Origin of the sequence: Enterovirga sp. GCM10030262, assembly GCF_042666435.1 — a bacterium.
Classification (GTDB): Bacteria; Pseudomonadota; Alphaproteobacteria; order Sphingomonadales; family Sphingomonadaceae; genus Allosphingosinicella.
Map to the genome: position 1 here is coordinate 112,705 of NZ_JBHTDC010000001.1, position 54,982 is coordinate 167,686.

The following is a 54,982-nucleotide window of genomic DNA, read 5'->3' on the forward strand; positions in this document are numbered from 1 at the left end:
TCGCTCCAATTCGATACCGACGGCATCCTCGGCGCGTTCGAGATCGGCGCGGTGCAGGAAGGAAATGCGATCCGCGTCAGCGTCAATTTCGACGCCGACGAAGCGGTCGAGCTGACCATCCTCCTGATCGGCGCGGCCGGCATCGCCCAGAGCGACTTCCTCCTCATCGACCGGCTCGACGGCATTTGACTTACGCCTAAGGCCATCTGATCCGGGAGCGGTCCCTCGGGGATATCCAACGAGGCCTCGGTCGTGAGATTCGCCCGGCAGACGCTTCGCGCGCCGACATCAAGAAGGTGGTGGACGCACTAGGGCTCGAACCTAGGACCCGCTGATTAAGAGTCAGCTGCTCTACCAACTGAGCTATGCGTCCATGCCGGGAAGGCAATGCGCCGCGGGGAAGGATCGTTCCCCGGCGCGGCGTGCCCGCTAGCATGGGCCGGGCGGCGATGCAATGGCGCAAAATCAGCCGCGCGTCTTGTCCTTGCGGTTGTCGCGGTCGATCGACATCAGCATGCCGAGGCAGATCATCACGGTCAGCATCGCCGATCCGCCGTAGGAGAAGAGGGGCAGGGGGATGCCCACCACCGGCGCCAGGCCCATCACCATCAGCAGGTTGATCGCGAAATAGAAAAAGATGGTCATGGTGAGGCCGGCCGCCGTCAGCCGCTCGAAGCGGCCCTTCGTCTCGAGCGCTACCGCCATGCCCCAGCGGAACATCAAGGCAAAGCACAGGATCAGGAACAGGCCGCCGGCCAGCCCCCATTCCTCGACCATCGCCGGGAAGATGAAATCGGTATGCTGCTCGGGCAGATAATGGAGGTGGCTCTGGGTGCCGTTGAGGAAGCCCTTGCCGAAGAGGCCGCCCGATCCGATCGCGATCTTCGACTGGGTGATGTGATAGCCGGCGCCCAAGGGATCGTCCTCGGGGCTTAGGAAGATCAGCACCCGTTCCTGCTGGTGCGGCATCATGAAGCTGTAGGCGACCGGAATGGCCGCCGCGAACGCCATGGCGCCGCCGACGAACAACCGCAGCGGCAGCCCGGCGAGGAACATGACGGTGAGGGCCGAAAAGCCGAGCAGCATCGTGGTGCCGAGGTCCGGCTGAAGGAGGATCATCACGCTGGGAATGAGGGTGAGCAGCGCCGGCGGCCAGATGGCGTTCCATTTGCGGATCTCGCCGGCGGGGAGGCCGGCATAGAAACCGGCGATGACCAGCACGATGACGGGTTTCATCAGTTCCGAAGGCTGTAGCTGGATGATACCCAGGTCCAGCCAGCTTTGCGCGCCGCCGCGGACCGCGCCGATCACTTCGACGACGATCAGCAGCACGATCAGCAGGCCATAGGCCAGATAGGAGAAGTCCCTGAAGAACTGGGGCTTGAAGTAGGACAGGGTCACGGCCATCGCGAGCAAGGTCGAGAAGCGGATCGCGTGAGGAAGCGCCCAGGGCAGAAATGACCCTCCGGCGGCCGAATAAAGCGACATCCCGCCGAATCCGCCGATCGCGATGATGATGAAGAGCAGGCTCCAGGGCAGCCGGGCAATCTGGGCCGGAACCAGCGATTCGATGCTCATTCGCTGCCCTCGGCCGGGCCGGCCTCCGCTTCGGCGGGCGTCTTGCCCTGCTTGGCCGCGAGCCAGAGCCGGCCGTTGCGCTCCATGCGCTCGGCGATGGTGCCGCCCCAGCTCTCCTCCAGCGCCGTCAGCGCTTCCATCGCCTTGGGCTTGTCGTAGAGATAGGTGAGCACGTCCTTGGCGACCGGCGCCGCCGCGCGCGACCCGCCCATGCCATGCTCGATCACCACCGAAGCCGCGTAGCGCGGGTTTGAGGTCGGGGCGAAGCAGACGAACAGGCCGTGGTCGCGATATTTCCAGTCGCCGCCCTGGCCGCGCTGGCCGGCGGAGATGCGGCGCACCTGCGCCGTGCCGGTCTTGCCGCCCATTTCGATGCCCTCCAGCGGCAGCCGGCTGCGGCCGGCGGTGCCGTTGCCGTTCACGACCTCCCACATGCCCTTGCGAACGATCTCGAAATGCTCGGGCGGCATGTCGAGATGCGGCACGGCGCCTTGGCGGGTCGCGAGCAGCCGCGGACTGACATTCTTGCCCGAGGCGATGCGCGCGGCCATCACCGCCAGCTGGAGCGGGTTGACGAGCAGATAGCCCTGGCCGATCGATGCGTTGAGCGTATCCGACTGGGTCCAGTCCGGCCGCTCGATAAGCCGCGGATTCTGCTTGTACTTGCGCTCCTTCCAGGCGCTGTCCGGTACCGTGCCGTAGCTTTGCGACACGACCGGCAGATCATATTTCTCGCCCAGGCCGAGCCGGCGCGCCATCACCGCGATCACATCGTAGCCGACCCGATGGCCCATCGCGTAGAAATAGGTGTTGCAGCTCTTGGCGATCGCACGATGCATATTCATCGGGCCGTGGCGGCCGAGGCAGCGGAAGAAGCGGTTGCCGAGCTGGTAGCCGCCGGGGCAGCTGACCGTTTCCTCCGGATCGATGCCCGCGCCGAGCAGCGCCATCGCTCCCATCGGCTTGATCGTCGAGCCGGGCGGGTAGAGCGCGCTGAGCGACTTGTTGACCAAGGGGCGCCGCTCGTCGTCGGACAGCATGCCCCATTCGTTGCGGCTGATCCCGTCGGAAAAGCTATTGGGATCGAAGGACGGCATCGACGACATGGCGAGGATGTCGCCGGTGTGACAGTCGAGCACGATCACCGAGCCCGATTCCGTGCCGAGCCGGCGCGCGGCATAGGTCTGGAGGCCGGCGTCGATCGCCAGCGGCAAGGTGCCGCCGCTGGTGTCCGGAACGGTGGCGAGCTCGCGCACCAGCCGGCCGCGCGCGGTGACTTCGAGCCGCTTGGCGCCGGGCTTGCCGCGCAGCCTCTTTTCCATCGTCTTTTCAAGACCGTCCTTGCCGATCTTGAAACCAGGTGTGATGAGCAGCGGATCCTTGCCCGTGGCTTCATATTCTTCCTTGTTGGCGGTGCCGACATAGCCGACCAATTGGCCGACCGCGGCGCCGTCCGGATAGAAGCGGCTGAAGCTCCTGAGCGGCGCCACGCCGGGCATTTCGGGCAGGCGCAAAGTCACCGCCGCATATTTGTCGAAGTCGAGATTCTCCGCGACCGGCACGGGCTGATAGCCCGCCGCTCGGCTGAGATCGGTGCGGATCCGCTCGACGTCGTCGGCGGAGAGGGCGAGCAGGCGGGTGAGCTCGGCGATCACGCGATCCGACTCCTTGAGCTGGTCCGGAATGAGGTCGATCCGATAGTCGCTGCGGTTGATCGCGATCGGCTGACCATGGCGGTCGACGATCCACCCGCGCCTCGGCGGCACCAGCACGAGCTGGAAGCGGTTGCTCTCGGAAAGCAATTTGTAGCGTTCGTTCTCGGCGATCGACAAATAGGCCATGCGTCCGGCGATCAGCGCCGCGACACCGCCCTGCATCGCGCCCAGCACCAGCGCCCGCCGCGTGAAGCTGTGGCCCTGGGAATTTTCGGTGACGAGAGGGATTCGGCGTCTCATCGCGACAAGCGCCACCTGTCGAGCGCCAGCACGATATGCGCGACCAGCGGGAAGGCGAGGATGGACGCGACGAGCTGCGGCACCATCACCGAAAAAGCGGTCTCGCTTCCCATCAGCTGGGCGATGAACCAGGCGCCGAACGTATAAAGGATTACGGCGAGCGAGGCGAAGAACCAGTCCATCCAATAGTCGCGGAACAGCATCCGGCTGTCGAGCACGTCGAAGGCGAGGAAGGCGATCGTCCACAAGGCGACCGACTGGCCGAGCGGATGGCCGCCCACCAGATCGTTGAACAGGCCGAGCGGGATGGCGATCAGCACCGACCACATTTCGGGCCTGAGCAGCCGCCAGGCGATCAGCACCAGGAAAGCGAAATCGGGGACGATGGGCGAGCTGGCGACGATCGGCAGCAGCGCCAGCAGGCAGGCCGCGACCGTGGAGGCGACCGGCACGTAGCGGCGCCGGAGGGTCTTGGCGAGCATGTCGCCGGAGGTGAGGGCGATGCGGCTCACGGTCTCGCCGCCGACGCCGAGGCCGGCAAAGGCGGCTGGGCGGGCAGGGTCGCCGCCGGGTCGCGCGCCGCCGGCATGTAGATGTTCTGGACCATCGCGAAATCGATGCTGGCCGGGTCGGCGAGCGGGCGCGCCAGCGTCTCGTCGCGCTTGACCGAAACGACCATCGCCACGGGGACACCGGGCGCGTAGATGCCGCCGACGCCCGACGTGACGAGGATGTCGCCGCGCCGGAACGGATTTTCGCCGAGTTCCAGCGGCTTGAGGTCGATCGTGCCGTCGCCGCGGCCCGTCGCCATCGCGGGGGTGCCGTCGCGCGCGAGCCGGACGGGCACGTTGTTGGCGCCATCGGTGATGAGCAAAACGCGCGAGGCATAAACGCCGCTCTCGACGATGCGCCCGATCAGGCCCTCGGGCGCGCGCACCGGCTGCCCGATGCGGATGCCGTCGCCGCTGCCGACGTCGAGCGTGGCCAGCCGGCGGCTGGAATCGAACGTCGAGGTGACGATGCGCGCGATCGCTACCTCATCGCTCATCTCGCGTGACAGCGCGAGCAGCCGCTTGAGGCGGTCATTCTCATATTCGATGGCGCGCGCCTCGACGAGCCGCGGATGGAGCTGTTCGAGCTCGCGCTTCAACTCCGAATTCTGGCCCGCGGCGCGGAAATAGCCGCCGATCCCGTCGATGCCGTCGGCGACACCGCGCACGACGCCGCGCCCGCCGGCGCTGATCGGCGTTGTGATGTCGAGCGCCACCCCGCGCAGCGCGTTGAAACCCTTGGGGTCGGCGATGGCGACGACCAGCAGCAGGATCGCGAGCAACACCCCGCCGACCGCCGCGACATAGCCGAGGAACAGTCCATATTGCGCCCGACGGGAAAATCCGGGGCGCCGAGACGAAGGCGGCGCCATGAGCTGCTCCCGGCCCCGATCAGGCCGTGGTCAGGACGCCGCGGAAGATCTCTTCCTCCAGCGCCCTGCCGGTGCCCAGCGCGACGCAGGTCAGGGGATCGTCGGCGACCGTGACCGGCAGCCCGGTTTCGTCGCGGAGCACTTCATCGAGGCCCTGGAGCAGGGCGCCGCCGCCGGTCATGACGATGCCCTGGTCGACGATGTCGGCGGCAAGCTCGGGCGCGGTATTTTCCAGCGCGATGCGGACGCCCTCGACGATCGTGCCGACCGGTTCGGCGAGCGCCTCGGCGATCTGGCGCTGGTTGATGGTGATTTCCTTAGGCACCCCGTTGACGAGGTCGCGGCCCTTGATGTGGACAGTGAGGCCGTCGCCGTCGGCCGGCGGCTTGGCGATGCCGACCTGCTGCTTGATCCGCTCGGCGGTCGCTTCCCCGATCAGGAGGTTGTGGTTGCGGCGGACGTAAGAGGAAATCGCCTCGTCCATCTTGTCGCCGCCGACGCGCACCGAGGTGGTGTAGGCGAGGCCACGGAGCGAGAGAACCGCCACCTCGGTGGTGCCGCCGCCGATGTCGACCACCATAGATCCGATCGGCTCGGTGACCGGCATGTCGGCGCCGATCGCGGCCGCCATCGGCTCCTCGATCAGCCAGACCTGGGATGCACCGGCATTTGAGGCTGCGTCGCGGATCGCGCGGCGCTCGACCGAGGTCGAACCCGAGGGCACGCAGATCACGATCTCCGGCCAGCGCGGGAAGCGGCGCTTGCCATGGACCTTCTGGATGAAATGCTTGATCATCTGCTCGGCGACGTCGATGTCGGCGATGACGCCGTCGCGAAGCGGACGAATCGCTTCGATCTGATCCGGAGTCTTGCCCATCATCATCTTGGCGTCCTCGCCGACCGCCTTGACCTTTTTGACGCCGTTGATCGTCTCGATCGCGACCACCGACGGTTCATTGAGGACCACGCCGCGGCCGCGGACATAGACGACGGTATTGGCGGTGCCGAGATCGATCGCCATGTCGTGCGACGGGAACTTCAGAAAACGGAATAAGGACATTGGGACGGGTTCTCGCTTCCTCGCAGGCGCGGCGCCGGGCCGGGGCCGGTTCCGCCAGTGTCGTCTCTATAGGGTGCCCCCGCGCGCCGCGTCCACAAAACAGTTAACGCCTCGCGGGAGCGCGCCGATTGGTCTAGAGCATCCCCCATGTCAATACGTCGCCTTCCTGAACATCTCGTCAATCGCATCGCCGCCGGTGAAGTGGTCGAAAGACCAGCCAGTGCGTTGAAGGAATTGGTGGAAAACGCGGTCGACGCGGGCGCTTCGCGGATCGCCGTGACCCTGGCCGGGGGCGGCATCGACAGAATCGAAGTGGCGGACGACGGCTGCGGCATGAGCCCCGCCGACATGGCTCTCGCCCTGGAGCGCCACGCCACCTCCAAGCTGCCCGACGACGCGATCGAACAGGTCGTGACCCTGGGGTTTCGCGGCGAGGCGCTGCCGTCCATCGCCAGCGTCGCGCGACTGCGGATCGAGAGCCGGATAAGGGGAGCGGACGGCTGGGCGCGTACTGTCGACAACGGAAGGCTGGACGGGGAGGGGCCGGCGGCGCTTCCGCCCGGCACGCGTATCACCGTCGAGGATCTGTTCGCCAGGGTGCCCGCCCGTCGCAAGTTCCTGCGCTCGCCCCGCTCCGAATATGCCGCCTGCCTCGACGTCGTGAAGCGGCTCGCCATGGCCCGGCCCGATATCGGCTTCAGCCTCGACCATGACGGTCGCCGCGCGCTGTCGGTTCAGCCCGGAGAGGACCGGCCCGCGCGCGTCGCCGGGCTCACCGACCGAGGCCTGGCTGAGAACAATGTCGGCATCGATTACGAACGTGGCGGCGCCCGTCTCGGCGGCGTGGCGGGTCTGCCCACCTTCAATCGCGGCGTCGCCGACCATCAATTCCTGTTCGTCAACGGCCGGCCGGTGAAGGACCGGCTGCTGATCGGCGCCGTCCGCGCCGCCTATCAGGATTTGCTCGCCCGCGACCGCCACCCGATCCTGGCTTTGTTCATCGAGCTTCCCGGCGACGAGGTCGACGTCAACGTCCACCCGGCCAAGACCGAGGTCCGCTTCCGCGATCCCGGCAATATCCGCGGCCTGATCGTCGGCGGCCTCCGCCACGCGCTGGACGCGGCCGGCCACCGCAGCGCCCAGCGCTCGAGCGCGGCGGCGCTGGGCAATTGGACGACGTCCGCCGACCCACTTCGTCATTCCCGCGAAAGCGGGAATCCCGCTTCCTTCTTCCGACCATTCGCGCAGAGCGATCTTTCCAATTTCGCCGGGGTGACGCAGGGCTCGGTCTGGGACCGCCACCAAGGCTATTCCCCTCCGCCCCAGGCCCGCGCCGAAGCCGCCGTCGACGCGCCGCCCGAAGCCACCGCTTTCCCCCTGGGCGTCGCCCGCGGCCAGGTCGCCGCCACCTATATCGTCGCCGAGGCCGAGGATGGGCTTGTCCTTGTCGATCAGCACGCCGCCCACGAGCGCCTCGTGCTCGAACGGATGCGCAAGGCGATGGCCAATGGCGGAGTCGCCCGCCAGGCCCTGCTCCTTCCCGAAGTGATCGAGCTGGACGAACCCGCCTGCGACCGCCTCGAAGCCCGCGCCGCGGAGCTTGCGGAGATGGGCCTGGAACTGGAGCGCTTCGGCCCTCGCGCCATGCTGGTCCGCGCCACCCCCGCTTTGCTCGGCCAGGGCGACATCAAGGGCCTCGTCACCGACCTCGCCGACGAGCTCGCCGCCTATGACGAGGCGCTGTCCTTGAAGGAACGCCTCGACCACCTCGCCGCGACCATGGCTTGCCACGGATCGGTGCGGGCCGGACGGCTGCTGTCGGTAGCCGAAATGAACGCTTTGCTCCGCGAGATGGAGGTCACCCCTTATTCGGGCCAATGCAACCACGGCCGGCCGACCTGGGTGAAGCTCGGCCACGGCGACATCGAGAAATTGTTCGGGCGGAAGTGAAGCGGCGTGGAAGGATCGAAGCGGCTCCGTCATTGCTAGCGCAGCGAAGCAATCCACAAAAGCGCCGGCGCCCTTCTGGATTGCTTCGTCGCTTCGCTCCTCGCATGACGATCGAGGCGCCCGTGGCTAGGATTTGAGAGCGCGCAGCCTTGCCCCGACAGCTTCGATCGGATGCGCCGCCGCCTTGGCCCGCGAAGTCTTCAGGAGCGGATATCCGCTCTCAGCATCGGCGATCAAATCCTTGACGAAGCTGCCATTCTTCACTTCGCGCAATATGCGGCGCATCTCGGTGCGGGTGTCGGCGGTGATGATGCGGTCGCCGCCCTTCAGCGCGCCGAATTCGGCGGTGTTTGAGATCGTCCAGCGCATGCCGGCGATGCCGCGCTGGTAGATGAGATCGGCTATGAGCTTCAATTCGGTAAGGCATTCGAGATAGGCGACTTCCGGGGAAAAGCCCGCCTCGACCAATGTCTCGAAGCCGGCGTGGATCAGCTCGGGTATCGCGCCCCACAGGACGGCCTGCTCGTTGAACAGATCGGCCTCGCATTCCTCGGCGAAGCTGGTCTCCAGCATACCGACCCGGCCGCTGCCGAGCGCGGCCGTGTAGGAGAAAGCGAGGGCGCGCGCCGAGCCGGTGGCGTCCTGGTGGACCGCGAACAGGGAGAGGAGGCCGCCCCCTTGCAGATATTCGTCGCGCAGCGCCGTGCCCGGCCCCTTGGGCGCGGCCAGGACGACGTCGAGATCGGCGCGCGGCTCGACCAGGCCGAAATGGATGGCGAGGCCGTGCGCGAAGACGAGGGCGGCGCCTGGCTTCATATGCGGCGCCAGTTCGTCGCGATAGACGCGCGCCTGCTCCTCGTCCGGGAACAGCATAACGAGGATGTCGGCCCATCGGGCAGCCTCGGCCGGCGTCATGACGTCAAAGCCGTCCGCGCCGGCGCGCCCAGCGCTGGGGGAGCCGTCGCGGAGGGCGATCCGCATTTGGGAGACTCCGCTGTCGCGCAGGTTCAGCGCCTGCGGCCGGCCCTGATTGCCGTAGCCGAGCACGGCGATCCGCTTGCTCCGGACCAGGTCCGGGTCGGCGTCGGCGTCGAAATAAACCTGCATCAGATCCTCGTCATGGCGTCGAGTTCGGCTAGGGCATTCGCCATCCCTTCGCAATCGAGCGGCGCCGTGAAGCGGGGCCAGTCGGCCGGAGGTTGGCGCGAGAACCAGGTATATTGGCGCTTGGCATATTGGCGGGTGGCGATGCGTCCGGCGGCGAGCGCCTCCTCGCGCGTGACCCGCCCCGCGAGGAAGGCGGCGATTTCGGGCACGCCGATCGCCCGCATCACCGGCAAAGCGGGGTCGAGTTCGCGGGTGAGGAGGGCGCGTACCTCGGCCAGCCCTCCTTCGCTCATCATCGACTCGAAGCGGCGGTCGCAGCGCTCAACCAGCCAGTCGCGCGGCGGCAGCAGGACGAGCGGCGCGAGACAAACCTCGTTCGCGATGCCGCCGACCTTCTCCTTCTGCCAGTCGCCCAGCGGCCGTCCCGTCGAACGCACCACCTCCAGCGCGCGGGCGACGCGGGTCGTGTCGCTCGGCCGCAGCTTCTCCGCCGCCGCCCGATCCTCGGATCGAAGCGCCTCATAAGCCTCCGCCACCGGCAAGGCCCGCACCGCCGCGCGTATGTCCGGATCGATCGGCGGAACCGGCGCGATGCCGTCGAGCAGGATCCGCAAATAAAGGCCCGTTCCCCCTACCAGGATCGGCAGGCGCCCGGCGTCGCGAGCCGCGCGGATCGCCGCCTTGGCGTCTGCCCCCCAGACCGCCGCGGAAAACGGCTCCGCTCCGTCGCGATAGCCGTAGAGGCGGTGCGGTGTCCGCGCTTCCTCTTCCTTGGTCGGCCGCGCCGAGACGATATGCAGGTCGCGATAGACCTGGGCGCTGTCGGCGTTGATCACGACGCCATGGTGCCGCTCTGCCAGCGCGAGGGCGAGAGCGGACTTGCCGCTGGCGGTCGGCCCCGCGATAAGCGCGACCCTTGTCTTGTCCGGCCCCGGCGGCGAAGAGGATTCGATGTTCATCGCCACCCTGATAGCAGCCGAGCGGATTTCGAGCGGCGATATTTCCGCCGCCGAAGACGCATTGCGCGCCCGCGGCATCGAGGCGATGGGCCGCAGCTGGATCGAGGAGGACGTGGCCTGCGACCTGCTCTTCTCCGCTGATCCCGCCACCGCCCGCGAGGCCCTGCAAGGGCTTGTTCCGGGCGCCGATCTCGTCGTCCAGGGCGAAGCGGGGCGGCGCAAGCGCCTTCTCGTCGCCGACATGGATTCGACGATGATCACGGTCGAATGCATCGACGAACTCGCCGATTATGCGGGGCTGAAGGCGGAAGTCGCGGCGGTAACCGAGCGGGCGATGCGCGGCGAGCTGGATTTCGAGACGGCGCTGCGCGAGCGCGTCGCGTTGCTCAAAGGGCTCGACGAAGCGGCGGTCGATCGCTGCCACGAGGAGCGGGTGCGCATCACGCCGGGCGCGGAGGCGCTGGTCCGGACGATGCGGCGCGAGGGCGGCTATTGCCTGCTCGTCTCGGGTGGTTTCTCGCGCTTCGCAGACCGGGTCGCGGGCGCGATCGGCTTCGACCGGGCGGTCTCGAACGCTCTGCTTTTCGAGCAGGGCCGGCTGAGCGGCGTCGCCGAGCCGATCGTCGGCGCGAAGGCCAAGCGCGACGCGCTGGTCTACGCGGCGGCGTCCCAGGGCGTGAAGCTTTCCGACGTGATCGCGATCGGCGATGGCGCCAACGACATCCCGATGCTGGAGGCGGCCGGGCTCGGAATCGCTTATCATGCCAAGCCCAAAGTGGCCGCGGCGGCCGACGCGCGGATCGACCATGGCGACCTTAGCGCCTTGCTGTTCGCGCAGGGTTATGCGCGGAACGAGTGGGAAAGCTAGGCGGCCGGGCTGCTCATGTCGGCGGTGATCGCGGCCAGCGCGAAGGCGACCGAATGTTCGCCGCAATCGAAGCCGATGGCGATGCCGTCGTCGGCGAAGGAGCGGACGATGCCGGCGATCGCGCCGGCTTCGGGATGGTGGAGCTCGACGCCGGCGCCGAGCGGCGGCCGGGCGTTGGTTTCGAGGAAAGCGCCGGTCGCGGAGACGTCGCGCAGCGCCGCCGGCGTCGGCAAATCGGCGATTAGCACGCACATCGGCCGCCGCCGCCACCGCGACGCCATCGCCGACACGCTCACATATTTCCGTCTTGCCGCCATCGAACATGCCCCCGGGGCGATACGCGCCCCGAAGCAAGGCTAAACGGCCGGTAACGAAAAAACCGTTAAGGCGCGACGGTGAAGCAGCCTTGCCCCGCGGCCTTGGCCGATGCGCATAGCCGGTCGGCGGCGGCGCGATCGGCGAGCGGGCCGACCCGCAGACGGGTGAACTTTCCGGCCTGTTCGTAAGTAGGCTGTAGCCCCGATAAGGCGCCGATCTTCCGGCTGAGCGCCGCCCATTGGCCGCGCGCCGCCTCGGCGCTGCCATAAGCGCCGAGCTGGACCCGCCAGCGGCCCGACGGGACAGGGGCCGCCGGCTTCGCTGCCGGAGCGGCGCGCTTGGCGGCGGCCACGGCGGCCCCGGCGACCCGCCCCGGCTTTGCCGCCGGCGTGGCTGGCCTGGAAGCCGCCGCCGCGGGCGCCCCCGTCGCCATTTGCCGCGCGAGCGCCACGCCCTTCTGCCGCTCGGCGAGCGGAATGAACTTGTCCATCTGCGACAGGCTGTCGGCGGCCTGGGGCAGGCCCGCCGCCGCCGCGCGCGTCATCAGCGCATAAGCGCGCGGCCAGTCCTTGGCGACCAGGTCGCCGTTGAACAGGGAGGTGCCCAGGACATATTGGGCGCGCGCGTCGCCGCTGTCCGAGGCGAGCCTGATCCACGGCAAAGCCTTGGCGCGCTGGCCTTCCTGGAAGAGGATGAGGCCGAGATTGGCCTGCGCCTGATGGTGGCCCTGCTGCGCCGCTTTTTCGTACCAGCTCTGCGCGATCCTGAGATCGGACGGGACGCCGCGGCCGAGCTTGTAGGCCTGGCCCATGTTGAACTGCGCGTCGGCGTCGCCTCTGTCGGCGAGCGGCCGCCATTCCCTGACGGCGCCGGCATAATCGCGGGCCTCCCACGCATCGACTCCCGCCTTGACGTCGGCGGCGGCGGGAACCGCGCCGATGCCGGAAATCAGCGCCGCGACGAGCATGTGCCGACCGGAAAAACGCATCGAGAACCTCCCCCAGGATGACTTCAGACAGGCGCGGCTGCCTAGCGCCGAAACCCTTAAGGCGTTCTTTACATTAAATTCAGCGGCTTCGCCACGGCCGCGCTTTCGGGCCGTCGATGTTAACCAGATTTTAGCAGCACAAGGTGCAATCCTCTTTGCCGAAGGACCGCGATCCGAGGGGAAATCATGCGCGTTTTGGCACTGTCGTCTCAAAAAGGTGGATCGGGCAAAACCACCCTGTCCGGCCATCTGGCCGTGCAGGCGCAGCTTGCCGGATACGGCCCGGTTTGCCTGATCGACATCGATCCGCAGGGTTCGCTCGCCGACTGGTGGAACGAGCGCGAATCCGACATGCCCGCTTTCGCCCAGACCACGGTCGCGCGCCTCGGCGCCGATCTCGAGGTGCTGAGGCAGCAGGGCTTCCGCCTCGCCGTCATCGACACGCCGCCGGCCATTACGATGGCAATTCAGAGCGTCATCCAGGTCGCCGAACTGGTCGTCATCCCGACCCGCCCCAGCCCGCACGATTTGCGCGCCGTCGGCGCCACGGTCGATCTGTGCGAGCGCGCCGGCAAGCCGCTCATCTTCGTCGTCAACGGCGCCACGCCCAAAGCCAAGATCACCTATGAAGCCGCCGTCGCCTTGTCGCAGCACGGCACCGTCGCTCCGATCACGCTCCACCACCGCACCGATTTTGCCGCCTCGATGATCGACGGCCGCACCGTGATGGAGGTCGATCCCAAGGGCAAGTCGGCCGCCGAGGTACGCGAGCTGTGGGAATATATCTCCGACCGGCTCGAAAAGAATTTCCGCCGCACCGTCTTTTCCGCCCCGGGCGGGATCGCTGCGCACGCGGTGCCGCGCCCCGCGGCCGGCTTCGGCCGCCGCGTGGTGGGCCAGTAGGATGGGGGGCGGTCTGATGAGCGAACCCAAGCCCTTCGCCTCGCTGTCGTCCGGCCTGCTCGCGCGCAAGGGCGCGGCCAAGCCGGCCATGCGTCCCCAGGGCTTCGGCCAGATGGGCATGGGGGTCGAGGATCTCGGCTGGAACGACATGGGCTATGCGCCGCCGGCGCCGGCTCATGACTATCAGGACGAGCTGCCCGAGCGGGTGCCGAGCAAGATATCGGCGCTGACGCCGGCGCCCAGGGCGTCCGACGACCCCGACGCCGCCGATGGCGCGGACCTGCCGCCGCCGCCCGTCGTCGAGCAGCAGCGCGCCATCGAAGCCAGCTTCGCCGCCGACGAGGTCGACGAGACCGAAGAGCAGGAAGTTCAGGTGCCGATGCGCAAGCCGCAGGCGCGCAAGCCGGCGGACGTCGTGACCCTCCCTGCGCGGCCGCGCGAAAGCGCCGGAAGCAAGGCCAAGGCGGCCTTCACCCTCCGGCTCGACGCCGAGCGCCATTTGCGGCTCCGGCTCGCCTGCGCGGTCACGCACCGCTCGGCCCAGCAGATCGTATCCGAAGCCCTCGACGATTTCCTCGATGCGCTGCCCGAACTCGACGCGCTGGCCCAACAGGTGCCGGCCAAGCTCGGGAAGCGGCGCTGACAAGCGGAGTGACCAAGATGAACAACAATATGGCAGTGAAGCTCGCAGCCTCGACATTGGTGATCGGCATCACCATGGTCGGCTGCAAGCCGTCGGCCGAGATGTATCGGCCGGCGACTTTGTCGGCCTCGGCTCCGCGCGCCGACGTGGAGGCGGCCAAGCATTTCGCCTCGGCCGAGGACGCATTGCGGCTGGGCAAGCTCACCGACGCGCTCGCCTTCACCGAGCAGGCGGTCGAGCTGTCGCCCCGGGACGTCGGTTATCGCATGCTGCTCGCCGACCTCTATCTCAGGAACGGCCGGTTCGTATCGGCCGAGACCAGCTTTAAGGACGTGCTGGCGCTCAATCCGGGCAATGTGCGCGCCTCGCTCAACCTGGTGCTGACAGAGATCGCGCTGGGCAGGACCTATGCCGCGACCGCCCGGCTCGACGCCTTGGCCGAGACCGCCGCGCCCGGCGATGTCGGCCTCGCCTTCGCGCTCGCCGGCCAGCCCCAGCGCGCGATCGATCTGCTCGAGCCCGCCGCCCGCGCGCCCGACGCCGACGGCCGCGTCCGCCAGAATCTGGCGCTCGCTTATGCGCTCGCCGGCGACTGGCTGAAGGCCCGCACCACGGCGGCGCAGGACGTCTCGCCGGCGCTCATCAGCGAGCGGATGGAGCAATGGGCGGCGTTCGCCCGGCCGGAGGCGAGCTGGACGCAGGTCGCGAGCCTGCTCGGCGTGACTCCGGTCGAGGATGCCGGCCAGCCCGTTCGCCTCGCGCTCGCTCCCGAGCCCGATTCGATCGGCTTCGCGCAAGCGGCGGTCGAGATCGAGCAGCCCATCGAATCCGCGCCGGCGGACTTGGCGTTCGCCGCACCGCCCGAGCCCGAACACGCCGTCATTTCCGACCCCGAACCGGTCGCCATGCCGGAGACCCATTATGCCGAGGCCGTGCAGACCCTGATTGAAGCCCAGCCGGCGGTGATCCTCGCTTCCGCGCCGGTCGTCGAGGCTCCGGTATCCGCCTTCGTTCCCGCCAAGAAGCCGCGCATCGCCGGCCGGTCGGAGCGGATGGAAGAGGTGAGGGCGGCGCTCGGCGCCACGCCCAGCCGTTTCGTCGTCCAGATCGGCGCGTTCAGCACCGCCGCCAATGTCGAGCGCGCCTGGGTCCAAGCCATGAAGGCCTATCCGGGCGCTACCGAGCGCGTGCCCCTGAGTACCACGGTGACGATCCCCGGCAGGGGCAAGTTCCATCGCCTCTCCGTGTCCGGCTTCGATACACGAACGGAAGCGGTGAGCCTGTGCGGCAGCATCCGCGCCAAGGGCGGCGCCTGCTTCGTGCGCGAGACCGCAGGCGATGCGCCGGTGCGCTGGGCGTCGCGTTACGCGCGCACCGCCTGATTCAATCTCGCTGATCCCTCGCGAGGGCGGCGGCCAGGCCAAGGGCCGCCGCCGCTAATCGCGCTTCAGCTCCGCCCCGGCCGCGTCAGCACGTCGAGGCAGGCCATCCGCACGGCGACTCCGAGCTCGACCTGGTCGAGGATCGCCGACCGCGTGGCGTCGTCGGCCAGGTCGCCGTCTATCTCCACGCCCCTGTTCATCGGCCCGGGATGAAGGACGATCGCTTCCGGCGCCGCGTGCCGGAGCCGGGCGTGCGTGAGGCCATAGAGACTGTGATAATTGCCCAGCGAGCGGGCCAGCGCCTCCTCCATCCGCTCGCGCTGGATGCGCAGCATCATCACCACGTCGACGCCCGCGATTGCTTCGTCCATGTCGGTGAAGGCAGCCACGCCTTCCGGCAATTCATCGGGGAGCAAAGATCGCGGTCCGACCACCCGCACTTCGGCGCCGAGCGCGGGCAGCAAGCGCAGGTTCGATCCCGCGACCCGGCTGTGCCTTATGTCTCCGCAGATGGCTATTTTCAGGCCCTCGATCCGCCCCTTGCGCCGCCGGATGGTGAGCGCGTCGAGCAAAGCCTGGGTCGGATGCTCGCCGCGGCCGTCGCCGGCGTTGATGACCGGGCAATCGACGACCTCGGCGACCTGGCGCGGCGCGCCCTGGCTTTCGTGCCTGACGACGAGGATGTCGGGGCGCATGGCGTTGAGGGTGCGCGCCGTGTCGATCAGGCTCTCGCCTTTCCTCACGCTCGACTGCGCGACTTGCATGTTGACGACCTGCGCGCCCAGCCTCTTGCCCGCGATCTCGAACGAGATGAGGGTGCGGGTCGAATTCTCGAAGAAGATATTGACCTGGGTGAGGCCGGCGAGCCGATCGTCCTGCCGGCGCGGCCGCCGGTTATACTCGACCCACTGCTCGGCCTCGTCGAGCAGAAAAAGGATGTCGTCGGCGGATAGCCCCTCGATGCCGAGGAGGTGGCGGTGCGGGAAGGACGTGGACATCAAGCCCGGCTCTTAAAGCCCCGTCCTTCCCGCCTCAAGCATCCTCAGTCGCGGGCCAGATGCGCATCGAGGAATTTCAGATACGCCTCCGACGCGTCGATCCGGTTCTGCTTCCTCAAAAAGCCGTGGCCCTCATCGGGGAAGAGCAGATAGTCCACGGGCACATTATTGGCCTTCACCGCCGCCACGATCTCGTCGCTCTCCACCTGGAGCACGCGCGGGTCGTTGGCGCCCTGCACGACCAGCATCGGCTTCACGATGTTCTTGGCGTGGAAGAGGGGGGAAATCGCCCGATGGCGCGTGGCGTCGGTCTCGGGATCGCCCATCTCATCGTAGAGCGACTCGCGGAACGCCGCCCAGTAAGGCGGAATCGACTCGAGGGTGCGGACCCAGTTGGTCACGCCGAAGATGTTGACGCCCGCGTCGAACACTTCGGGCTCGAAGGCCAAGGCGGCGGCGACCATATAGCCGCCATAGGATCCGCCGATGATCCCGATCCGGTCGTCGGAGACCCAGTCGAGACCTTGCAGATAGGCCTTGGACGCGACCACATCCTTCAGATCGACGTCGCCGTGGCGCTTGTCGTCGAGGTGGAAGAAGGTTTTGCCGTAGCCGGACGAGCCGCGATTGTTGATGGCGTAGACCGCATAGCCATTGTTGACGAGGTGCTGGATCGCCGCCGAATAGCCCTTGCGGCTTTGTCCGCCCGGGCCGCCATGGACCCAAACGAGGGCGGGAACCGGATTGGCGGCGCTCGCCTCGCGCGGACGGTAGAGGATGCCCGGCACTTCCAGCCCGTCATAGCTCTTGAACCGGGCGACCGTCGCTTCGACCAGCTGCGCTTCGTCGATCGCCGAGCTCAGCGCCTTGGTCAGGCGCCGCGCCTGGCCGGTGGCGAGGTCGGCGACGAAAATGTCGCTGGGCGAGGTGTCGGACGCGACCGTGAAGGCGATCATCGTCTCGTCGCGGTTGAAGCGGACGCCGCCAACGTCGCCCTCGGGGACGCCGGTCAGCGTCACCTTCTTGCCGCTCGCATCTTGGAGGGTTAGGGCGGTCGACGCGTCGGCATTGACCGCCGACACGCGATAGCGGCCCGACGGCGAATGCGAGACGTACATCACGTCCCAGTCCGCCGCGATCAGCGGCGCCTTGGCTCCGCCGGCGATGTCGTAGGTCCAGGCCTGGTTCCACTCGCCCGCCTCGTTGGTGGCGTAGATGAGCGCGCGCCCGTCCGGCGTGAAGTCGTAGACGCCGTAACTGATATTGCCCTGATGCTCGGTGATCAGCTTCGGCTCGGGTGACGCCGCGGCGAGATCGACGAGATGGAGGTTGTTGTCGGCGCTGGTCCGCTCCTTGACGAGGGCGACATGGCGGCCGTCGCGGGAGATGGCGCCGATATTATAGCCTTCATTCTGGAAGATCATCTTCCGGGCATAATCGCCGGCATCATAGGCGTAGATGTCGAACATCTCCGGGTCGCGCTCGTTGCTGGTCACCCAGAAGGTCTTGCCGTCGGCGCTCCAGCCCAGGAAGTCGGCCTTGACCTTCTCGCCCGGCGTCAGGTCCCGGACGCTGCCGTCGGCCTCGCGGACGAAGACGTGGTCGAGCTCGTCGCCGCCCTTGTCGGCGGTGTAGAGGACGCGGTCGTCGGCGGGAAAGAAGCTCGCCGCGAAGGTGGCATTGTCGGGCGAGCGGCTGACCGCGACCGGCGCGCCGCCGGCGACGGGAAGGGTGTAAGCGTTGAACACGCCCGAGCTGTCGTTGCTGATCAGGATCGACTTGCCGTCGGCCGAGAAGCCGTAGCCGGCGGGCGCCGCCATGATGTAGCTGGTCGTATCGAAAAACGCCTCGGCCGAATAGCGAACCGGCTCCGCCTGCGCCTCCTGCGCGAATGCCGGAACGGCGGCGACCGGCGCCAGGCCGGACGTTGCAAGCAAAATGGCCGAAGCCTTCAGGTAGCGCATATCCCCTCCCTTGGTGTGTTATTCAACTATAGCACTATCGATCTCATTATGCCAGCCTATCGGCATTCTCTCTTCGCGGGAATGGCGGGCTCGCCGGCAAGAGCGTGCTCAGCCGATCAGGAAATCGTCGATATAGAGTCCCTCGGCGGCGGCGGCCCCCTTGAGCACGATCACGGTGTCGGCGTCGTGGCGCAGCACGAGGTCGTCGCCGCGCGCGACGAATGCCGCCGCCAGATCCGCCCGGTCGATCCGGCCGTCGCCGGTGACGTCGCCGACCGTCTGGAGCCAGGCCAAGTCGAGCCGGATCCGGTCTCCGGCGCCTTCGCCGCCGTCGAAATCGAGGATGACCTCGCGGCCGCTTCGTCCGGGCGCGCCGATCTGGAAGACATCGTTTCCGCCGCCGCCGATCAGCCGGTCGTCGCCGCCGTCACCGACGAGCAGATCCCGTCCGTCGCCACCGAACAGGACATCGTCGCCCGCGCCGCCGCCCAATTTGTCGTCGCCGGCGCCGCCCCGGGCCACATCGCTCCCCGCGCCCGCCGCCAGATGGTCGTCGCCATCGCGCCCGGCGAGGAGATCGGTCCCGCCTCTGCCGAGCAGCAGGTCGGCCCGGGCCGAACCTCTGAGGACATCGATTCCGGCCCCGCCCGCGTCGACCTTGAGTTCGCTCGTGAGCTCCGACGACCAGCCGGTCCAGACATTCCCGGGCAGCAGCGCTCCGCCCACCTCGGCCAGATGCCGCTCGATATAGCGCATCGTCGAATCGCCGACTTCCGTGGAGACTTCGAAAAAGAAAATGTCGTCGGGATCGAGCCGATAGGACCAGCCGATATTATGGTCCGCCGGCGCCTTGGTGATCGTGCCACCGATCCTGGCGTCGCCGGTCTCGGTGCCCGCGAGCAGCGCGCGCGCATGGGCGATCTGATCCGGATCGGTCAGCCGGACGACGAATGTCTCTCTCGATGCATCGGTAAAGGTGAAATAGGCCATTCGACAGTCCCCACGGTCGGTCACCTAAATCGCGCTATAGCCGATCGCCGCGGCGCCGACCATCCGTCATTCGAGGCTGTGCGCGTCCGGATGCGTCAGCGCGTCGATGGCGCCTTGCAATATGTACGCCGCCGCCATCTTGTCGACCAGCTCCGCGCGGCGGGCGCGGCTGGCGTCGGCGTCGAGCAGGGTCCGGGTGACCGCCTGGGTCGACCAGCGCTCGTCCCACAGCAGGATGGGGAGGCCGAGCGGCTCCAGATTGCGGGCAAAGGCGCGGATCGACTGGGTGCGAGGGCTCTCGCTGCCGTCGAGGTTGAGCGGCAGGCCGACGACGATGCCCTTGGCGTCCTGGGCGGCGATCCGGCTTTTCAGCCGTTCGAGGTCGGCCGCGAACTTGCTCCGCCGGATGAGCTCGGCGGCGGTGGCGATCGTCCAGCCGGCATCGCACAAGGCAATTCCGATCGTCTTGGTGCCGACGTCGAGCCCGATCAGCCGCCCGCCCATGGGCAAGGCTTCGCGAAAGGCGAGGATGCTCCCTGTGGTCATCTCACCCCCCTAGCGTCATGCTGAACTTGTTTCAGCATCCAACTACTCACCGCAGGGGAGGCGGAGACATGGACCCTGAAACAAGTTCAGGGTGACAGCTGAGCGGATGAGACGGCCCCGAGAAAGCTCTCCAGCCGCGCCTCGGCGTCGGCGCGTATGTTCGCCCAGAACAAGGCGTAATCGTAGACGTGGTAATTATTGCCGGGCAGCACGTAGGCGCCGAGGTCCGGCGCCTCTTCGCCGATGAGCAGGAAGCCGCGTATGTCGCAGCGCGCCGGCACCGCCGCCGGCACCAGCTCCGCCTCGGTCAGGTCGCCATTGGGGACCAATGTGCCGAGATTGGCGCCGGCGGCCGCCTCGTCGCCCCGGTTGCCGGTCAGCGGGTTGACGCACAGCATCGGCGATCCCGCGCGCGCTGCCCCGTCCGGAGCGGCGGAGGCGTCGTAGACGTCGGTCACCATCCTTGGATCGGCCGGCTCGGCGAAGCTCTGCCAGGCGAGGATGCAGCCGGCTTGCGCCTTTGTCTCGCAGGCGGGAAGCCCGAGCGCGTCCAGGTCCGCCGTCGTCGAGATCGGCCAGCCGACGACATAAGCGGCGGCGATCCGCTCCGCGACGGGGCTGCCCGCGATCCGCTCCCGGAGCAATCGCGTCAGATGAAGGCTGCCCTGGCTATGCGCGGCGAGGATGATCGGCCGATCCTCGGGCGCCTGCTCCAGGAACGCCTCGAATGCGGCGAGCACGTCGCGATAGGCGAAGTCGAGCGCCTTCTCGGCATCGGCCTGCGTGGTCAGGAAGGCGCCGAACGTCGCCTGCCGGTATTTGGGCGCCCAGATTTCGCCGACCGAGTTGAACGCGCTCGCCTGGCTCCGCACGAACAGCCGCGCCCGCTGCTGCGATTCCTCATGGTCGAGCGGCGCGTTCCACTGCGAGCGTTCGAGATAGGATGTCGGGTGGATGAAGAACACCGAGGCCCGCGCTTGCTCGGCCGGCGCGAAGCCCTCGGGCGTCCACAGCGCCGGGTTGCCGGGAATGTCGGGTCGCGCGATCCACAGAGCCGCATCGGCATAAGTGGGGCCGGCGGCGGGCGGCGCCGGGGCCTCCTCGAACGCTATATTCGGGATCAGGGCCGCCTTCATCAGGTCCATCTGGAAGATGCGATAGGCGAGCGCCCCGGCGAGCAGCAGGATCACCAGCCCCGCCACCACCCACAAGAAACGCCGCGCCAGCATCCACATCCTCCGAACCGACCAGCCGCGCTCCCAACAGCAAGCGGCCGCTTCATGCAAGCCTTGCTTGAAGCCCGCTTGCGCGGATGCTAGCGGCCGCTCCCATGTCCGTCGACACCGCCACCGTCCGCCGCATCGCCAGGCTCGCCCGCATCGCCGTCACCGACGGCGAGGCCGAGGCCTTGGTGCCCGAATTGAACAATATACTCGGCTGGATCGAGCAATTGCGCGAGGTCGACGTCACCGGCGTCGAGCCGATGACCGCCGTCATCCCCAACACGCTTCGGCTGCGCGACGACATCGTCACCGACGGCGGCAAGCAGGCTGACGTGCTGAAGAATGCTCCTGTCGCCGAGCATGGCTTCTTCGCCGTTCCCAAGGTGATCGAGTAATGGCCAATCTCACCGACCTCGGCGTCGCGGCGATCCGCGACGGCGTGCGCGAAGGCACCTTCTCCGCCCGCGAAGTCGCCGACGCCTTCATTTCGGCCGTCACCAAGGCCAAGGGCCTCAACGCCTTCATCGTCGAGACGCCCGACCACGCCATCGCCGCCGCCGAGGAGGCCGACCGCGAGCGCAAGCACGGCAATCTCCGCCCGCTCTCCGGCGTCCCGCTCGGGATCAAGGATCTGTTCGCCACCAAAGGCATCCAGACCACCGCCGCGAGCGGCATCCTCGAAGGCTTCGAGCCGGCCTATGAATCGACCGTCAGCGGCAAGTTGTTCGCCGCCGGCGCGGGGATGCTGGGCAAGCTCAACATGGACCAGTTCGCGATGGGCTCGTCCAACGAGACCAGCGCGTTCGGCAACGTCCTTTCGCCCTGGCGCCGCAACGATGGCGGCAACGCGGCGCTGACCCCCGGCGGCTCGTCGGGGGGCTCGGCCGCCGCGGTCGCCGCCCGCGTCGCCCCCGGCGTCACCGGCACCGACACCGGCGGCTCGATCCGACAGCCCGCCGCCTTCGTCGGCATCACCGGCGTCAAGCCGACCTATGGCCGCTGCTCGCGCTACGGCATGGTCGCTTTCGCCTCCTCGCTCGACCAGGCCGGTCCGATGGCCCGCGACGTCCGCGACTGCGCGATCATGCTGGAAGCGATGAGCGGCTTCGATCCGAAGGATTCGACCTCGCTCGATTTGCCGGTGCCGAAATGGGAGGCGAACCTCTCCAGCGACATACGCGGGCGTCGCATCGGCATCCCTAAGGAATATCGCATTGACGGCGTTCCGGCCGAGATCGACGCGGTCTGGGAGCAGGGCATCGCCTGGATGCGCGACGCCGGCGCCGAGATCGTCGAGGTCTCTCTGCCCCACACCCGCTACGCGCTGCCGACCTACTATATCATCGCTCCGGCCGAGGCCTCGTCCAACCTCGCCCGCTACGACGGGGTGCGCTACGGCCAGCGCCGCGCGCCCGAAAACGGCAGCCTCGACGCCATGTACGAAGCCACCCGCGCCGCCGGCTTCGGTCCCGAGGTCAAGCGCCGCATCATGATCGGCACCTACGTCCTCTCGGCCGGCTTCTACGACGCCTATTTCAACCAGGCGCAGAAGGTGAGGGCGCTCATCGCCCGCGATTTCGAGCGCGTCTGGGCCGAATGCGACCTGCTCCTCACGCCGACCACGCCGAGCGCCGCCTTCGGCCTCGGCGAGAAGATGGACGACCCGCTGGCCATGTACCTGAACGACGTCTTCGCCGTCCCCGCCAGCCTCGCCGGCCTGCCCGCAATGTCGGTCCCGGCGGGCCTCGACGCGCAGGGCCTGCCGCTCGGCCTCCAGCTCATCGGCAAGGCGCTCGACGAGCAGGGCCTGCTGAATGCGGGACTGGCTTTTGAGGAACGCGCGGGCTTCAAGGCGCGGCCGGAGGCTTGGTGGTGAGCGGCAGGACTTACGAGATTCCCCACACCGTTCGCCCTGAGCTTGTCGAAGGGCTGTCCTTGATATTGCTCCGAGAAAGTGAAGGGCAGGGCTTCGACAAGCTCAGCCCGAACGGAGTTTCCCATGTCTGAGTCCCCCTACCGCATCCACGGCGCCACCGGCGAATGGGAGGTCGTGATCGGCCTGGAGGTCCACGCCCAGATCACGTCGAACGCCAAGCTCTTCTCCGGCGCATCGACCGAGTTCGGCGCCGAGCCCAACACCCAGGTCAGCCTGGTCGACGCGGCGATGCCGGGCATGCTGCCGGTCCTCAACGGCGAATGCGTCCGCCAGGCGGTCCGCACCGGCATGGCGCTGGAGGCTGAGATCAACGCCTGGTCGCGCTTCGACCGCAAGAATTATTTCTACGCCGATCTGCCGCAGGGCTATCAGATTTCTCAGCTTTATCATCCGATTGTCGGCGAGGGCTCGATCGCGATCGAAACCGGCGAGGGCGCCACAAGGACGATCGGCGTCGAGCGCATCCATATCGAGCAGGACGCCGGCAAGCTGATGCACGACCAGCATCCCAGCTTCTCCTATGTCGACCTCAATCGCTGCGGCGTCGCCCTGATGGAGATCGTGTCGAAGCCTGACATGCGTTCTCCCGAGGAAGCAGGCGCTTACGTCCGCAAGCTTCGATCCATTCTCCGCTATGTCGGCTCGTGCGACGGCAATATGGAACAGGGCTCGATGCGCGCCGACGTCAATGTCAGCGTCCGCAAGCCCGGCCAGCCGTTCGGCACCCGCACCGAGACCAAGAACGTCAATTCGGTCCGCTTCATCATGGCGACGATCGAGCATGAGGCGAACCGCCAGGTCGACGTGCTGGAGAGCGGCGGGACTATCGTCCAGGAAACCCGTTTATTTGACCCGGACAAGGGCGAGACGCGGTCGCTCCGCTCCAAGGAGGACGCGCATGATTATCGCTATTTCCCCGATCCCGACCTGCTGCCGCTGGAGCTGACGCCGGAATTCCTCGACGAATGCCGCCACAGCCTCCCCGAACTCCCCGACGCCAAACGCCGCCGCTACGAGGAGGAACTCGGCCTCTCCGCCTACAATGCCGCCGTCCTCACCGCCGAAGCCGACACCGCCCGCTGGTTCGAGGCCCTGCTCGCCGAGAGCGCGCTGAAACAGGCGCGGCCGCAGGAGGAGCTCGCCAAGGCCGCGGCCAACTGGGTCACGTCCGACCTGTTCGGCGCCTTGAACCGCCTCGGCAAGGATATCGCGACCAGCCCCGTCAGCCCGTCGCAGGGCGCGCAGCTGCTGGCGCTCGTCGCCGACGGCACTCTGTCCGGCACTTTGGCCAAGCAGGTATTCGAGATCATGCTGGAGACCGGCGACGATCCCACCGCAATCGTAGAGGCGCGCGGCCTCAAGCAGACCAGCGACACCGGCGCGATCGAAGCGGTGATCGCCAAGGTCATGGCCGCCAACGCCGACAAGGTCGCCGACTATCGCGGCGGCAAGGACAAATTGTTCGGCTTCTTCGTCGGCCAGACGATGAAGGCGATGGCCGGCAAGGCCAACCCGCAGGTGGTGAACGAGCTGCTGAAAAAAGCTCTGTCCTGAGCCTGCCGAAGGAGCGCTGGGCTGAAACGCGCCCCGTTTTGCTAGCGCGGTGAAGAGACGCCATCCGTCGCCGCTCAATCGGTGATGAAGAGCTGGCTAATTGGCCCGCTCCTTGCCGCCCCACGCCTGCCATCTCGCGATAATCGTCGGCGGTCATCTTCTCTCCCCTGCCCACCTTCGCCCGGGAACGCGCGGAGGGGAAGACGGAACCCCTTCAAAAATAGGATTTCGCCTGCCATCATGCGCCATCCGCCGCGAAGGCGGACCGCGGCTCCTTCCCACCGTCCAATCCGCTCCCGCCTCGCGCGCTCCGAAAACGTGCGCCAGAAGGGCAAAAAAGACCCCTGACCCCAGGAACTTCGTGAACTTCGCCCCGCCAACTGGCAAAAATCCGCCATTTTCCTCTCGTCAGTAAAGCCCGCTTTGCCGCGCCATCACGCGGGTAAGCCCGAACAAGGCGTCCATATTCGGTGTTTTGACGCCCGCCATCCGCCCGATCTCGCGCGGCGCGCCGAGCAAGGCATCCAGCTCGATCGGCCGGCCGGCCTCGACGTCCTGGAGCATCGAGGTCTTGAACGGCCCCAGCTTCCGGGTGACGGCGATGCGGTCGCGGCCGCTTTGCTCGATCGGGCAGCCGATGCGGGCGCCGATTTCGGCCGCCTCCGCCATGATGTCGAGGATGAAGGCCTCGACCAGCTCGTCGTCGAGGATCGCGTTGCATATCCCGCCGGTGAGCGCCGAGATGGGGTTCATCGTCATATTGCCCCACAATTTGTACCAGACGTCCTTCTGGATGCGGGCGCTGGCGGTGGCGGTGAAGCCGGCTGCGCCGAGCAAGGCGGCGAGGGCCTGGAGCCGCTCGCTGTCGCCACCCGCCGGCTCGCCGACGATCAGCCCGTCGCCCGAGCCGTGGACGATCAGGCCCGGCTCGGGCGAGGCGCAGCTGGCGTGGACCACGCAGCCGATCACTTGGGGCAGGGGAAGCGCTCGGGCGACCGCGGCGTCGGGATCGACCGAGGCGAGGCTCTGGTTCCGGTCGGCGAGGAACCACCAAGGGACGCCGTTCAGCATCGGGAGGATCAAGGTGCCGGCTCCGATCAGCGGCGCGGCGGCCGCGGCGGCGGCAGCGAGCGAGGGCGCCTTGACCGCGAAGATCAGGAGGTCGCGCGGGCCGAGGCTCGCCGCGTCATCGGAAGCCTGGAAGCGAAGCGACGTCTCTCCGCCTCCCTCCCGCAGGACGAGGCCGTTCGTCTCGACCGCCGCCAAGGTAGCGCCGCGCGCCAGCAACGCGACCTCGTGCCCCGCCCCCGCCAGCTTGGCGGCGACCCATCCGCCGATCGCTCCGGCGCCCACGATGGCGATGCGCATCCTCATTTCCTCCCCGTCGCCCCGTGGTTAGCCGAATTCAGGGGGCTGCGTCGACGCGGCCCTTCATCGCCGGATGGTAGACGCAGTAGAAGGGGATGACGCCGGCGCGCTTCACCACGGTCCGCCCGCTCTTGCCCGCCGGCAGGTCGATCGCGAAACTGCCGTCGCGCGCGGTGGCGGTGTGGCGGAACATGTCGCGGTTGACCCACAGGATGGAGTCGCCGGCGCGGATGCCGGGAGGGACGGCGCCGAACTTCATCTTGTCGATGACGATCCGGTGGACCCTCGGCGCGGGGCCGGCGGCGAGGGCGTCCGACGGGACGCCGAGGGTCGGCGGGAGCGTCAGGAGAGCGAAGGCTCCCGCCAGGGCGAAGGGGGCTTTGCGCACCGACCGCGCCTCAATCGAGGGATTGGGCGAGATGTTCGGCATGGGCCTGATGCTCGCGGAACAGGGCCAGCCCGGTTTCGAGCAGCGCCTTCAACTCCGCATCGTCGGCGGCGGGGATCAGGGTGCCGGCGAGGGCGCCGTTGACGCTGGCGTGGTAGGCGGCCTCGTTGGCGGCATAGGCCCGGTCGAACGCGGCGCCGTCGAGCGCGGCGAGGGCGCGCATCTTCCCCGCCGCGCCGTCGGTGAGGGCGGCGCTGGTCGCGTTGGCTTCGGGCGTGACGCCGAGCTTCCTGACCAAAGCGAGCGCCTGGTCGTTGACCGTCTTATGGTCGCGGATCATCGTCTCGGCGAAGGCGCGGACTTCCGGGTTGCGGGACTTTTCGAGCGCCTGCTTCGCCGCTTCGATGTCAAGCTGTCCCGCCGTATAGGCGACATGCGCGATCTGCGCGTCGGTGACGGGCGTCGCCTCCTGCGCCGCCGCGGGCGCCGCCGTGGCGATAAGGGCGGCCGCTCCGATAAGCCCGAGCTTCCTGATCATTTCTTTCCTCCTGTCAAGTCTCCGCCAACCGGGCGGTTCACGGCCATTGGATGCCGGCTCGCGGCCAAGGTTCCCGGGAACGGATCGCCTACCGCCGGCATCCAACCGGGGACGAGGAGGAGAATGCCATGATGCTGCGGAGGCTGGACGGCGACTATCTCGACGGGATCGGTCCTCGACCGGCGGAGGCGCGCCCTTCCACGGCCGAGGTCGAAGCGGCGGTGCGGACGTTGATCGCGGCGACCGGGGACGATCCGGCGCGCGAGGGGCTGCGCGACACGCCGGCGCGGGTGGCGCGCGCCTATCGCGAATGGTTCGCGGGCTATGCGGTCGATCCGGCCCGGCTGCTCGATCGGGTCTTCGACGCGGACGGCTATGACGACATCGTGCTGCTCCGCGCGATCCCTATGGTCTCCACCTGCGAGCATCATCTCGCGCCGATCGTGGGACAGGCTCACATCGCTTTCCGGCCCGACGGCCGCGTCGTCGGCATTTCGAAGCTGTCGCGCCTGGTCGACGCCTTCGCCCGGCGGCTGCAATTGCAGGAGCGGCTGACCAATCAGATCGCCGCCGCGCTGGAGGCGGCGCTCCGCCCGCGCGGTGTCGCCGTGGTGATCGAGGCCAGCCATGGCTGCATGGCGACACGCGGTGTAAGACAGCATGGATTGTCGATGGTGACCAAATGCTGGCTCGGCGACTTCCGGGACGATCCGGGCCTGAGGTCGGAGCTGCTGGCTTCATTGCCCCTGTCGGGCGCTGGCGCGCGGCCGTTCGGGAACCTCTGAGGCAGGCCGGCATCCAATGGTGCCAGGAGGGTTGATATGGCGACGCAACCGAAGCTCGATTATGAAAGCCTCGACGACCTTGCCGTGGCCGGCCGGCTCGCGGCGCGCGACGAAGCGGCGGTGCGGCTGGTCACCGGGCGCAACAACCAGCGCCTCTTCCGCGCCGCCTGGAGCATCCTTGGCGACCGGGCGGACGCAGAGGATGCCGTCCAGAGCGCCTATCTCAGCGCCTTTTCGGGAATCGCGGACTTTGCGGGGAGGTCCTCGCTCAGCACCTGGCTTACCCGCATCGTCATCAACGAAGCACTGGGACGCAAGCGGGCGGCACGGAGGCGGCGCGCGCATCTCGACGCGGGGAGCGTGGTGGTGCTCGACGAATATCGGGACAAGCTCATGCGCGGATCGATGACGGAAACGCTGCCGGACGGTGTGGTGGCGCGAGCCGAGATCAGGCGGTTGCTGGAAGAGGCGATCACGCGGCTCCCCGCTGGATTCCGTCTGGTCTTCGTGCTGCGCGAGATCGAGGAATTGAGCGTCGAGGAGACATCTGAAGCGCTCGGCATCCCACCGGCGACGGTCAAGACCCGGCATCACCGCGCGCGGCGGCGGCTCCAGGACGATCTGGCGCCCGAGCTCAGGACGGCACTCACCGGCACCTTCCCCTTTGCGGGCGCCGATTGCGAAGGGATGACCGAGCGGGTGCTACGCGCCTTGCCTTGACCCTTTCCGTCGTTACTCGGCCGCCACGTCCAGCTCTTCCAGCATGAAGGCGTAATATTCGGCCATGTCGCGATAGCGGCGGAAGCGGCCAGATTTGCCGCCGTGCCCGGCTTCCATGTTCGTCCGGAAGACCAAAGGCGCCTCGCCCGTGGCCCGATCGCGCAGGCGCGCCACCCATTTGGCCGGCTCGAAATACTGGACCTGCGAATCCCACAGGCCTGTGCCGACGAACAGCGCCGGATAGGCCTGCGCCGTGACATTGTCGTAGGGCGAATAGGACAACATGTAGGCATAGGCTTCCGGCTCCCTGGGGTCGCCCCATTCGTCCCACTCGTTGCTGGTGAGCGGGATCGTCTCGTCGAGCATGGTGGTGACGACGTCGACGAACGGCACTTGGGCGATCATCACGTCGTAATCTTGCGGAGCCATGTTGGCGACGGCGCCCATCAGCAGGCCGCCGGCGCTGCCGCCCATCGCCGCGACCCGATCCTTCGCCGCATAACCTTCGCCGACAAGGTGGCGGGTGACGTCGATGAAATCGGTGAAGCTGTTCTTCTTGCTCATCAGATGGCCGTCGTCATACCAGGCGCGGCCCATTTCCTGACCGCCCCTTATGTGGGCGATGGCATAGGCCATGCCGCGGTCGAGCAGGCTCACGATCGCGGGGTTGAACGCGGGGTCGGTCGACGAGCCGTAGCTGCCATAGGCATATTGGAGGAGGGCGGCGGTGCCGTCCGGCTCGAAACCTTTCCTGTAGACGATCGACACCGGAATCTTCGCCCCGTCCCGCGCCGTCGCCCAGAGCCGCTCCGTCACATAATTGGCGGAGTCGTAGCCGCCCAGCACCGGCGTGCGCTTGAGCAGCTTGCGTTCGCCCGTCGCCGGGTTGACTTCGTAGGTCGTGCTCGGAGTGGTGAGCGACGTATAATCGTAGCGCAGCCATTGGGTGTCCGGCTCCGCATTCATGCCCAGCCGCATCGTATAGGCCGGTTCGTCGGAGGCGACGAAGTCGCTCTCGCCGTCGGCGGCGAGGGTGCGCAGGCGCTTCAGGCCTCCCGATCGCTCCTCGATCGCGGTGAAACCGTCGAACAGGGCGAAATCCTCGACGAAGACGTCATTGCTATGCGGCACCATGTCCTTCCAGAGGGCGCGGTCGCCGCTTCTCTGATCGTCGGCCAGGGTCATCAGCCGGAAATTGGGCGCGTCCCAGTTGGTCCGGATGACCCACCGGTCGCCGAGATGGTCGGCCCGATATTCGAAATCACGCTGGCGGGGGGCGAGCAGGGTGAAGGCGCCGGGCGCCCCGGCGGAGGTGCAGCGTTGCTCGCTGCTCACCGTGCTCTGCACATAGATGCAGATATGGTCGTCGGAGCGGGTGCGGAAGATGCCCATGTAGAAGCTGTCGTCCGGCTCCTCGTAGACGAGCCGGTCGGCGCTGGCGGGCATGCCGAGCACATGCGCCTTGACCCTCTTGCCGAGCAGGGTCGTCGGATCCTTGTCGATGTAGAAGAGGGTGCGGTTGTCGTCCGCCCAGACGATGTTCGCCTCGATATTGGTGACGGTGTCGGCAAGCAGCTCGCCCGTCTCGAGATTCTTGACCTTGAGCACATATTGGCGCCGCCCGACCGTATCTTCAGCCCAGGCGAGGAGCCTGTTGTCAGGGCTTATTTCCCAGTTCGAGACCTGGAAGAACGGCTTGCCCTCGGCCATCGCATTCTGGTCGAGCAATATCTCTTCAGGCGCGTCCATTCCCCCCTTGCGGCGGGCGACGACGGGATAATCCTGTCCGGTCTCGAAGCGCGTGTAATAATGATAGCCGCGCAGCCGGTAGGGGACCGAGGAATCGTCCTGCTTGATGCGCCCCACTATCTCTTCGTAGAGCCGCTCCTGAAGCGCCTTGGTCGGCGCCAGCACGGCGTCGGCATAAGCGTTTTCGGCCTTTAGATAGGCCAGCATCTCCGGATTCTCGCGGCTGTCGTCGCGCAGCCAATAATATTCGTCCTGCCGAACCGCGCCATGGGGCGCGCTGACCTCATGCGGCTTCTTGGCGGCGGCGGGCGCCTCCGGAAGCTGGGCGGGGGCGGTCGACGTGGCGGTGAGCGACGCGCCAAGCAGGAGGGCGCGCAAGAGCATCGGACGGTTCATGATTCCCCCGGAATGGTGATGACGGCACAAGATGGCACGGCGCCCATCGCCTTGCCAAGCCGGCTCGACTTCCGGCGCGCGTCAGCCGCGCGAAGACGCGCGCAGCGGCTGCTCCGGCTCGGGCGTGGCGGGCGCGGTGGTCCAGCCCAAGCGCGGGATGGCGATCGAACGCCTGCCCGAAAGGTCGGTGCGGGACACGAGAATTTCCCTTTCCTCCATCCAGGCGAGAAGCCGCCGGACGCGGGCGGGCGAGCTGGTGCCGTAGACCTCGGCCAGAATCGGACCGGACGGACATTCCTGCCCCTCGCGGGCGGCGCGGGCGATGAGCAGGAACGGGGCCAGCATCTCCTCGGGAAGCTCGGCGCCGATGGCGAGCGCTCCCGCATAATTCTCGTCGCCCGGGTCGAGGATGCCGGCGCGGGCGGCCGACAGCCGGAAACGGAAGGCGGCGAGGTCGAGCGGCGGACGGGCGAGGCGCCGCATCCGGCATCGCAGCAGAAAATCCTGGTAGAGCGCCGGCACCGGCTGGAACGCCGAGCCGGGCTCCTCCGTCACCTCGCTCAAGACCCGGGCAACGATCGCCTCCTGCTCCTCCTCGTCAAGGCCGGGAAGGGAAGGGGCCGCCGGGGCCGGCTCGGGCGCGCGAATGAGATCGTCGGCGGGCACCGGCGCGTGTGGGGCCGGGGGAGGGGGCGGTGGCGCTTCTCCGGGCGCCGGGGCGAGCAGCAGGCTCTCCAGTTCCTCCGGCGCCGCCGACGGCAGCGGCACCAGCTTGGGGCTTCCGCTCCGCGCCGCCGTCTTCACGGCGCCGATCCGGACCCGCACTGGCCGCCGCGAGACCGCCGGGCCGAGCGCCAGGAAGTGACCGCGCTCGAGATCGCGTATGACCTCCGCCCGCCGCCGCTCCATGCCAAGCAGGTCGGCGGCGCGGGCCATGTCGATATCGAGGAAGGTCCGGCCCATCAGGAAATTGGAAGCCTCGGCGGCGACGTTCTTCGCGAGCTTGGCGAGGCGCTGGGTGGCGATGACCCCGGCGAGGCCGCGCTTCCTGCCGCGGCACATCAGGTTGGTCATCGCGCCCAGCGAAGCGCGTCGGGCCTCGTCCGAGACCTCACCGGCGACGGCGGGAGCGAAGACCTGGGCCTCGTCGACGACGACCAGGGCCGGATACCAATGGTCGCGCGGCGCGTCGAACAAGGCGGAAAGGAAGGTCGCGGCGCAGCGCATCTGCGCCTCCATCTCCAGCCCCTCCAGGTTGAGCACGACGGACACGCGATGCTCCCGCACCCGGGCGGCAAGACGGGCGATTTCGGCGAAACTATAGTCCGCCGCCTCGATGGCGACATGGCCGAAGGCGTCGGCGAGCGAGGTGAAATCCCCCTCCGGGTCGATCACCACCTGCTGGACGAGCCCGGCGCTGCCTTCGAGCAGGCGGCGCAGCAGATGCGACTTGCCCGAACCCGAATTGCCCTGGACGAGCAGGCGCGTCGCGAGAAGCTCCTCGAGGTCCATCGCCACCGCGACGCCCGCGCTGTCGAGCCCCATATCAATCTTTACAGTCACATCTCGGCTCTTGGCCAAGCGCGGGCGGGACCGCAAGGGCGGATCGGAGCTTGAGTTGCGCGCATCCGATCCCAAGTCTATTTACCGGCCCATGAGCCTGTCGCGTCTTGTCCTCCTGGTTGCCGCCTTGGCCGTTCTGCTCGCGCCGCTGGCGATGATCGGCGGTGGCAGCGCGATGGCGCACGAGGTTGTCGCTGCCCATTGCGCCGACATGGATACATCCTCGGACGAAGCCCCCGGCCGCGACAATGCCTGCATGATGGCCTGCGCCGCCATTCCATCTTTCTCGGCCGGCGTCGAGCAGGTGACGGTCGCGCCGGCGCCCTTGCCGCATCCGCCGCTGGCCGAAAGCGTGTCCGGTCTCGCCCCCGAGGCCGAGACGCCGCCTCCTCGAATCTCCTGAAGCGAACCCACGACACGCTTTTCAGGAGATTAAGAGATGAAGACGTTGATTGCCGCGATCGCGCTGACGAGCGCTTTCCCCGTCGCCGCCCAGACCGCGCCGGGCGGCCACGCCGACCATGCCGCTCCCGCCGCCGGGCACGAAGGCCATGAGCAGCATTCCGATCACAAGGATTGCTGCAAGAAGGCCGACGGCGCGATGAAGGAATGCTGCGAGAAGATGAAGGACGGCGCCAGGATGGCCTGCTGCGAGAAGCACGAAAAGTCCGAAGGCCATGACGGCCACCAGATGAACCATTGAGCCGGTCGGGGAGGGCGTACCCCTCCCCGCCGCGATGACGGACGAGCCGCGGTCTTGACCCTGCCATGGTGTCAGGCCGGACAAGGCGCGCGCGACTCGCACGAGGAAAGAAAGATGATCGATTTGGCGATGAACCGGCGCGCCTTGCTGCGCGGCGCCGCGCTTGGGGGCGTGGGCCTCGGGCTGCACGGCCTGTATCCCGCCTGGGCGCGGAGCGGCACTCCTGGGCTTGCCCCGCGGCTGCCGACCCTGTCCGGCGAGGATATCCGCCTCAAGGTGGCGCACAGCCCCTTCACCGTCGGCGGCCGCACCGGCCACGCCATCACCTTGAACGGCGTCCTCCCCGCGCCGCTGATCCGGCTTCGCGAAGGCCAGAACGTCCGCATCCATGTCGAGAATACGCTCGACGAGGACACGTCCATCCACTGGCACGGCTTCATCCTGCCCTTCCACATGGACGGCGTGCCCGGAATCAGCTTCCCGGGCATCCTGCCGAAGACGACTTTCACTTACGAATTCCCGATCGTCCAGAACGGCACCTACTGGTATCACAGCCATAGCGGCTTGCAGGAGCAGAGCGGCCATTACGGCCCGATCGTCATCGATCCGGCCGGCGCCGATCCGGTCGCGTACGACCGCGAGCATGTCATCGTGCTCAGCGACTGGACTTTCCTCCATCCGCACGAGGTCATCGGCAAGCTCAAGCAGCAGGGCGGCTATTTCAACCGCCAGAAGCAGACCCTCGCCGGGCTTATCGACGGCGACGATCCCGAGGAGCGGATGTCGGCGTCCGACCGCCTGATGTGGGGCGAGATGCGGATGGATCCGACCGACATCGCCGACGTGACCGGCTCCACCTACACCTATCTCGTCAACGGCCATGGCCCGCAAGAGAACTGGACCGGCCTGTTCCGTCCCGGCGAACGGGTCCGCCTGCGCTTCATCAATGCCTCGGCGATGTCGATCTTCAACATTCGCATCCCCGGTTTGCCGATGACGGTCGTGGCGGCCGACGGCCAGAATGTGAAGCCGGTGGAAACGGACGAGTTCCAGATATCCGTCGCCGAGACCTACGATGTCATCGTCACACCGCCAGAGGACAGGGCCTATACTCTGGTCGCGGAATCGATCGACCGCTCCGGCATGGGCCGCGCCACGCTTGCGCCTCGCCTGGGCATGACCGCGCCCGTACCGCCGCTTCGTCCCCGGCCGACGCTCGGCATGAAGGACATGGGCATGGGCGGGATGGACCACGGCGCGATGCAAGGCATGGATCACGGCGCGTCAGGCGCCGGCTCGATGGACCACGACATGCGCGACAAGTCGCTGGTGCCGCCCGACATGAAGGTCGGCGTCGGCGTCGACATGATCGCGCCCATGCCCGTGGACCGCACCGGCGACCGGCCGCTCGGGCTGGAGGGAGTGCCGCACCGGGTCCTCACCTATCACCAGCTCGCGCCGCTCGTCCCGTTCCACGACACGCGCGAGCCGACCCGCAGCGTCGACATCCATCTCACCGGCAACATGGAGCGATTCATGTGGTCGTTCGACGGCGTGAAATTGAACGAAGGCGCCGAGCCAATCCGCTTCGCGCGGAACGAGCGGGTACGGGTCAACCTCATCAACAACAGCATGATGAGCCACCCGATCCACATCCACGGCCACTTCTTCGAGCTGGTGACGGGGATGGCGCACGGAAATCCCGTCAAGCATACGGTGAACGTGATGCCCGGCGGCAAGGCGAGCTTCGACTTGACCGCCGACGCCCCCGGCGACTGGGCGTTCCACTGCCACCTCCTCTACCACATGCACGCCGGCATGATGAACGTGGTCAAGGTCCGGCCCATGGACGATGAAGGAGAGGTGGCATGAAGCTTCTCCTGATCGCGCTCGGCGCCTCGGTGCTCGTGTGGCCGGCGGCCGGCCTGGCCCAGCATGCCGGCCATGCCGCGCCTCCGCCTAAACAGGATCCGCACGCCGGACACGACATGCCGTCACCGCCCCCTGCGGACCCCCACGCCGGTCATGACATGGGCTCTCAGCCCGAACAGCCGGCCGCCGATCCTCACGCCGGACACGTCATGCCTGAACAGCCGGCTACGGACCCCCATGCCGGCCATGCCATGCCGGGCATGACGGCGGACGATGCCCCTCCGGTCGCCCCGCCTCCTCCCGAGGCATTCCAGGGGCCGGAACATGCGGGCACGACCGTCTACGATTCCGAGCTCTTCCTGCGAAAGCGCGAGGAGGCGCTGATCGAGGAGCATGGCGGTATGACCAGCTGGATGATCCTCGCCGACCGGCTCGAATACCGCATCCAGGACGGCCGCGACGGCTATAAGTGGGATGCGCAGGGCTGGTATGGCGGCGATTACGACAAGCTCTGGATCAAAACCGAAGGCGAGGGCGCGTTCGGCGAAAGCCCGGAACAGGCCGAGGTCCAGGCGCTTTACAGCCGCGCGCTCGACCCCTGGTTCAACCTCCAGGCCGGCATCCGCCACGATTTCCGCCCCGATCCCGAGCGCACCCATTTCGTCCTCGGCATCCAGGGCCTGGCGCCCTACTGGTTCGAGGTCGATGGCCAGCTCTTCCTCTCGAACAAGGGCGAACTCACCGCGCGCTTCGAGGCGGAATATGACCAGCGCATCACCCAGAAGCTGATCCTCCAGCCCCTCGTCGAATTCGACCTCGCCGCCCAGGACGTGCCGGAGCTCGGCATCGGGGCGGGCCTCTCGTCGGTCGAGGCGGGATTGCGCCTCCGCTACGAAATCGTGCCCGAATTCGCTCCCTATGTCGGCGTCGAATATGGCGCCAAGCTCGGCGACACCGCCGATTTCGCGCGCGCGGCGGGCGAGGATGTCGGCGGCTGGGCGTTCCTCGTCGGCCTCAGGAGCTGGTTCTGACCCACCCCGTCATGCTGAACTTGTTTCAGCATCCAACGACGAGCCTCCGAGCGGTGGCGAGTTGGACCCTGAAAACGAGTTCAGGGTGACGGCGGAGGATGATAGGCTCGGCCGATGGAGCGGCAGCCATTCGTTTACATCCTCGCCAGTCAGCCGCGCGGCACCTTGTACATCGGCGTGACATCCGATCTCCTGCGCCGCATCTGGGAGCATCGCACCGGCGTCATGCGCGGCTTCACGCACCGCTAAAAAGTGCACCGTCTCGTCCATTTCGAAGAATGTGGAGACATGGAGCGCGCGATCCTGCGCGAGAAGCAGCTCAAGCGGTGGCATCGCCAATGGAAGATCAACCTGATCGAGGAGCGCAATCCCCATTGGGACGATCTGGCGGTAAGCCTGGGTTTTGAGCGGTTGCCGGAGCGTCGTTCGAGGTCATCCCCGGAACCGTCATGCTGAACTCGTTTCAGCATCCAGCCACGAACCACTGGATGACCGGCGACATGGACCCTGAAACAAGTTCAGGGTGACAGTTTACGCCCCTGCCTCCGCGGTCTTCGCTTCCGCCCCCCGCGCTTCCCGCCGTGCCTTCCGCCGCCTGCGCCAGCCATGGTAGCCGAGGCGGCTTGGGAACATGATGATGCCAGTGACGATGACGATCAGGCTGAGCGCCGTCGCGATGATCAGCAGGGGCGTGTTGAAATCCTCGTGATTCTTGAAGTCCATGATGTGGAGCGACCAGAGGAAGTCGAAGGTGCGCCACAGCGTCGAGCGACGGGCGGCGACGGTGCCGGTGTCGGCAGCGACATAGAGGGCGCGGTTGGCGCCGTCGTCGAAATCGATCCGCCAGGCGGGGAGGGGGCCGCGATATTCGGGTGAATTTTCGGTGATCTGCGACACCCGCGCCGCTTTCTCCTCGCCGTCATGGTCGCGCTCGGCGATGGCTACGGCCATGGCCGCGGGGATCGGCGAAATCTGCCGCCCGCTGCCCAGGTCGTACAGGCGCGAACGCGCCTCGCCGCTGCCGACCAAGGCGACAGGCTCTCCCATCAGGCTGCGGAGCTCTATCCGGTCGGCGGCGCCCGCGCCCGACGCGGCGACGCGCTCGAGGCCGGCCGCGGCCGCGCCGAGCGAAACCGGCTCGACCGGAAGCTCGGCGATGCGATGCTCGCTCCGCACCCGCTCGATCGGGAAGACCGCGAAGAACAGGCCGCTGACGAACCAGAAGATGATCTGGACCGCCATCAGCAGCGCCAGCCACTTGTGAACCTTCGCCGATACCCGCGCCCAATTCATTCCCGCCATTCCTTCGATCCGAATCAGCGCGACGGCGTAGCAAGCCTTTCTATGATCGGGCAATCCGGTCGATCGTTGCCGTGGCATCTTTCGGCCAGGTCGAGCAGCGACGCCCGCATCGCCTCCAGCGCCTCGGCCTTCCTGTGCAGCTCCTCGGCGCGGGCGAGAGCGAGCGCCTTCACTTCGGCGCTCGCCCGCTCCGTGTCAGACCAGAGCGAGAGCAGCCGCCCGATCTCCTCGATCGGAAAGCCGAGATCGCGCGCGTTGGCGATGAAGCGCAGCCGGGCGATGTCGGCCGGCGCATAATCGCGATAGCCGGAGTCGCGGCGCGGCGGCGCGGGGATGAGCCCGATCTTCTCATAATGGCGGATCATCCGCTGCGAGACACCGCTCGCCTTCGAAGCGGTTCCGATGTTCATAGCTTCACCCTGTTGAGCCTGAGCGCATTGACGACCACGGTCACCGAAGACAGCGCCATCGCCGCGCCCGCGAACATCGGCGACATCAATATGCCGAAGGGCGGGTAGAGTATGCCCGCCGCGATCGGCAGGCCAATGCCGTTGAACAGGAACGAGAAGAACAGATTCTGCCTGACGTTGGCCATCGTCGCCTCGGCGAGGCGGCGGGCGCGGACCACGGCGGAGAGGTCGCCGCGCGTCAGCGTGAGGCCGGCGCTCTCGATGGCGACATCGGTGCCCGTGCCCATGGCGAGCCCGACATCGGCGGCGGCGAGGGCGGGGGCGTCGTTGATCCCGTCCCCCGCCATGGCGACGCGGGCGCCGGAGGCCTTGAGCCGGGCGACGAAGTCGGCCTTGTCCTCGGGCTTCATGTCGGCATGGACCTCGTCCAGCCCGACTTGCCGCGCGACGGCTTTGGCCGTGACTTCATTATCGCCCGTCAGCATGATGACCCGGATATTCTCGCGGTCGAGATCGGCCATCGCCTGGTGGGCGGTGGAGCGAACCGGATCGGCCACCGCGAGAAGCCCGGCCAGTCGACCGTCGACGGCTACGAACATCACGCCCGCGCCATCGCGCCGGCGGCTGTCGGCGGCATCGGCGAGCGGCGCGGGATCGGCGCCGACGCGCTCCATCTGCGCCGCATTGCCGATGACGACGGAGCGCCCGTCGACCGCCCCGGAGACACCCAGGCCGGTTTGTGACTCGAAATCCTCGGCGGGGGGTACATCGCCTTTTCCAGCCGCGGCCGTCACGATGGCATGGGCCAGCGGATGCTCCGAATGCCGTTCGACGGCGGCGGCCAGCGACAGCAGCTCCCGATCCGAAAAGCCGTTTGCCGTCTCCATCCCGATCAGCGCCGGCTTGCCTTCGGTGAGCGTGCCCGTCTTGTCGACGACCAGTGTATCCACCCGCTCCAGCACCTGCAGCGCCTCGGCATGTTTCACGAGCACGCCGGCCTGGGCGCCGCGGCCGGTCGCGACCATGATCGACATCGGCGTGGCGAGGCCGAGGGCACAAGGGCAGGCGATGATGAGGACGGCGATGGCGTTGAGCAGGCCGTGCCCCATCGCCGGCTCGGGTCCGACGAGGCTCCACACAACGAACGTACCCGCCGCGAGCACCAGCACCAGCGGCACGAACCAGCTCGCGATGCGGTCGGCGACCGCCTGGATTGGAGCCCGGCTGCGCTGCGCCTCGGCGACCATGCGGACGATCCCGGCCAGCATCGTGTCGGAGCCCACCGCCTTGGCCTCGACCACGAGGCTGCCGCTGCCGTTGATTGTGCCGGCAGCGACGGTCGCGTCCTTTTCCTTGGCGACAGGCACCGGCTCGCCGGTCAGCATCGACTCGTCGACCGAAGAGCGGCCTTCGAGCACAATGCCGTCGACCGGCACCGCCTCGCCAGGCCGAACGCGAAGCTTGTCGCCGGTATGGACGGCGTCGAGCTCGATTTCCTCTTCCGAACCGTCGTCCAGGATGCGACGCGCGGTCTTGGGCGCGAGGTTGAGCAAGGCGCGGATGGCGCGGCCGGTGGCGGCGCGGGCGCGAAGCTCCAGCACCTGGCCGAGCAGCACCAGCGTCACGACGACGCCGGCCGCCTCATAATAAACCGGCACGCCGCCGCCATGGGCGCGGAAGCCGGCGGGGAATATCCCCGGCGCGAGCGTGGCGACGAGGCTGTAGAGGAAGGCCGCGCCGACGCCGATCGCGATCAGGGTGAACATGTTGAAATGGCGGCTCTTGAGCGACGCCCAGCCGCGCTCGAAGAAGGGCGCGCCGGCCCAGAGCACGATCGGCGCGGTCAGCGCGAGTTGCACCCAGGCCGAGACTTGCGGACTGAACAGGCTAAGGCCCAGCATCTCCGCGCCCATCGACAGGAACATCAGCGGGATGGCGAGCGCGCCCGCGACCTTCAGCCGCCCGGTGAAATCGACCAGCTCGGGGTTCGGCCCCTCGTCGAGCGAGGGCTCCATCGGCTCCAGCGCCATGCCGCAAATGGGGCAAGTGCCGGGGCCGACCTGCTGGATCTCCGGATGCATCGGGCAGGTCCAGATCGCGCCCTCGGGCGCCTCCTGCGCGGGCGGCGAGCCGGAGAGATAGCCCTCGGGTGCCGCGATGAACTTTTCCCGGCATCGGGCGCTGCAGAAATGATAATCCTCGCCTTCATGCCGCGCGTGGTGCGGCGTCGTGGCCGGGTCCACGTCCATGCCGCAAACCGGGTCCTTCGCCATCGCTTTGGCTTTGGGACCGGAACAGCAGTCGTGATGGTCGTGGCCGGTTGCCTGTGCGTGATTCATCTGTGCGTGATTCATGGCGAGTCGTCTCCTCACACAGATAGGTAATGTCTGACATCATGTTAGAGTCAAGCGGCTGCCTGGCAACCCTTGCCCTTGGTTGCGGCGCTGCTTATAGACCCGCGCGACCGGCGGTCCTTAAGCGGGCGTGGCGGAACTGGTAGACGCGCCAGGTTTAGGTCCTGGTATCGCAAGATGTGGGGGTTCGAGTCCCTTCGCCCGCACCAGCTTCGTCCGCAGGCAGGCGAAGTGCCGCACTCTATTCCTGAAGCGAAGGTTCATGGCTGAAATGCAGACTGTCGAGACGTTGAACGAGGGCCTGAAGCGCGCCTTCAAGATCACCATTCCCGCCAAGGATATCGACGCCCGCGTCGACCAGGAGCTGAAGACGGTCGCCCCGCGCATCCGCATGCCCGGCTTCCGCCCCGGCAAGGTGCCCGCCAACCTCGTCCGCAAGATGCACGGCCCCGCGCTCCAGCAGGAAGCGCTGAACAGCGCCATCCAGGAAGGCGTCCAGAAGCTGATGCAGGATGAGAAGCTGCGCCCGGCGATGCAGCCCGCGGTGGAGCTCAAGGAAGGCGGCGAGCCCGGCAAGGACGCCGTCGTCACGGTCGAGCTGGAAACGCTTCCCGACGTGCCCGAGGCGAAGATCGATGGCCTGAAGCTGGAGCGGCTCACCGTCGAGGCCGACGACGCAGCGGTCGACGAATCCCTCGACCGGATGGCGCAGGGCCAGAAGAGCTTCGACCCCGCTCCGGCCAAATATGCCGCGAAGACCGGCGACCTCGTTATCATGGATTATGAAGGCAAGGTCGACGGCGAGCCGTTCGAGGGCGGCAAGGGCGAGGGCATGTCGGTCGAGCTCGGCACCGGCCGCCTCATCCCCGGCTTCGAGGACCAGCTGGTCGGCGCCGAGGCGAACGAGCAGCGCACGCTGAACGTCACTTTCCCGGAAGACTATAATGTCGACTTCCTCAAGGGAAAGGCGGCGACATTCGACGTCACCATCAACGAAGTCCAGCAGCCGCGCGAGGCCAAGGCCGACGATTCTTTCGCCAAGGCGATGGGCCTGGAGAGCATCGACCAGCTGCGCGGACTCCTCAAGGGCCAGATCGAGCAGGAGCTGAACGGCCTCACCCGCACCCACATGAAGCGCAAGCTGCTCGACCAGCTCGCCGCCGCCCACGATTTCCCGGTCCCGCCGTCGATGGTCGAGGCGGAGTTCAGCCAGATCTGGCAGCAGCTCGAGCATGAGGCGAGCCACGAAGCCGACCCCGAGGCCGCCCGCGCCGAGATGGAGAAGGAGAAGGACGATTATCGCGCCATCGCCGAGCGCCGCGTCCGCCTCGGCCTGCTCCTCTCGGAGATCGGTCAGAAGAACGGGGTGGAAGTCTCCCAGCAGGAAATGAACCAGCTCATCATGCAGGCCGCGCAGCAGTATAAGCCGGCCGACCGCGAGAAGTTCGTCCAATATGTGCGGGCCGAGCCGATGGCCGCCGCGCAGCTCCGCGCGCCTTTGTTCGAGGACAAGGTCGTCGATTTCCTGTTCGCCAAGGCGGATATCAGCGACCGGACCGTAACTCGCGAGGAATTGGAGCACGAGATCGAGGCCGAGGAAGGCCATGTCCACGGCCCCGATTGCGGCCACGACCATGGCGAGAAGAAGCCCGCCAAGAAGGCCGCCGCCAAGAAGTCGAAGGCCGAGGCCGCTCCCGCCAAGGAAGCCAAGACCGAGGCGAAGCCGGCGAAGAAGGCTGCTCCCAAGAAGGCTGCCCCGGCCAAGGAAGCCAAGGCCGAGAAAGCCGAGGCCAAGCCCGCCGCCAAGAAGGCTCCCGCGAAGAAGCCGGCTGCGAAGAAGGCCTGATAGGCCGTTCGCGCTGAGCTTGTCGAAGCGCTTTCCTTCTCTTTAAAAGGAGGCAGGCCTTCGACAGGCTCAGGCCGAACGGAGCGGGGACATGATGCAGGACAGGGAACTTCGCATCGCGATCCTCCTTCCCTGCTATAATGAGGAAGCCGCGATCGGGCAGACGGTCGCCGGTTTCCGCGCCGCGCTCCCGGGCGCGCGCATCTACGTCTATGACAATAATTCGACCGACCGGACCCGCGAGATCGCGGCGGAGGCCGGCGCGATCGTCCGCACCGAGCGGATGCAGGGCAAGGGCCATGTCGTGCGCCGCATGTTCGCCGACATCGAGGCCGACATCTACGTGATGGCCGACGGCGACGCGACCTACGATCCCGTCGCCGCCCCGGCGCTCGTGCGTCGTCTCGTCGACGAACAGCTCGACATGGTCGTCGGCTCGCGCAAGTCGCAGGCCGAGGAGGCCTACCGCCGCGGCCACCGCTTCGGCAACCGCCTGCTGACGGGCATCCTCGCCCGCATCTTCGGCCGCACCTTCAGCGACATTCTGTCGGGCTACCGAATTTTCTCCCGCCGCTTCGTCAAGAGCTTCCCGGCTCTGTCGCGCGGCTTCGAGATCGAGACCGAGATCAGCGTCCACGCGCTGGAACTCGCCATGCCGGTGGCCGAGGTGGAGACCGCCTACGGAGCCCGCCCCGAAGGCTCGGAATCGAAGCTTTCGACCTATCGCGACGGCTGGCGCATCATGCGCACCATCGGCCACCTCTTCCGCATCGAGCGGCCGGTGCTCTTCTACGGCGGGTTCGGTCTTGCGCTCGCCGGGGCGGCCGTGGTGCTCGCCATACCGCTCGCCGTCACCTACGCCCAGACCGGCCTCGTCCCCCGCTTCCCGACCGCGATCCTCGTCACCGGCATGATGGTGGTGGCCGCTTTGAGCTTCATGACCGGGCTCATCCTCGACACGGTGGTGCGCGGGCGGCGCGAGGTGCGGCGGCTCCACTATCTGGCGCTGCCGGCGGTGGGCGAGGGTTGAAGCCGGACAAAAGCAGACAGAAACACTCCCGCGCGAACTCCCCTCCAGCCTTGCTGGAAGGGTTCTGGTTCTGTCTTCTTTCGCCAGGCAAAAAAATCCCCGCCCCGGCTTTCGGCGCGGGGCGGGGGGGATTTCACGGAGCCGGAGGTCTTAGTCCGAACGGCCGCGTTCGTAGGCCTGCAGGCAATTGTCGGTCACGCTCGCCGAGCAGGCGGGATAGGTGGCATCGGCCCCTTCCGTCGACTCGCCGGTCGTCGGATCGACGAGCGGGCCGCCCACGGCCGTCACGACCATGCCGTTCCAGCCGGGCGGGACGAGCGCCGGGGCGGAGATGACGGCGATACCGCGCGCGTCATGCTCGGGGTCGGCGTTGCTAGGTTGCACGACCGGCGACGTCGTGGGAGTCACGTCCATGGCGGCGACCATGGTCGGATCGGTGGTGGCGGCGACGTCCGACGGCGTCACATAGGCATCCTCGTCGGGCTGGACGTCCACATCGGCATCGACATCGAGGTCGCCGTCGGCCTGGATGCCGACATCGGCATCGACGTCGAGTTCGGTATCCGCGGTCTGCGCGAAGGCCGCGCCGCTCATTAGAATCGCGATCGCGAAAACGGTTGTTCTCATGTCATTTACTCCCTTTGGTTCAGGCACGCCGGCGGCGGAGCCGATGGCGTATCGGTGTCGCGACGCTTGGTCGCGACCGGTGGGAGGTAAACGGGTCGAGCGCCGATTTGGTCCGCGCCGACTCGCCCCTCATGGGGCCGGGGCGGGCCGAGACGTGCCTTAGCCGGGGCGTGACGAAGCCGAAGCCTCGTCGACATCCTGATGCGGGGTCGGGGCGCGGAGTTTGGTGCGAGGGATCGGGAGGGGGCGAACAAGGGCTTGAACCTTCGCCGCTTTGCTCCGATGTGTGTGGGCAGACACACACCGACAGGATCTCCACACCATCATGGATCACGCAGATATCGCCGCCGGCCTGGTGCCGATCGTCATCGAGCAGTCGAATCGCGGCGAGCGCAGCTTCGACATCTATTCGCGCCTGCTGCGCGAGCGGATCGTGTTCATCACCGGCGGGGTCGAGGACCACATGGCGACATTGGTCACCGCGCAATTGCTCTACCTGGAATCGGAGAATCCCAAAAAGGACATCTTCATGTATATCAACTCGCCGGGCGGCGTGGTGACGGCGGGCATGGCGGTGCACGACACGATGCAATATATTCGCCCCAGGGTCGGCACGGTGTGCATCGGCCAAGCCGCCTCGATGGGGGCGTTCCTCCTCGCGGCCGGCGAGCCGGGGATGCGGGTTGCGCTCGACAATGCGCGGATCATGATCCACCAGCCTTCGGGCGGAGCGCAGGGCATGGCCTCCGACATCGAGATCCAGGCCAAGGAGATTTTGCGCATCCGCCACCGGATGAACGAGCTGATGGCGAAATATACCGGTCAGCCGATCGAGGAGATCGAGCGGAACGTCGAGCGCGACAAATTCTTCTCGGCAAGCGAGGCCAAGACGTTCGGGCTGGTCGACGAGGTGTTCGACAAGCGCCCCGCTCCGGCCGAAGAGGACGCGGCCAAGAACGCGGCTTAACGTTTATGCCATTGTGAACGTGCGATACTAAGATAGAATGGCCCCGAGGGGCTGGAAAAACTAGGCGGCCGGAAGGCTCGAAGGACGATTATGACCAAGCTGAGCGGCGGCGACAGCAAGAGCACCCTCTATTGCTCCTTCTGCGGAAAATCGCAGCACGAGGTGCGCAAGCTCATCGCCGGCCCCACCGTGTTCATCTGCGACGAGTGCGTGGAGCTGTGCAACGACATCATCCGCGAGGAGACCAAGTCGGCCCTCGTGAAGACCCGCGACGGGGTGCCGACGCCGCTCGAAATCTGCAACGTGCTCGATGATTATGTGATCGGCCAGAAGCACGCCAAGCGCGTGCTCTCGGTGGCGGTGCACAATCATTACAAACGCCTGAACCATGGCGGCAAGGGCGCCGACGTGGAGCTCGCCAAGTCGAACATCCTGCTGGTCGGCCCGACCGGCTGCGGCAAGACCTTGCTCGCGCAGACGCTGGCGCGCATCCTCGACGTGCCGTTCACCATGGCCGACGCGACGACGCTCACCGAAGCCGGCTATGTCGGCGAGGATGTCGAGAACATCATCCTGAAATTGCTCCAGGCTTCGGACTATAATGTCGAGCGAGCGCAGCGCGGCATCGTCTATATCGACGAGATCGACAAGATCAGCCGCAAGTCGGACAACCCTTCCATCACCCGCGACGTCTCGGGCGAGGGCGTGCAGCAGGCGCTCCTGAAGCTGATGGAAGGCACCACCGCGAGCGTTCCGCCGCAGGGCGGGCGCAAGCATCCGCAGCAGGAATTCCTGCAGGTCGACACGACCAACATATTGTTCATCTGCGGCGGCGCCTTCGCAGGGCTGGAGAAGATCATCGGCGACCGCCTGCAGGGCAAGTCGATCGGCTTCGGCGCCTATGTCGCCGCGCCGGACGAACGCCGCACCGGCGAGGTGCTGCGCCAGACCGAACCCGAGGATCTGCTCAAGTTCGGTCTGATCCCGGAGTTCGTCGGCCGCTTGCCGGTGATCGCGACCCTGGAAGATTTGGATATCGACGCTCTCGTCAAGATCCTCCAGGAGCCCAAGAACGCGCTCGTCAAGCAATATGCCAAATTGTTCGACATGGAGGAGGTGAAGCTCTCCTTCAACGAGGACGCGATGACGGCGATCGCCAAGAAGGCGATCGAGCGCAAGACCGGCGCCCGCGGCCTGCGATCGATTCTGGAGAATATCCTGCTCGACACGATGTTCGACCTGCCGTCGATGGACGGGGTCGACGAGGTGATGATCGACAAGGACGTGGTCGAAGGCCGCAAGGAACCCGTTCGCGTCTACGCCGAAAAGAAGGACGAGAACGCGGCCTGAGGCCGCGCGGCCTTGAAAACTTGAGTCGTGCCGGATCGGTTCGGCATCGATTCATCAACCCGGCACGCTCGGCCAGAGGTGGACCCCGTCAAGTTCGGGGTGACGATTCACAAGTCATGCGTGATGTAGAAAACCGCAACCGGGAGGGCGAAGGGGCGGATTCTTCTGGGCTAGGCTATGCATAGATCGAGTCCCAAAGGGGTGGGATCGCCAACGCGCCGCGGAGCGGGCGCCAAAGCCATTGCGCACGCAAAGGCGGCGCCCATATAGTCTAGGCGCGCCCAAGCCCGCGCGTGCGTGGAGTTTCAAGTGACCGAATCCTATCCCGTTCTTCCGCTGCGCGACATCGTTGTGTTTCCGCAGATGATCGTTCCTTTGTTCGTCGGCCGCGACAAGTCCGTGGCGGCGCTCGAGAGCGCGATGGCGGCGGACAAGTCGATCTTCCTCGTCTCGCAGCTCGATCCGGCCGAGGACGATCCCGACCGGGACGCTCTGTACGATCTGGGCGTCGTCGCCACGGTGCTCCAGCTGCTCAAGCTCCCCGACGGCACCGTGCGCGTGCTCGTCGAAGGCCAGCGGCGGGCGTCGCTGACCGCGCTCGACGAGGAAGGGACGCATCTCGTCGCCCAGGTCGAGCCGATCGAGACCGAGGAGCCGACCGGCGCCGACGTGTCGGCGCTGATGCGGTCGGTGACCGAACAATTCGAGAATTATGCGAAGCTGAACAAGAAGCTGCCCGCCGAGACGGCGGTGCAGCTCGGGCAAATCGAGGAAGCGTCGAAGCTTTCGGACGCGGTCGCGGCGAACATCAACATCAAGGTCTCGGACAAGCAGGCCCTGCTGGCCGAGCTCAATCCCGTGCGCCGGCTCGAAATGGCGTTTGCCTTCATGGAGGGCGAACTGGGCGTGCTCCAGGTCGAGAAGAAGATCAGGAGCCGCGTCAAGCGCCAGATGGAGAAGACCCAGCGCGAATATTATCTCAACGAGCAGCTGAAGGCGATCCAGCGCGAATTGGGCGATGGCGAGGAAGGCGAGGGTGACGAGCTTGCCGAGCTGACCCGCAAGGTCGCCAAGACCAAGCTGTCCAAGGAAGCGCGGACCAAGGCGACGCAGGAGCTCAAGAAACTGAAGGCGATGGCGCCGATGTCGGCCGAGGCGACCGTCAGCCGCAACTATCTCGACGTGCTTCTCGGCCTGCCCTGGGGAAAGCGCTCCAAGGTCCAGAAGGACATCGTCGCGGCGCAGACGATCCTCGACGAGGACCATTATGGGTTGGAGAAGGTCAAGGACCGGATCGTCGAATATCTCGCCGTCCAGGCGCGGACCAACAAATTGAAGGGCCCGATCCTGTGCCTCGTCGGTCCTCCCGGCGTCGGCAAGACCTCGCTCGGCCGCTCGATCGCCAAGGCGACGGGGCGCGAGTTCGTGCGCCAGTCGCTGGGCGGGGTGCGCGACGAGGCCGAGATTCGCGGCCACCGCCGAACCTATATCGGCTCGCTGCCCGGCAAGATCGTGTCGAACCTCAAGAAGGCCGGCACGTCCAACCCGTTGTTCCTCCTCGACGAGATCGACAAGCTCGGCCAGGATTTCCGCGGCGATCCCGCCTCGGCATTGCTGGAGGTGCTGGATCCCGAGCAGAATTCGAAGTTCCAGGACCATTATCTGGAGATCGACTACGACCTGTCGGACGTGATGTTCGTCACGACGGCGAACAGCATGAACATGCCGCAGCCTTTGCTCGACCGGATGGAGATCATCCGGCTGGAAGGCTATACCGAGGATGAGAAGGTCGAGATCGCGACCCGCCACCTCATCCCCAAGCAGATCGAATCGCACGGCCTCAAGGACGGCGAGATGGTCTTCACCGACGAGGGCCTCCGCGCGCTCATCCGCCATTATACTCGCGAGGCGGGGGTGCGGACGCTGGAGCGGGAGATCGCCAAGGTGGCGCGCAAGGCGCTGCGCCGCATCCTCGAGGGCAAGACGGAGAAGTTCGAGCTCACGGCGGAGAATGTCGCCGATTTTTCCGGGGTGCGGAAGTTCCGCCACGGCATCGGCGAGGAGGAGGACCAGATCGGCGCCGTCACCGGCCTCGCCTGGACCGAGGTCGGCGGCGAGCTGCTCACCATCGAGGCGGTCACCGTGCCCGGCAAGGGCCAGATCCGGACGACCGGCAAGCTGGGCGACGTGATGAAGGAATCGGTCCAGGCCGCCTTTTCGTTCGTCAGGGCGCGAAGCCCCAGTTACGGCGTCAAACCGAGCCTGATCGCGCGCAAGGATATCCACGTCCATCTCCCCGAAGGCGCGGTGCCCAAGGACGGTCCCTCGGCGGGCGTCGGCATGGTCACGGCGATCATCTCGACGCTGACGGCCATACCGGTGCGGCGCGACGTCGCAATGACCGGGGAGGTGACCCTGCGCGGCCGAGTGCTGCCGATCGGCGGCCTCAAGGAGAAATTGCTGGCGGCGCTGCGCGGCGGCATCAAAACGGTGCTGATCCCGGCGGAGAACGAGAAGGATCTGGTCGAGATACCGGCCAACATCACCGCCGGGCTGGAGATCGTGCCGGTCAGCCATGTCGACGAGGTGCTGGCGCGGGCGCTCGTCACCCCCATCGTGCCCATCGAATGGACCGAGGCGGACGAGCTCGCCGCGGTGCCGCCGACCGAGCTGGCGGCGGCGCCGGACGACGCGGCGGGGGTCGCGAGCCGCCACTGAATTGTTGCTCCGCGGCAACGGAAAACGAGTCCGAAAGCGCGACTATCCTCGGAAAATCGCGCTTTCCCCTTTGACTCGCGACGCCAACCTGTCGGAAGGTGAAGTCTCGGCGTCAGCCGCGATTCCATTGTAACAGGGGTTCGGACAGCATGAACAAACAGGAGCTAATCGGCTCGGTCGCGGAAACGACCGGTCTCGGCAGGAGCGATGCGAGCAAGGCGGTCGAGGGGGTTTTCGACGCGATCACCAATGCGCTCAAGAAGGGCGACGAAGTGCGCCTGGTCGGCTTCGGCACCTTCTCCTGCTCGAAGCGCAAGGCGTCGACGGGCCGCAACCCGCGCACCGGCGAGCCGATGCAGATCAAGGAATCGACCCAGCCCAAATTCAAGGCCGGCAAGGGCCTGAAGGATTCGGTGAACCCGTAATTCGTTTGGGGGACCGGCGGCGGGAGGCGCGCCGGTCCCATGTCCCGCTGGACAGGCTCCGGGCGGGACCTTATGGGACCGTCCGAACGGCGCCCAGGCGTCCGTTCCCGGGTGTCGGTGAAGGTCGGACTTTCACGGGCTGCCCTTTTCCCAGCCGCCATACCACAGGCGGGTCGCGAGCGTGGGCGCGTAGCTCAGTGGTAGAGCACACCCTTCACACGGGTGGGGTCGCAAGTTCAATCCTTGCCGCGCCCACCACGCTCCACGTCAGAGACGATCTCGTAGGAGCGCAGCCGCGCGTCGTGATCGAAAATCTGTGACGTGATCATCAGTTCGTCGGCGCCGGTGCGGGTGACGAAATCATGGATCGCGGCAGCGACGGTGTCCGGCGAGCCGATCGCGGAGCAGGAGAGGAGCTGGTCGAGCATCGCGCGCTGGGCGGGCGGGAGCGACTGTTTATAGCCCTCGACAGGGGGCTGGAGCGCCGTGGGCTGACCGCTCCGAAGGTTGACGAAGGTCTGCTGCATCGACGTTGCGAGATATTCGCCTTCCTCGTCCGTCTGTGCCGCGAAGGCGTTGAAGCCGAGCATTACATAGGGCTGCTCAAGCCGGTCGGACGGCTGGAAGGTCGTGCGGTAGACGTGGATCGCCTCCATCATCTGCTGCGGCGCGAAGTGGGAGGCGAAGGCGTAGGGAAGCCCGAGCATCGCCGCGAGCTGGGCGCCGAACAGGCTCGAGCCCAATATCCAGATCGGGATGTCGAGCCGTTCGCCGGGAATGGCGCGGACGCGCTGGCCCGGCTCCGACGGCTGGAGATAATCCATCAGCTCGACGACGTCGCGCGGGAACTGGTTTGCGTCGGAAACAAGGTTGCGGCGCAGCGCCTGGGCGGCGGCCTGGTCGGTGCCCGGCGCGCGGCCAAGGCCGAGGTCGATGCGACCGGGAAATAGCGATTCGAGGGTTCCGAACTGCTCGGCGATCACCAAAGGCGCGTGGTTCGGCAGCATGACGCCGCCGGCGCCCACCCGGATGGTGGACGTGCCGGCCGCGATATGGCCGAGCGCGACCGCCGTCGCGGCGCTCGCCACGCCGGGCATGGAATGATGTTCGGCCATCCAGAAGCGGCGATAGCCCCAGCGCTCGGCGTGCCGCGCAAGGTCGAGCGAGTTGCGGAAGGCGAGGGCGGCATCGCCGCCTTCGACGATGGGAGCAAGATCGAGCACGGAAAAGGGAACCATGTGGGCGATATGGGGCTTCCAATCCGCATTGCCACCATGGGCGGGCCGCACAGTCTCCTTGACCTGCCACCGGCTGCGCCCCTATGTGCGCGGCGCATCATTGCACCATGTGGCGATCGTAGCTCAGCTGGTTAGAGCGCTGGTTTGTGGTACCAGAGGTCGCGGGTTCAACCCCCGTCGGTCGCCCCACTATTCTTAGACCATCTTCGCCAGGACAAAGCCATGCAGTCGCCTTGGGATTACCCCGATTTCGACGACCACGAGGTCGTACATTTCGTCACCGATCGGGAATCGGGCCTGAGGGCGATCATCGCGGTCCATTCGACCCATCTCGGGCCGGGCGCGGGCGGCACGCGCTTCTGGCATTATGAGCAAGGCGGCGACGCTGTCGCCGACGCGCTCCGCCTGTCGCGCGGTATGAGCTACAAGAACGCCATGGCCGGCCTGCCGCTGGGCGGCGGCAAGGCGGTGATCCTGGCCGATAAGGACCGCACCAAGACAGAGGCGATGCTCGTCGCTTACGGACGCGCGGTCGACCGCCTGGGCGGCGCCTACATCACGGCCGAGGATGTCGGCATCGGCGTTGCCGATCTCGTCATCGTGTCGAAGCACACTCGGCACGTCGCCGGCCTTCCCGCCGCGGAAGGCGAAGTGGGCGGCGATCCCGGGCCGCACACCGCCTACGGCATCTTCCTCGGCGTTAAGGCGGCCGCCCGCCGCGCGCTCGGCAAGGACAGTCTTGCAGGCCTCCACATCGCCATCCAGGGCGCCGGCAGTGTCGCCGGCGGCCTGGCCCGTCATGCGGCCGCCGAAGGCGCGCGTCTCAGCATCGCCGATATCGACGCGGCCCGGGCGCAGAAGCTCGCCGCGGAAGTCGGCGGCGCCGTCGTCGATCCGCGCGACATCCTCACGCTCGAAGCGGACGTGCTCAGTCCCTGCGCGCTGGGCGCGATCCTGACCGAGCAGAGCATCGCCGCGCTCCGGGTGCCGGTCGTCGCCGGCGCGGCCAACAACCAGCTCGCGACGCCGCAGGACGGCGACCGGATCGCCGCGCGCGGCATCCTCTACGCGCCCGATTACGTCATCAACGCCGGCGGCATCATCAACGTCTCGTCCGAGCATCTGGGAGACGCCGACGAGGCCGGCGTCAAAGCGCGGATCGAGAAGATACCGGGCCGGCTCGATGCGATCTGGGAGGAGAGCGAGTCGACCGGCCGCAATCCGGCCGAGGTCGCCGACGCCATGGCGCAAAGGCTGATCGGGCGGGGGTGATGCACCGTTCGTCATTGCGAGCGTAGCGAAGAAATCCAGTACGTGCGTTGGATTGCCGCGCTTCGATCGCAATGAGGAGAGCAGCTACAGCGCCTCCGCCCGGGGTTTCTCCCTTCCCAGCTTGTGCTCGCGGTAGAGGGTGTAGAGCCCGCTGGCGATGATCACTGCCGCGCCAAGCCAGGTCGTGGCGGGCGGCTGCGTCTCCCAGATCAGCCAGCCGAGCAGCACCGCCCAGATGAGCTGCGCATAATCGAACGGAACGATCACCGGCACCGGCGCGAAGCGGAGCGCGGCGGTAAGGAGGAGCTGGGCCACGCCGCCGAAAAAGCCGAGCGCGAGCAGGATCGCCCAGATGCGTGGCTCGTGCCATTCCGCGAAGAAAGGCATCAGCGCCCCCGTCGCCAGCATCGACAGGCCGGTGAACCAGAGTACGGTGGTCTGGGTCGATTCCGTCCTTCCGATCTGGCGGATGGTGATGGTGACGCAGGCGACTCCCAGAGCGGAGAGCGCGGCGATGGCGAGGCCGATCGCCGGAAGGTCGCTGCCCTGCGGCCGCATCACGATCAGCACCCCGATGAAACCGATGGCGACCGCGCTCCAGCGATGCCGGCCGACATGCTCCTTGAGAACCAGCGCCGAGAGGATCACCGCGAAGAGCGGCGCCGCGAAGCCGATCGTGGTCGCCTCGGCTAGCGGCAAATAGCTCAAGGCCGTGAAGGCGAGCGCCATGGTGGTGAGGCCGATCGCGCCGCGCGCGACATGGGCGAGCGGCCGATCGGTGCGCCAGGCGCCGTAATTGCCCGACCAGATGATCCAGGCGAGGAGGGGCGGAAGGCCGAATGCGAAGCGGTAGAAGACCAGCTCCGGGGTGCTGATTCCGGCCTCATAGCCGAGCTTGATCGCGGCAGCCATGAAGCCGAAACAGGTGGTCGCGCCGAGGCGCAAGCCTATACCGAGCAGGCGGTTTTGTTCGGGAGGGGCGGCGGACATGCAGGCGGTTGTGCGGCGGGGAGGAGGGAAGGGCAAGGCGCGCGCCGCCGCTATCGCCGTCATTCCAGCGAAAGCTGGAATCTCATTTTCTTCAGGAAGAGAGATTCCAGCTTTCGCTGGAATGACGATTTGGTTCGAGCTTGCCTCTGATTTGCCGCGGGTGCCACGCTAATGCTTCCCGCAACGCTCCGCCTTCGCTAAACACCGAGCGGCAAATGCATATCTACGCGAATCCGGCACGTTTCCTGAAAGTTGCCCGTCCGCTGACACCCTGGCTCGGCTGGGGCGGGGCGGCGCTGATCGCTTTTGGGCTTGGCATCGGCCTGTTCGTCGCGCCGCCCGATTATCTGCAGGGTGAGAGCGTACGCATCATGTATGTCCATGTACCGGCCGCCTGGCTCGGCATGGGCGGGTGGACGGGGATCGCGGTCGCCAGCCTGATGCAGCTCGTCTGGCGGCATCCGCTGGCCAATGTCGCGGCCCGCGCCATCGCCGTGCCCGGAGCTTTGTTCACCGCCGTCTGTCTCGTCACCGGGTCGCTTTGGGGGCGCCCGACCTGGGGCACCTATTGGGAATGGGACGGGCGGATGACGTCGATGCTCGTCCTCCTCTTCCTCTACGTCGGCTATATCGCTTTGGCCGACGCCGATCGGGAGCGTGGCGGGGAGGGACGGATCGCCGCCATTTTCGGCCTGTTGGGGGCGATCAACATTCCGATCATCCATTATTCGGTTCTGTGGTGGAACACCTTGCACCAGGGGCAGAGCATCAGCTTCGTCCGGGGTTCCTCCACCATCGACGGTTCGATGCTGTGGCCGCTGCTGGCCTCCGCGCTAGGCTTCTCGCTGCTGTTCGGAGCGATCGTGCTGATGCGGATGCGCGCCATTCTCGCCCGGCAAAAGGTCGAGGCGCGCTTGAGGAGGATGAGCGCGTGAGCCACTGGCCCTTCATCATCGCGGCCTATGCGCTGACGATCCTCGGCGCGCTGGGCGTGACGCTGTGGAGCTTCGCCGCGATGCGCCGGGCGGAAGCGGACGCCAACGCGCTGAGGCGCGAGCGATGAAGGCCAAGAACCAGCGGCTGACCCTGCTGATCCTTGCCATCGCCGCGGTGCTGGCGGCGGTGCTGCTCGGCATGTCGGCGCTGAAGGACCAGGCCGCTTATTTCTACGCACCCGCCGATGTCGCCCGCAAAGGCGTGCCGCTCGACCAGGCGGTGCGAATCGGCGGCATGGTCAAGGACGGTTCGATTCAGCGCGCGGCGGACGGCGTGACGATCGACTTCATCGTCGGCGACGAGACGGACGCGGTCATCCCGGTGCGCTTCACCGGCATCGTGCCGAACCTGTTCCAGGAAAATAGCGGGGTCGTGGCCGAGGGCCGGTTCCTGCCGAGCGGCGTGTTCGTCGCCAGCGAGATCCTCGCCAAGCATGACGAGAATTACATGCCGCCCGAGCTGGCCGGCGCCAGGCACAAGACCGAGACGCTGGAATGATCGCGGAAGCGGGCCTGGCCGCCTTGTGGATCGCGGCGGCGCTTTCGCTGCTCCAGCTTTGCTTGGGAGCGTTGGGATTACGCTTCGGCACTCTCAACCAAACCGCTCGCCCTGAGCCCGTCGAAGGGCTGTCCTCTTCTCCCACCGCTGAAAACAAGGACAGGGCTTCGACAAGCTCAGCCCGAACGGAGGGGGAGGCCGGTGACAGCTTGCTTTCTACCGTGCGCCCCATCGCGGTCGCACAGGCGGTGCTGGTCGCGATTTCCTTCCTCTGCCTCATCCTGCTTTTCCTGCGCACCGATCTGTCCGTGGCGCTGGTCGCGGCGAACAGCCACGCGGCCAAGCCGTGGCTCTACAAGTTCGCGGGGACGTGGGGGAATCATGAGGGCTCGATGCTGCTGTGGGTCGCCGTGCTCGGCATCGCCGGCGGCGCGGTGGCCCTGTTCGAACGCAAGCTGCCCCAGCGGACCTTGATCGCGACGCTGGCGGCGCAGGCGGCGATCGGACTGGGCTTCTACGCCTTCCTCCTGTTCGCCTCCAATCCGTTCGAGCGGCTGAACCCGGCGCCAATGCAGGGGCAGGGGCTCAACCCCCTGCTCCAGGATCCGGGCCTCGCCTTCCATCCGCCGACGCTTTATTTCGGCTATGTCGGCATCTCGATCGCTTTCTCCTTCGCGGTCGGCGCGCTCCTCACCCGCGACGTCGGCGCGGCCTTCGCCAGGGCGATGCGGCCGTGGATACTCGCCGCCTGGATTTTTCTCACCCTCGGCATCGTGGCGGGCAGCTACTGGGCTTATTACGAACTGGGCTGGGGCGGCTGGTGGTTCTGGGATCCGGTCGAGAACGCCTCGCTCATGCCGTGGTTGGCGGCGACGGCGTTGCTCCATTCGGTCACGGTGCTCGCCACCCGCGATGCCCTGCGCGCCTGGACGGTGATGCTGGCGGTGGTCGCTTTCTCGATGTCGATGGTCGGCACTTTCCTCGTCCGCTCGGGCATCCTCACCAGCGTCCACGCCTTCGCCGTCGATCCCGAACGGGGCTTCTTCATCCTGATCCTGCTCACTTTGTATATCGGCGGCGCACTCACTTTGTTCGGGCTTCGCGTCGGCACGGTGCGCGAGGGCGCCACGTTCGAGCCGGTGAGCCGCGAAGGCGCGCTGGTCGCCAACAACCTTTTGCTCTCCGCCATCCTCGGCATCGTGCTGGTCGGCACGCTTTATCCGTTGGGAGTGGAGGCGGTGACGGGCGAGCAATTGTCGGTCGGGCCGCCTTATTTCAACAGCGCCGCCGGGCCAATCGCACTGGTGCTGGTCGCGGTCATGGCCGCGGGGCCGCTCATCAAATGGCGGCGGGACAAGGCGCGCGAAGTGCTGAATCGAATCGCCGTGCCGGTGCTGATCTCGGCGCTGGCGCTGTTCGCGCTCATCCTGTTCGCGCCGGGCATCGGCATTTTCCCGTTGCTGGGTCTCGTCCTCGCGGCGGGCACGGCGGCGGCGAGCCT

At 67.1% G+C, this 54,982-nt stretch carries 53 protein-coding genes and 4 tRNA genes (2 of these 57 running past the window's edge); 31 read left to right on the top strand and 26 right to left on the bottom strand.

Annotated elements, in window-relative coordinates:
* On the top strand, window positions 1–189 hold the 3' end of the coding sequence (locus ACFQRC_RS00530; protein ID WP_379956653.1) for a putative Ig domain-containing protein. Its footprint begins 4,809 nt before the window's first position; only the last 189 of its 4,998 coding nucleotides appear in the window; the start codon falls outside the window, past its left edge; it ends in the stop codon at window positions 187–189.
* A gap of 108 nt (window positions 190–297) precedes the next feature.
* On the opposite strand, the gene ACFQRC_RS00535 is transcribed toward ACFQRC_RS00530, so the two are convergent.
* The 6 genes from ACFQRC_RS00535 to ACFQRC_RS00560 all read right to left on the bottom strand — a co-directional run bounded on the left by ACFQRC_RS00535 (window position 298) and on the right by ACFQRC_RS00560 (window position 6,016).
* Window positions 298–373: transfer RNA gene (locus tag ACFQRC_RS00535), tRNA-Lys, on the bottom strand.
* A gap of 92 nt (window positions 374–465) precedes the next feature.
* Window positions 466–1,578 carry a rod shape-determining protein RodA gene (gene rodA, locus ACFQRC_RS00540; RefSeq protein ID WP_379956655.1) on the bottom strand — a complete coding sequence of 371 codons (1,113 nt, stop codon included), beginning with the start codon at window positions 1,576–1,578 and terminating at the stop codon, window positions 466–468.
* A complete protein-coding gene (gene mrdA, locus ACFQRC_RS00545) occupies window positions 1,575–3,533 on the bottom strand; it encodes a penicillin-binding protein 2 (protein ID WP_379956657.1) in 1,959 nt (652 codons plus the stop codon). The genes rodA and mrdA overlap by 4 nt, the downstream gene beginning before the upstream one ends.
* A complete protein-coding gene (mreD, locus tag ACFQRC_RS00550) occupies window positions 3,530–4,045 on the bottom strand; it encodes a rod shape-determining protein MreD (RefSeq protein ID WP_379956659.1) in 516 nt (171 codons plus the stop codon). The genes mrdA and mreD overlap by 4 nt, the downstream gene beginning before the upstream one ends.
* Window positions 4,042–4,956: a rod shape-determining protein MreC gene (gene mreC, locus ACFQRC_RS00555; RefSeq protein ID WP_379956661.1), complete on the bottom strand. Its 915-nt coding sequence runs from the start codon at window positions 4,954–4,956 to the stop codon at window positions 4,042–4,044. Before mreC ends, mreD begins: the two co-directional genes overlap by 4 nt.
* A 19-nt stretch (window positions 4,957–4,975) precedes the next feature.
* Window positions 4,976–6,016 carry a rod shape-determining protein gene (locus tag ACFQRC_RS00560; protein ID WP_379956663.1) on the bottom strand — a complete coding sequence of 347 codons (1,041 nt, stop codon included), beginning with the start codon at window positions 6,014–6,016 and terminating at the stop codon, window positions 4,976–4,978.
* Window positions 6,017–6,163: 147 nt separating this feature from the next.
* Here ACFQRC_RS00560 and mutL point away from each other — a divergent pair, with 147 nt between their 5' ends.
* The gene (gene mutL, locus ACFQRC_RS00565) at window positions 6,164–7,966 is read left to right on the top strand and encodes a DNA mismatch repair endonuclease MutL (protein WP_379956665.1); all 1,803 of its coding nucleotides are present in this window, start codon (window positions 6,164–6,166) and stop codon (window positions 7,964–7,966) included.
* 126 nt (window positions 7,967–8,092) lie between these two features.
* Here mutL and ilvC read toward each other — a convergent pair whose 3' ends face one another.
* Both ilvC and miaA read right to left on the bottom strand, forming a co-directional pair.
* Window positions 8,093–9,073, bottom strand: a complete 981-nt coding sequence (ilvC, locus tag ACFQRC_RS00570; protein ID WP_379956667.1) for a ketol-acid reductoisomerase — start codon at window positions 9,071–9,073, stop codon at window positions 8,093–8,095.
* Window positions 9,073–10,032 (bottom strand): tRNA (adenosine(37)-N6)-dimethylallyltransferase MiaA, encoded by a 960-nt coding sequence (miaA, locus tag ACFQRC_RS00575; protein WP_379956669.1) that lies wholly within the window; start codon window positions 10,030–10,032, stop codon window positions 9,073–9,075. Before miaA ends, ilvC begins: the two co-directional genes overlap by 1 nt.
* On the opposite strand from miaA, the gene serB reads away from it, so the two are divergent.
* Window positions 10,025–10,900 (top strand): phosphoserine phosphatase SerB, encoded by an 876-nt coding sequence (serB, locus tag ACFQRC_RS00580; protein WP_379956670.1) that lies wholly within the window; start codon window positions 10,025–10,027, stop codon window positions 10,898–10,900. The two genes, miaA and serB, sit on opposite strands and share 8 nt — an antisense overlap.
* On the opposite strand, the gene ACFQRC_RS00585 is transcribed toward serB, so the two are convergent.
* The gene (locus ACFQRC_RS00585) at window positions 10,897–11,217 is read right to left on the bottom strand and encodes a hypothetical protein (protein ID WP_379956671.1); all 321 of its coding nucleotides are present in this window, start codon (window positions 11,215–11,217) and stop codon (window positions 10,897–10,899) included. The two genes, serB and ACFQRC_RS00585, sit on opposite strands and share 4 nt — an antisense overlap.
* A 65-nt stretch (window positions 11,218–11,282) precedes the next feature.
* Window positions 11,283–12,206 carry an SPOR domain-containing protein gene (locus tag ACFQRC_RS00590; RefSeq protein WP_379956672.1) on the bottom strand — a complete coding sequence of 308 codons (924 nt, stop codon included), beginning with the start codon at window positions 12,204–12,206 and terminating at the stop codon, window positions 11,283–11,285.
* A 186-nt stretch (window positions 12,207–12,392) separates the two neighbouring features.
* On the opposite strand from ACFQRC_RS00590, the gene ACFQRC_RS00595 reads away from it, so the two are divergent.
* The 3 genes from ACFQRC_RS00595 to ACFQRC_RS00605 are packed head-to-tail and all read left to right on the top strand — an operon-like array spanning window position 12,393 to window position 15,134.
* The gene (locus ACFQRC_RS00595; protein ID WP_379956673.1) at window positions 12,393–13,109 is read left to right on the top strand and encodes an AAA family ATPase; all 717 of its coding nucleotides are present in this window, start codon (window positions 12,393–12,395) and stop codon (window positions 13,107–13,109) included.
* 16 nt (window positions 13,110–13,125) lie between these two features.
* Window positions 13,126–13,752, top strand: coding sequence for a hypothetical protein (locus ACFQRC_RS00600; RefSeq protein ID WP_379956675.1), 627 nt, complete (start codon window positions 13,126–13,128; stop codon window positions 13,750–13,752).
* A 17-nt stretch (window positions 13,753–13,769) separates the two neighbouring features.
* Window positions 13,770–15,134: a tetratricopeptide repeat protein gene (locus tag ACFQRC_RS00605; protein WP_379956677.1), complete on the top strand. Its 1,365-nt coding sequence runs from the start codon at window positions 13,770–13,772 to the stop codon at window positions 15,132–15,134.
* Between the two features lie 65 nt (window positions 15,135–15,199).
* Here the strand turns inward: ACFQRC_RS00605 and ACFQRC_RS00610 are convergent, their stop codons facing one another.
* The 5 genes from ACFQRC_RS00610 to ACFQRC_RS00630 all read right to left on the bottom strand — a co-directional run bounded on the left by ACFQRC_RS00610 (window position 15,200) and on the right by ACFQRC_RS00630 (window position 20,861).
* A complete protein-coding gene (locus ACFQRC_RS00610; RefSeq protein WP_379956679.1) occupies window positions 15,200–16,132 on the bottom strand; it encodes an aspartate carbamoyltransferase catalytic subunit in 933 nt (310 codons plus the stop codon).
* Between the two features lie 44 nt (window positions 16,133–16,176).
* Window positions 16,177–18,096, bottom strand: coding sequence for a S9 family peptidase (locus ACFQRC_RS00615; protein ID WP_379956681.1), 1,920 nt, complete (start codon window positions 18,094–18,096; stop codon window positions 16,177–16,179).
* A 108-nt stretch (window positions 18,097–18,204) separates the two neighbouring features.
* Complete coding sequence (locus ACFQRC_RS00620) at window positions 18,205–19,086, bottom strand: calcium-binding protein (RefSeq protein ID WP_379956683.1); 882 nt, start codon at window positions 19,084–19,086, stop codon at window positions 18,205–18,207.
* Window positions 19,087–19,152: 66 nt separating this feature from the next.
* The gene (gene ruvX, locus ACFQRC_RS00625; RefSeq protein WP_379956685.1) at window positions 19,153–19,632 is read right to left on the bottom strand and encodes a Holliday junction resolvase RuvX; all 480 of its coding nucleotides are present in this window, start codon (window positions 19,630–19,632) and stop codon (window positions 19,153–19,155) included.
* Window positions 19,633–19,718: 86 nt separating this feature from the next.
* Window positions 19,719–20,861, bottom strand: coding sequence for a DUF3089 domain-containing protein (locus ACFQRC_RS00630; RefSeq protein WP_379956687.1), 1,143 nt, complete (start codon window positions 20,859–20,861; stop codon window positions 19,719–19,721).
* 101 nt (window positions 20,862–20,962) lie between these two features.
* Here ACFQRC_RS00630 and gatC point away from each other — a divergent pair, with 101 nt between their 5' ends.
* The 3 genes from gatC to gatB all read left to right on the top strand — a co-directional run bounded on the left by gatC (window position 20,963) and on the right by gatB (window position 24,345).
* Window positions 20,963–21,250: an Asp-tRNA(Asn)/Glu-tRNA(Gln) amidotransferase subunit GatC gene (gene gatC / locus ACFQRC_RS00635; protein ID WP_379956689.1), complete on the top strand. Its 288-nt coding sequence runs from the start codon at window positions 20,963–20,965 to the stop codon at window positions 21,248–21,250.
* Entirely contained in the window at window positions 21,250–22,731 is a 1,482-nt protein-coding gene (gatA, locus tag ACFQRC_RS00640) for an Asp-tRNA(Asn)/Glu-tRNA(Gln) amidotransferase subunit GatA (protein ID WP_379956691.1), read from the top strand. The genes gatC and gatA overlap by 1 nt, the downstream gene beginning before the upstream one ends.
* Window positions 22,732–22,854: 123 nt before the next feature.
* Window positions 22,855–24,345 carry an Asp-tRNA(Asn)/Glu-tRNA(Gln) amidotransferase subunit GatB gene (gene gatB / locus ACFQRC_RS00645; RefSeq protein WP_379956693.1) on the top strand — a complete coding sequence of 497 codons (1,491 nt, stop codon included), beginning with the start codon at window positions 22,855–22,857 and terminating at the stop codon, window positions 24,343–24,345.
* A gap of 408 nt (window positions 24,346–24,753) precedes the next feature.
* On the opposite strand, the gene ACFQRC_RS00650 is transcribed toward gatB, so the two are convergent.
* From ACFQRC_RS00650 to ACFQRC_RS00660, 3 genes are read right to left on the bottom strand one after another with little or no spacing between them, the layout of a single operon-like run.
* A complete protein-coding gene (locus ACFQRC_RS00650) occupies window positions 24,754–25,713 on the bottom strand; it encodes a 2-dehydropantoate 2-reductase (RefSeq protein ID WP_379956695.1) in 960 nt (319 codons plus the stop codon).
* 37 nt (window positions 25,714–25,750) lie between these two features.
* Complete coding sequence (locus ACFQRC_RS00655) at window positions 25,751–26,101, bottom strand: hypothetical protein (protein WP_379956697.1); 351 nt, start codon at window positions 26,099–26,101, stop codon at window positions 25,751–25,753.
* Window positions 26,102–26,111: 10 nt separating this feature from the next.
* Entirely contained in the window at window positions 26,112–26,639 is a 528-nt protein-coding gene (locus ACFQRC_RS00660) for a DUF4142 domain-containing protein (protein ID WP_379956699.1), read from the bottom strand.
* A 128-nt stretch (window positions 26,640–26,767) separates the two neighbouring features.
* Between ACFQRC_RS00660 and folE the strand changes: the two genes are divergently transcribed.
* Both folE and ACFQRC_RS00670 read left to right on the top strand, forming a co-directional pair.
* A complete protein-coding gene (gene folE, locus ACFQRC_RS00665) occupies window positions 26,768–27,424 on the top strand; it encodes a GTP cyclohydrolase I FolE (RefSeq protein WP_379956701.1) in 657 nt (218 codons plus the stop codon).
* Window positions 27,425–27,460: 36 nt separating this feature from the next.
* On the top strand, window positions 27,461–28,144 hold the full coding sequence (locus ACFQRC_RS00670) for an RNA polymerase sigma factor (protein ID WP_379956703.1): 684 nt from the start codon (window positions 27,461–27,463) through the stop codon (window positions 28,142–28,144).
* A 12-nt stretch (window positions 28,145–28,156) separates the two neighbouring features.
* On the opposite strand, the gene ACFQRC_RS00675 is transcribed toward ACFQRC_RS00670, so the two are convergent.
* Entirely contained in the window at window positions 28,157–30,289 is a 2,133-nt protein-coding gene (locus ACFQRC_RS00675; RefSeq protein ID WP_379956705.1) for a S9 family peptidase, read from the bottom strand.
* Window positions 30,290–30,370: 81 nt separating this feature from the next.
* Entirely contained in the window at window positions 30,371–31,852 is a 1,482-nt protein-coding gene (locus ACFQRC_RS00680; RefSeq protein ID WP_379956707.1) for a helicase HerA domain-containing protein, read from the bottom strand.
* 55 nt (window positions 31,853–31,907) lie between these two features.
* Here ACFQRC_RS00680 and ACFQRC_RS00685 point away from each other — a divergent pair, with 55 nt between their 5' ends.
* The 6 genes from ACFQRC_RS00685 (at window position 31,908) to ACFQRC_RS00710 (ending at window position 35,914) form a co-directional block, all read left to right on the top strand.
* Complete coding sequence (locus tag ACFQRC_RS00685; RefSeq protein WP_379956709.1) at window positions 31,908–32,255, top strand: hypothetical protein; 348 nt, start codon at window positions 31,908–31,910, stop codon at window positions 32,253–32,255.
* A gap of 36 nt (window positions 32,256–32,291) precedes the next feature.
* Window positions 32,292–32,555, top strand: a complete 264-nt coding sequence (locus ACFQRC_RS00690; protein ID WP_379956711.1) for a hypothetical protein — start codon at window positions 32,292–32,294, stop codon at window positions 32,553–32,555.
* A 114-nt stretch (window positions 32,556–32,669) separates the two neighbouring features.
* Window positions 32,670–34,427: a copper resistance system multicopper oxidase gene (locus ACFQRC_RS00695; RefSeq protein ID WP_379956713.1), complete on the top strand. Its 1,758-nt coding sequence runs from the start codon at window positions 32,670–32,672 to the stop codon at window positions 34,425–34,427.
* Window positions 34,424–35,458 carry a copper resistance protein B gene (locus ACFQRC_RS00700; protein ID WP_379956715.1) on the top strand — a complete coding sequence of 345 codons (1,035 nt, stop codon included), beginning with the start codon at window positions 34,424–34,426 and terminating at the stop codon, window positions 35,456–35,458. Before ACFQRC_RS00695 ends, ACFQRC_RS00700 begins: the two co-directional genes overlap by 4 nt.
* Window positions 35,459–35,572: 114 nt before the next feature.
* Window positions 35,573–35,707: a GIY-YIG nuclease family protein gene (locus ACFQRC_RS00705; RefSeq protein WP_379956717.1), complete on the top strand. Its 135-nt coding sequence runs from the start codon at window positions 35,573–35,575 to the stop codon at window positions 35,705–35,707.
* Between the two features lie 39 nt (window positions 35,708–35,746).
* Window positions 35,747–35,914 (top strand): hypothetical protein, encoded by a 168-nt coding sequence (locus ACFQRC_RS00710; RefSeq protein ID WP_379956719.1) that lies wholly within the window; start codon window positions 35,747–35,749, stop codon window positions 35,912–35,914.
* Between the two features lie 75 nt (window positions 35,915–35,989).
* Here the strand turns inward: ACFQRC_RS00710 and ACFQRC_RS00715 are convergent, their stop codons facing one another.
* The 3 genes from ACFQRC_RS00715 to ACFQRC_RS00725 are packed head-to-tail and all read right to left on the bottom strand — an operon-like array spanning window position 35,990 to window position 39,524.
* Window positions 35,990–36,751: a PepSY domain-containing protein gene (locus tag ACFQRC_RS00715; RefSeq protein WP_379956721.1), complete on the bottom strand. Its 762-nt coding sequence runs from the start codon at window positions 36,749–36,751 to the stop codon at window positions 35,990–35,992.
* Between the two features lie 23 nt (window positions 36,752–36,774).
* Window positions 36,775–37,170, bottom strand: a complete 396-nt coding sequence (cueR, locus tag ACFQRC_RS00720; protein ID WP_379956723.1) for a Cu(I)-responsive transcriptional regulator — start codon at window positions 37,168–37,170, stop codon at window positions 36,775–36,777.
* Window positions 37,167–39,524 carry a heavy metal translocating P-type ATPase gene (locus tag ACFQRC_RS00725; RefSeq protein ID WP_379956725.1) on the bottom strand — a complete coding sequence of 786 codons (2,358 nt, stop codon included), beginning with the start codon at window positions 39,522–39,524 and terminating at the stop codon, window positions 37,167–37,169. Before ACFQRC_RS00725 ends, cueR begins: the two co-directional genes overlap by 4 nt.
* A 124-nt stretch (window positions 39,525–39,648) precedes the next feature.
* On the opposite strand from ACFQRC_RS00725, the gene ACFQRC_RS00730 reads away from it, so the two are divergent.
* The 3 genes from ACFQRC_RS00730 to ACFQRC_RS00740 all read left to right on the top strand — a co-directional run bounded on the left by ACFQRC_RS00730 (window position 39,649) and on the right by ACFQRC_RS00740 (window position 42,400).
* Window positions 39,649–39,733 (top strand) — tRNA-Leu (locus ACFQRC_RS00730).
* Between the two features lie 53 nt (window positions 39,734–39,786).
* Entirely contained in the window at window positions 39,787–41,370 is a 1,584-nt protein-coding gene (gene tig / locus ACFQRC_RS00735; RefSeq protein ID WP_379956727.1) for a trigger factor, read from the top strand.
* Between the two features lie 91 nt (window positions 41,371–41,461).
* The gene (locus ACFQRC_RS00740; protein WP_379956729.1) at window positions 41,462–42,400 is read left to right on the top strand and encodes a glycosyltransferase family 2 protein; all 939 of its coding nucleotides are present in this window, start codon (window positions 41,462–41,464) and stop codon (window positions 42,398–42,400) included.
* Between the two features lie 150 nt (window positions 42,401–42,550).
* On the opposite strand, the gene ACFQRC_RS00745 is transcribed toward ACFQRC_RS00740, so the two are convergent.
* Complete coding sequence (locus ACFQRC_RS00745) at window positions 42,551–43,027, bottom strand: hypothetical protein (RefSeq protein WP_379956731.1); 477 nt, start codon at window positions 43,025–43,027, stop codon at window positions 42,551–42,553.
* 325 nt (window positions 43,028–43,352) lie between these two features.
* Between ACFQRC_RS00745 and clpP the strand changes: the two genes are divergently transcribed.
* From clpP to ACFQRC_RS00770, 5 genes are all read left to right on the top strand, one after another.
* On the top strand, window positions 43,353–43,994 hold the full coding sequence (gene clpP, locus ACFQRC_RS00750; RefSeq protein ID WP_379956733.1) for an ATP-dependent Clp endopeptidase proteolytic subunit ClpP: 642 nt from the start codon (window positions 43,353–43,355) through the stop codon (window positions 43,992–43,994).
* 90 nt (window positions 43,995–44,084) lie between these two features.
* Window positions 44,085–45,344, top strand: a complete 1,260-nt coding sequence (gene clpX / locus ACFQRC_RS00755) for an ATP-dependent Clp protease ATP-binding subunit ClpX (protein ID WP_379956735.1) — start codon at window positions 44,085–44,087, stop codon at window positions 45,342–45,344.
* A 309-nt stretch (window positions 45,345–45,653) separates the two neighbouring features.
* A complete protein-coding gene (gene lon / locus ACFQRC_RS00760; RefSeq protein ID WP_379956737.1) occupies window positions 45,654–48,062 on the top strand; it encodes an endopeptidase La in 2,409 nt (802 codons plus the stop codon).
* 149 nt (window positions 48,063–48,211) lie between these two features.
* The gene (locus ACFQRC_RS00765; RefSeq protein ID WP_379956739.1) at window positions 48,212–48,487 is read left to right on the top strand and encodes an HU family DNA-binding protein; all 276 of its coding nucleotides are present in this window, start codon (window positions 48,212–48,214) and stop codon (window positions 48,485–48,487) included.
* Window positions 48,488–48,670: 183 nt separating this feature from the next.
* A tRNA-Val gene (locus ACFQRC_RS00770) sits at window positions 48,671–48,745 on the top strand.
* Here ACFQRC_RS00770 and ACFQRC_RS00775 read toward each other — a convergent pair.
* The gene (locus ACFQRC_RS00775; protein ID WP_379960369.1) at window positions 48,724–49,725 is read right to left on the bottom strand and encodes an LLM class flavin-dependent oxidoreductase; all 1,002 of its coding nucleotides are present in this window, start codon (window positions 49,723–49,725) and stop codon (window positions 48,724–48,726) included. The two genes, ACFQRC_RS00770 and ACFQRC_RS00775, sit on opposite strands and share 22 nt — an antisense overlap.
* Before the next feature lie 112 nt (window positions 49,726–49,837).
* On the opposite strand from ACFQRC_RS00775, the gene ACFQRC_RS00780 reads away from it, so the two are divergent.
* Window positions 49,838–49,914 (top strand) — tRNA-His (locus tag ACFQRC_RS00780).
* Between the two features lie 33 nt (window positions 49,915–49,947).
* Complete coding sequence (locus ACFQRC_RS00785) at window positions 49,948–50,997, top strand: Glu/Leu/Phe/Val dehydrogenase (RefSeq protein WP_379956741.1); 1,050 nt, start codon at window positions 49,948–49,950, stop codon at window positions 50,995–50,997.
* An 84-nt stretch (window positions 50,998–51,081) separates the two neighbouring features.
* On the opposite strand, the gene ACFQRC_RS00790 is transcribed toward ACFQRC_RS00785, so the two are convergent.
* Window positions 51,082–52,050, bottom strand: coding sequence for a DMT family transporter (locus ACFQRC_RS00790; protein ID WP_379956743.1), 969 nt, complete (start codon window positions 52,048–52,050; stop codon window positions 51,082–51,084).
* A 152-nt stretch (window positions 52,051–52,202) separates the two neighbouring features.
* Between ACFQRC_RS00790 and ACFQRC_RS00795 the strand changes: the two genes are divergently transcribed.
* The 4 genes from ACFQRC_RS00795 to ACFQRC_RS00810 form a co-directional block, all read left to right on the top strand.
* A complete protein-coding gene (locus tag ACFQRC_RS00795) occupies window positions 52,203–52,922 on the top strand; it encodes a heme ABC transporter permease (protein ID WP_379956745.1) in 720 nt (239 codons plus the stop codon).
* Window positions 52,919–53,050: a heme exporter protein CcmD gene (gene ccmD, locus ACFQRC_RS00800; protein ID WP_379956747.1), complete on the top strand. Its 132-nt coding sequence runs from the start codon at window positions 52,919–52,921 to the stop codon at window positions 53,048–53,050. Before ACFQRC_RS00795 ends, ccmD begins: the two co-directional genes overlap by 4 nt.
* A complete protein-coding gene (ccmE, locus tag ACFQRC_RS00805; protein WP_379956749.1) occupies window positions 53,047–53,481 on the top strand; it encodes a cytochrome c maturation protein CcmE in 435 nt (144 codons plus the stop codon). The genes ccmD and ccmE overlap by 4 nt, the downstream gene beginning before the upstream one ends.
* A 209-nt stretch (window positions 53,482–53,690) precedes the next feature.
* A protein-coding gene (locus ACFQRC_RS00810; protein ID WP_379956751.1) for a heme lyase CcmF/NrfE family subunit crosses the window boundary here: on the top strand, window positions 53,691–54,982 show its 5' portion. Its footprint extends 532 nt past the window's final position; only the first 1,292 of its 1,824 coding nucleotides appear in the window; its start codon is at window positions 53,691–53,693; its stop codon lies off the right edge, out of view.

Coding starts and splice junctions, on each gene's coding strand:
- clpX (WP_379956735.1), top strand. CDS start 44,085: ATGACCAAGCTGAGCGGCGGCGACAGCAAGAGCACCCTCTATTGCTCC.
- ACFQRC_RS00615 (WP_379956681.1), bottom strand. CDS start 18,096: ATGCGCTACCTGAAGGCTTCGGCCATTTTGCTTGCAACGTCCGGCCTG.
- ACFQRC_RS00710 (WP_379956719.1), top strand. CDS start 35,747: ATGGAGCGCGCGATCCTGCGCGAGAAGCAGCTCAAGCGGTGGCATCGC.
- ccmE (WP_379956749.1), top strand. CDS start 53,047: ATGAAGGCCAAGAACCAGCGGCTGACCCTGCTGATCCTTGCCATCGCC.
- gatA (WP_379956691.1), top strand. CDS start 21,250: ATGGCCAATCTCACCGACCTCGGCGTCGCGGCGATCCGCGACGGCGTG.
- mrdA (WP_379956657.1), bottom strand. CDS start 3,533: ATGAGACGCCGAATCCCTCTCGTCACCGAAAATTCCCAGGGCCACAGC.
- clpP (WP_379956733.1), top strand. CDS start 43,353: ATGGATCACGCAGATATCGCCGCCGGCCTGGTGCCGATCGTCATCGAG.
- serB (WP_379956670.1), top strand. CDS start 10,025: ATGTTCATCGCCACCCTGATAGCAGCCGAGCGGATTTCGAGCGGCGAT.
- miaA (WP_379956669.1), bottom strand. CDS start 10,032: ATGAACATCGAATCCTCTTCGCCGCCGGGGCCGGACAAGACAAGGGTC.
- ACFQRC_RS00725 (WP_379956725.1), bottom strand. CDS start 39,524: ATGAATCACGCACAGATGAATCACGCACAGGCAACCGGCCACGACCAT.
- ACFQRC_RS00705 (WP_379956717.1), top strand. CDS start 35,573: ATGGAGCGGCAGCCATTCGTTTACATCCTCGCCAGTCAGCCGCGCGGC.
- ACFQRC_RS00650 (WP_379956695.1), bottom strand. CDS start 25,713: ATGCGCATCGCCATCGTGGGCGCCGGAGCGATCGGCGGATGGGTCGCC.
- cueR (WP_379956723.1), bottom strand. CDS start 37,170: ATGAACATCGGAACCGCTTCGAAGGCGAGCGGTGTCTCGCAGCGGATG.
- ACFQRC_RS00775 (WP_379960369.1), bottom strand. CDS start 49,725: ATGGTTCCCTTTTCCGTGCTCGATCTTGCTCCCATCGTCGAAGGCGGC.
- ACFQRC_RS00595 (WP_379956673.1), top strand. CDS start 12,393: ATGCGCGTTTTGGCACTGTCGTCTCAAAAAGGTGGATCGGGCAAAACC.
- ACFQRC_RS00785 (WP_379956741.1), top strand. CDS start 49,948: ATGCAGTCGCCTTGGGATTACCCCGATTTCGACGACCACGAGGTCGTA.
- ruvX (WP_379956685.1), bottom strand. CDS start 19,632: ATGACCACAGGGAGCATCCTCGCCTTTCGCGAAGCCTTGCCCATGGGC.
- gatC (WP_379956689.1), top strand. CDS start 20,963: ATGTCCGTCGACACCGCCACCGTCCGCCGCATCGCCAGGCTCGCCCGC.
- tig (WP_379956727.1), top strand. CDS start 39,787: ATGGCTGAAATGCAGACTGTCGAGACGTTGAACGAGGGCCTGAAGCGC.
- folE (WP_379956701.1), top strand. CDS start 26,768: ATGATGCTGCGGAGGCTGGACGGCGACTATCTCGACGGGATCGGTCCT.
- ACFQRC_RS00660 (WP_379956699.1), bottom strand. CDS start 26,639: ATGATCAGGAAGCTCGGGCTTATCGGAGCGGCCGCCCTTATCGCCACG.
- ACFQRC_RS00630 (WP_379956687.1), bottom strand. CDS start 20,861: ATGCTGGCGCGGCGTTTCTTGTGGGTGGTGGCGGGGCTGGTGATCCTG.
- ACFQRC_RS00585 (WP_379956671.1), bottom strand. CDS start 11,217: ATGGCGGCAAGACGGAAATATGTGAGCGTGTCGGCGATGGCGTCGCGG.
- rodA (WP_379956655.1), bottom strand. CDS start 1,578: ATGAGCATCGAATCGCTGGTTCCGGCCCAGATTGCCCGGCTGCCCTGG.
- gatB (WP_379956693.1), top strand. CDS start 22,855: ATGTCTGAGTCCCCCTACCGCATCCACGGCGCCACCGGCGAATGGGAG.
- ACFQRC_RS00695 (WP_379956713.1), top strand. CDS start 32,670: ATGATCGATTTGGCGATGAACCGGCGCGCCTTGCTGCGCGGCGCCGCG.
- ACFQRC_RS00690 (WP_379956711.1), top strand. CDS start 32,292: ATGAAGACGTTGATTGCCGCGATCGCGCTGACGAGCGCTTTCCCCGTC.
- ACFQRC_RS00715 (WP_379956721.1), bottom strand. CDS start 36,751: ATGAATTGGGCGCGGGTATCGGCGAAGGTTCACAAGTGGCTGGCGCTG.
- ACFQRC_RS00765 (WP_379956739.1), top strand. CDS start 48,212: ATGAACAAACAGGAGCTAATCGGCTCGGTCGCGGAAACGACCGGTCTC.
- ACFQRC_RS00795 (WP_379956745.1), top strand. CDS start 52,203: ATGCATATCTACGCGAATCCGGCACGTTTCCTGAAAGTTGCCCGTCCG.
- ACFQRC_RS00590 (WP_379956672.1), bottom strand. CDS start 12,206: ATGCGTTTTTCCGGTCGGCACATGCTCGTCGCGGCGCTGATTTCCGGC.
- ilvC (WP_379956667.1), bottom strand. CDS start 9,073: ATGCAGGTTTATTTCGACGCCGACGCCGACCCGGACCTGGTCCGGAGC.
- ACFQRC_RS00745 (WP_379956731.1), bottom strand. CDS start 43,027: ATGAGAACAACCGTTTTCGCGATCGCGATTCTAATGAGCGGCGCGGCC.
- ACFQRC_RS00610 (WP_379956679.1), bottom strand. CDS start 16,132: ATGTCCACGTCCTTCCCGCACCGCCACCTCCTCGGCATCGAGGGGCTA.
- ACFQRC_RS00620 (WP_379956683.1), bottom strand. CDS start 19,086: ATGGCCTATTTCACCTTTACCGATGCATCGAGAGAGACATTCGTCGTC.
- mreC (WP_379956661.1), bottom strand. CDS start 4,956: ATGGCGCCGCCTTCGTCTCGGCGCCCCGGATTTTCCCGTCGGGCGCAA.
- ACFQRC_RS00740 (WP_379956729.1), top strand. CDS start 41,462: ATGATGCAGGACAGGGAACTTCGCATCGCGATCCTCCTTCCCTGCTAT.
- ACFQRC_RS00670 (WP_379956703.1), top strand. CDS start 27,461: ATGGCGACGCAACCGAAGCTCGATTATGAAAGCCTCGACGACCTTGCC.
- ACFQRC_RS00600 (WP_379956675.1), top strand. CDS start 13,126: ATGAGCGAACCCAAGCCCTTCGCCTCGCTGTCGTCCGGCCTGCTCGCG.
- ACFQRC_RS00560 (WP_379956663.1), bottom strand. CDS start 6,016: ATGTCCTTATTCCGTTTTCTGAAGTTCCCGTCGCACGACATGGCGATC.
- ACFQRC_RS00790 (WP_379956743.1), bottom strand. CDS start 52,050: ATGACGGCGATAGCGGCGGCGCGCGCCTTGCCCTTCCCTCCTCCCCGC.
- ACFQRC_RS00675 (WP_379956705.1), bottom strand. CDS start 30,289: ATGAACCGTCCGATGCTCTTGCGCGCCCTCCTGCTTGGCGCGTCGCTC.
- ACFQRC_RS00605 (WP_379956677.1), top strand. CDS start 13,770: ATGAACAACAATATGGCAGTGAAGCTCGCAGCCTCGACATTGGTGATC.
- ACFQRC_RS00700 (WP_379956715.1), top strand. CDS start 34,424: ATGAAGCTTCTCCTGATCGCGCTCGGCGCCTCGGTGCTCGTGTGGCCG.
- mutL (WP_379956665.1), top strand. CDS start 6,164: ATGTCAATACGTCGCCTTCCTGAACATCTCGTCAATCGCATCGCCGCC.